This window comes from Paenibacillus sp. LHD-38 (assembly GCF_031157315.1).
Lineage (GTDB): Bacteria > Bacillota > Bacilli > Paenibacillales > Paenibacillaceae > Pristimantibacillus.
Genome location: NZ_JAVIFU010000022.1, coordinates 1 through 57671 on the forward strand (window position 1 = coordinate 1; position 57671 = coordinate 57671).

Annotated in this window: 46 protein-coding genes (1 of these 46 running past the window's edge); 11 read left to right on the plus strand and 35 right to left on the minus strand. The window is 47.6% G+C overall.

All coding sequences use genetic code 11. The features are described from left to right. Positions 1-162 precede the first annotated feature (162 nt). The 6 genes from RCO25_RS18975 to RCO25_RS19000 form a co-directional block, all read right to left on the minus strand. Positions 163-1815: an extracellular solute-binding protein gene (locus RCO25_RS18975; RefSeq protein ID WP_308997706.1), complete on the minus strand. Its 1653-nt coding sequence runs from the start codon at positions 1813-1815 to the stop codon at positions 163-165. 72 nt (positions 1816-1887) lie between these two features. Continuing rightward, positions 1888-2790 carry a carbohydrate ABC transporter permease gene (locus RCO25_RS18980; protein ID WP_308997707.1) on the minus strand — a complete coding sequence of 301 codons (903 nt, stop codon included), beginning with the start codon at positions 2788-2790 and terminating at the stop codon, positions 1888-1890. A 43-nt stretch (positions 2791-2833) separates the two neighbouring features. Continuing rightward, positions 2834-3697, minus strand: coding sequence for an ABC transporter permease (locus RCO25_RS18985; protein WP_308997801.1), 864 nt, complete (start codon positions 3695-3697; stop codon positions 2834-2836). Positions 3698-3823: 126 nt separating this feature from the next. Beyond that, positions 3824-4708 (minus strand): carbohydrate ABC transporter permease, encoded by an 885-nt coding sequence (locus tag RCO25_RS18990; RefSeq protein ID WP_308997708.1) that lies wholly within the window; start codon positions 4706-4708, stop codon positions 3824-3826. Between the two features lie 53 nt (positions 4709-4761). Beyond that, complete coding sequence (locus RCO25_RS18995; RefSeq protein WP_308997709.1) at positions 4762-5646, minus strand: carbohydrate ABC transporter permease; 885 nt, start codon at positions 5644-5646, stop codon at positions 4762-4764. Positions 5647-5726: 80 nt separating this feature from the next. Next, positions 5727-7091, minus strand: a complete 1365-nt coding sequence (locus RCO25_RS19000; RefSeq protein ID WP_308997710.1) for an ABC transporter substrate-binding protein — start codon at positions 7089-7091, stop codon at positions 5727-5729. A 195-nt stretch (positions 7092-7286) separates the two neighbouring features. Here RCO25_RS19000 and RCO25_RS19005 point away from each other — a divergent pair, with 195 nt between their 5' ends. From RCO25_RS19005 to RCO25_RS19015, 3 genes are all read left to right on the plus strand, one after another. Beyond that, a complete protein-coding gene (locus RCO25_RS19005; RefSeq protein WP_308997711.1) occupies positions 7287-9107 on the plus strand; it encodes a sensor histidine kinase in 1821 nt (606 codons plus the stop codon). Next, positions 9097-10725: a response regulator transcription factor gene (locus tag RCO25_RS19010; RefSeq protein ID WP_308997712.1), complete on the plus strand. Its 1629-nt coding sequence runs from the start codon at positions 9097-9099 to the stop codon at positions 10723-10725. Before RCO25_RS19005 ends, RCO25_RS19010 begins: the two co-directional genes overlap by 11 nt. 119 nt (positions 10726-10844) lie before the next feature. Continuing rightward, positions 10845-10991, plus strand: coding sequence for a diguanylate cyclase domain-containing protein (locus RCO25_RS19015; protein ID WP_308997802.1), 147 nt, complete (start codon positions 10845-10847; stop codon positions 10989-10991). 104 nt (positions 10992-11095) lie between these two features. Here RCO25_RS19015 and htpG read toward each other — a convergent pair whose 3' ends face one another. The 7 genes from htpG to RCO25_RS19050 form a co-directional block, all read right to left on the minus strand. After that, positions 11096-12976: a molecular chaperone HtpG gene (gene htpG / locus RCO25_RS19020; protein ID WP_308997713.1), complete on the minus strand. Its 1881-nt coding sequence runs from the start codon at positions 12974-12976 to the stop codon at positions 11096-11098. 233 nt (positions 12977-13209) lie between these two features. Continuing rightward, the gene (locus tag RCO25_RS19025) at positions 13210-14268 is read right to left on the minus strand and encodes a polysaccharide pyruvyl transferase family protein (RefSeq protein WP_308997714.1); all 1059 of its coding nucleotides are present in this window, start codon (positions 14266-14268) and stop codon (positions 13210-13212) included. 13 nt (positions 14269-14281) lie between these two features. Next, positions 14282-15400, minus strand: coding sequence for a glycosyltransferase family 4 protein (locus RCO25_RS19030; RefSeq protein ID WP_308997715.1), 1119 nt, complete (start codon positions 15398-15400; stop codon positions 14282-14284). 6 nt (positions 15401-15406) lie between these two features. Next, positions 15407-16099, minus strand: a complete 693-nt coding sequence (locus tag RCO25_RS19035; RefSeq protein WP_308997716.1) for a glycosyltransferase family 2 protein — start codon at positions 16097-16099, stop codon at positions 15407-15409. After that, positions 16096-16950 (minus strand): glycosyltransferase, encoded by an 855-nt coding sequence (locus RCO25_RS19040; protein WP_308997717.1) that lies wholly within the window; start codon positions 16948-16950, stop codon positions 16096-16098. Before RCO25_RS19040 ends, RCO25_RS19035 begins: the two co-directional genes overlap by 4 nt. After that, on the minus strand, positions 16934-17134 hold the full coding sequence (locus RCO25_RS19045) for a hypothetical protein (RefSeq protein WP_308997718.1): 201 nt from the start codon (positions 17132-17134) through the stop codon (positions 16934-16936). The genes RCO25_RS19040 and RCO25_RS19045 overlap by 17 nt, the downstream gene beginning before the upstream one ends. Before the next feature lie 1218 nt (positions 17135-18352). Continuing rightward, positions 18353-25858 carry a glycoside hydrolase family 3 N-terminal domain-containing protein gene (locus RCO25_RS19050; protein WP_308997719.1) on the minus strand — a complete coding sequence of 2502 codons (7506 nt, stop codon included), beginning with the start codon at positions 25856-25858 and terminating at the stop codon, positions 18353-18355. Positions 25859-26198: 340 nt separating this feature from the next. Between RCO25_RS19050 and RCO25_RS19055 the strand changes: the two genes are divergently transcribed. Then, positions 26199-26645, plus strand: coding sequence for a tellurite resistance TerB family protein (locus RCO25_RS19055; RefSeq protein ID WP_308997720.1), 447 nt, complete (start codon positions 26199-26201; stop codon positions 26643-26645). Between the two features lie 213 nt (positions 26646-26858). Here the strand turns inward: RCO25_RS19055 and RCO25_RS19060 are convergent, their stop codons facing one another. The 6 genes from RCO25_RS19060 to RCO25_RS19085 form a co-directional block, all read right to left on the minus strand. Then, entirely contained in the window at positions 26859-27449 is a 591-nt protein-coding gene (locus RCO25_RS19060) for a thymidine kinase (protein WP_308997721.1), read from the minus strand. 54 nt (positions 27450-27503) lie between these two features. Continuing rightward, on the minus strand, positions 27504-28073 hold the full coding sequence (locus tag RCO25_RS19065; protein ID WP_308997722.1) for a hypothetical protein: 570 nt from the start codon (positions 28071-28073) through the stop codon (positions 27504-27506). A 324-nt stretch (positions 28074-28397) separates the two neighbouring features. After that, entirely contained in the window at positions 28398-32996 is a 4599-nt protein-coding gene (locus tag RCO25_RS19070; protein WP_308997723.1) for a X2-like carbohydrate binding domain-containing protein, read from the minus strand. Between the two features lie 189 nt (positions 32997-33185). Continuing rightward, complete coding sequence (locus RCO25_RS19075) at positions 33186-34019, minus strand: carbohydrate ABC transporter permease (protein ID WP_308997724.1); 834 nt, start codon at positions 34017-34019, stop codon at positions 33186-33188. Next, on the minus strand, positions 34016-34888 hold the full coding sequence (locus RCO25_RS19080; RefSeq protein WP_308997725.1) for a carbohydrate ABC transporter permease: 873 nt from the start codon (positions 34886-34888) through the stop codon (positions 34016-34018). The genes RCO25_RS19075 and RCO25_RS19080 overlap by 4 nt, the downstream gene beginning before the upstream one ends. Before the next feature lie 78 nt (positions 34889-34966). Next, on the minus strand, positions 34967-36301 hold the full coding sequence (locus tag RCO25_RS19085; protein ID WP_308997726.1) for an ABC transporter substrate-binding protein: 1335 nt from the start codon (positions 36299-36301) through the stop codon (positions 34967-34969). Between the two features lie 421 nt (positions 36302-36722). Here RCO25_RS19085 and RCO25_RS19090 point away from each other — a divergent pair, with 421 nt between their 5' ends. Continuing rightward, entirely contained in the window at positions 36723-38465 is a 1743-nt protein-coding gene (locus RCO25_RS19090) for a sensor histidine kinase (protein WP_308997727.1), read from the plus strand. Between the two features lie 24 nt (positions 38466-38489). Next, positions 38490-39737 (plus strand): response regulator transcription factor, encoded by a 1248-nt coding sequence (locus RCO25_RS19095; protein ID WP_308997728.1) that lies wholly within the window; start codon positions 38490-38492, stop codon positions 39735-39737. A 165-nt stretch (positions 39738-39902) separates the two neighbouring features. Here the strand turns inward: RCO25_RS19095 and RCO25_RS19100 are convergent, their stop codons facing one another. The 3 genes from RCO25_RS19100 to RCO25_RS19110 all read right to left on the minus strand — a co-directional run bounded on the left by RCO25_RS19100 (position 39903) and on the right by RCO25_RS19110 (position 42420). Next, a complete protein-coding gene (locus RCO25_RS19100) occupies positions 39903-40997 on the minus strand; it encodes a toxic anion resistance protein (protein ID WP_308997729.1) in 1095 nt (364 codons plus the stop codon). 18 nt (positions 40998-41015) lie between these two features. Then, a complete protein-coding gene (locus tag RCO25_RS19105; protein WP_308997730.1) occupies positions 41016-41714 on the minus strand; it encodes a hypothetical protein in 699 nt (232 codons plus the stop codon). A 127-nt stretch (positions 41715-41841) separates the two neighbouring features. Then, positions 41842-42420, minus strand: coding sequence for a TetR family transcriptional regulator (locus tag RCO25_RS19110; protein WP_308997731.1), 579 nt, complete (start codon positions 42418-42420; stop codon positions 41842-41844). Positions 42421-42571: 151 nt separating this feature from the next. Between RCO25_RS19110 and RCO25_RS19115 the strand changes: the two genes are divergently transcribed. Continuing rightward, on the plus strand, positions 42572-43252 hold the full coding sequence (locus RCO25_RS19115) for an SDR family NAD(P)-dependent oxidoreductase (RefSeq protein ID WP_308997732.1): 681 nt from the start codon (positions 42572-42574) through the stop codon (positions 43250-43252). A 65-nt stretch (positions 43253-43317) separates the two neighbouring features. Here RCO25_RS19115 and RCO25_RS19120 read toward each other — a convergent pair whose 3' ends face one another. From RCO25_RS19120 to RCO25_RS19135, 4 genes are all read right to left on the minus strand, one after another. Next, complete coding sequence (locus RCO25_RS19120) at positions 43318-43782, minus strand: SRPBCC family protein (protein WP_308997733.1); 465 nt, start codon at positions 43780-43782, stop codon at positions 43318-43320. A gap of 61 nt (positions 43783-43843) precedes the next feature. Next, positions 43844-44242: an SRPBCC domain-containing protein gene (locus RCO25_RS19125; protein WP_308997734.1), complete on the minus strand. Its 399-nt coding sequence runs from the start codon at positions 44240-44242 to the stop codon at positions 43844-43846. A 46-nt stretch (positions 44243-44288) separates the two neighbouring features. Next, the gene (locus RCO25_RS19130) at positions 44289-44738 is read right to left on the minus strand and encodes an SRPBCC family protein (protein ID WP_308997735.1); all 450 of its coding nucleotides are present in this window, start codon (positions 44736-44738) and stop codon (positions 44289-44291) included. Further along, positions 44725-45051: an ArsR/SmtB family transcription factor gene (locus RCO25_RS19135; RefSeq protein ID WP_308997736.1), complete on the minus strand. Its 327-nt coding sequence runs from the start codon at positions 45049-45051 to the stop codon at positions 44725-44727. Before RCO25_RS19135 ends, RCO25_RS19130 begins: the two co-directional genes overlap by 14 nt. 158 nt (positions 45052-45209) lie before the next feature. On the opposite strand from RCO25_RS19135, the gene RCO25_RS19140 reads away from it, so the two are divergent. After that, positions 45210-45617: a DUF6855 family protein gene (locus RCO25_RS19140; protein WP_308997737.1), complete on the plus strand. Its 408-nt coding sequence runs from the start codon at positions 45210-45212 to the stop codon at positions 45615-45617. Positions 45618-45750: 133 nt separating this feature from the next. Here RCO25_RS19140 and RCO25_RS19145 read toward each other — a convergent pair whose 3' ends face one another. The 7 genes from RCO25_RS19145 to RCO25_RS19175 form a co-directional block, all read right to left on the minus strand. Then, positions 45751-46473, minus strand: coding sequence for a hypothetical protein (locus RCO25_RS19145; protein WP_308997738.1), 723 nt, complete (start codon positions 46471-46473; stop codon positions 45751-45753). 66 nt (positions 46474-46539) lie between these two features. Then, complete coding sequence (locus RCO25_RS19150) at positions 46540-47145, minus strand: pentapeptide repeat-containing protein (RefSeq protein WP_308997739.1); 606 nt, start codon at positions 47143-47145, stop codon at positions 46540-46542. Positions 47146-47349: 204 nt separating this feature from the next. Continuing rightward, the gene (locus tag RCO25_RS19155; protein ID WP_308997740.1) at positions 47350-48861 is read right to left on the minus strand and encodes a hypothetical protein; all 1512 of its coding nucleotides are present in this window, start codon (positions 48859-48861) and stop codon (positions 47350-47352) included. 141 nt (positions 48862-49002) lie between these two features. Then, positions 49003-50736: an ABC transporter substrate-binding protein gene (locus RCO25_RS19160; RefSeq protein WP_308997741.1), complete on the minus strand. Its 1734-nt coding sequence runs from the start codon at positions 50734-50736 to the stop codon at positions 49003-49005. A gap of 76 nt (positions 50737-50812) precedes the next feature. After that, positions 50813-51715 carry a carbohydrate ABC transporter permease gene (locus tag RCO25_RS19165; RefSeq protein WP_308997742.1) on the minus strand — a complete coding sequence of 301 codons (903 nt, stop codon included), beginning with the start codon at positions 51713-51715 and terminating at the stop codon, positions 50813-50815. Between the two features lie 12 nt (positions 51716-51727). Then, positions 51728-52690, minus strand: coding sequence for an ABC transporter permease (locus tag RCO25_RS19170; RefSeq protein WP_374992133.1), 963 nt, complete (start codon positions 52688-52690; stop codon positions 51728-51730). 70 nt (positions 52691-52760) lie between these two features. After that, on the minus strand, positions 52761-54311 hold the full coding sequence (locus RCO25_RS19175; RefSeq protein ID WP_308997743.1) for an alpha-L-rhamnosidase-related protein: 1551 nt from the start codon (positions 54309-54311) through the stop codon (positions 52761-52763). A gap of 302 nt (positions 54312-54613) precedes the next feature. Between RCO25_RS19175 and RCO25_RS19180 the strand changes: the two genes are divergently transcribed. Continuing rightward, a complete protein-coding gene (locus tag RCO25_RS19180) occupies positions 54614-55669 on the plus strand; it encodes an AraC family transcriptional regulator (protein WP_308997744.1) in 1056 nt (351 codons plus the stop codon). A 343-nt stretch (positions 55670-56012) separates the two neighbouring features. Here RCO25_RS19180 and RCO25_RS19185 read toward each other — a convergent pair whose 3' ends face one another. Next, the gene (locus RCO25_RS19185) at positions 56013-56240 is read right to left on the minus strand and encodes a hypothetical protein (protein ID WP_308997745.1); all 228 of its coding nucleotides are present in this window, start codon (positions 56238-56240) and stop codon (positions 56013-56015) included. 216 nt (positions 56241-56456) lie between these two features. On the opposite strand from RCO25_RS19185, the gene RCO25_RS19190 reads away from it, so the two are divergent. Beyond that, positions 56457-57095 (plus strand): cell wall hydrolase, encoded by a 639-nt coding sequence (locus RCO25_RS19190; RefSeq protein WP_308997746.1) that lies wholly within the window; start codon positions 56457-56459, stop codon positions 57093-57095. A 48-nt stretch (positions 57096-57143) separates the two neighbouring features. After that, positions 57144-57332 (plus strand): hypothetical protein, encoded by a 189-nt coding sequence (locus RCO25_RS19195; protein WP_308997747.1) that lies wholly within the window; start codon positions 57144-57146, stop codon positions 57330-57332. A 218-nt stretch (positions 57333-57550) separates the two neighbouring features. Here RCO25_RS19195 and RCO25_RS19200 read toward each other — a convergent pair whose 3' ends face one another. Then, positions 57551-57671, minus strand: the end of a protein-coding gene (locus tag RCO25_RS19200; RefSeq protein ID WP_308997748.1) for a hypothetical protein. 167 nt of this gene lie beyond the right edge of the window; the window shows 121 of its 288 coding nt (coding positions 168-288); its start codon lies beyond the right edge, outside the window; its stop codon occupies positions 57551-57553.

The following is a 57671-nucleotide window of genomic DNA, read 5'->3' on the forward strand; positions in this document are numbered from 1 at the left end:
TTTTTATTGAAGTGTTTTTTACTCATAAGCTCGCTCCCAACTGTTCATTCCAGTATACAAAAAAGGACCCATACGCTAAACACTTTTTTCTAAGTGTCCAGTGTATGGGTACCAGTTTATTAAATCCCCCCATGGAACAGCCCTTCTATTTTCAAAACCAGCTTAGTTACCGTTGATCAAGGCCAGATTTTCCTGCCATCTTGCCGTACGGAATTCGTTCACCTTGTCGAAGCCAAGATCCGTTGTTGTCTTCTTCGCTTCTTCAATCAGCTTAAGCGCCTCATCGTCGCTTTTCGCAAACAAGATTTTGCCGAAATATTCGTTTGCGATCTCGCCTACCTGCTGATTAATAATGCCTTCATCCGTCTCTGGAGCCGGATCGATGTTGTTATACTGCGTCATGTTTTGCGATGTTTTCCAAGCAATGTTCAGCTGTGCCAAAGACCCCCAGTTGCGCTGTTCTTCCGGCAAGGTTTGCTCGATCTTCTGCTTGCTCTTATCAACAAAAGTAGCGTTGCCTGCCCATACGTAGGCTTCCAGCTTATCCTTGTCCTTCTCCTCCTGCGGAGTGCTGAACCATTTATCATTCGGGATCGGCGCGCCGTCCGCGTCGAAATCATCCCAATACAAGCCTTGCGGACCAAAGAACATTACCCGCGTGCCTTCTTCGCCCGTCATCCAATCCAGATAAGCAAAGATCGCTTCAGGATTTTTGGCGCTGGTTGTAATGACGTTAACGTTCCAGCCAAGTGCGTTATAACCGTTCGGATAAACCTTATCCTTATCCAGACCTGACTTCACGACCGGCCAAATAAATTCGTAGCCTGCATTTGGATCCTGTGCCTTCAAAGCATTATGTCCTTCGCGGCCCATGTTCGTCGCGTTGCCGCCAACAAATACAGCAACTCTGCCGGTTGCCAGCTTCTCTTTTACTTGATCATCCTTTTGCGTCATGGCATCCTGCGTCATTAGGGCTTCTCTAAACAGCTTGCTTGCATACAGCATTGTTTCTTTCCAAGCTTCATTGTTATAGATCGTATCGAATTTGTTGCCGTTTGGATACGCCTTCATCGCATGGAATGCGCCTGCCGCACCCTCTTGGAAGCTCGGGAACATCACCTCTACGCCCGAAGCATTGCCGCCCACCTCTAAAGGCACAACATCAGGGTATTTCGCTTTAACCTGCTGCAGGTATGCGTACAAATCATCCGTTGTTTCAAGCTTCGGCGAACCGAGCTCTGCGTAGATTTTCTTATTTACGAACCAACCGCCGTTACCTGTCGGTGCTGCCGTATACCAGTTCGGGAACTGATAGATTTTGCCGTCGCTGGAGCGCAGCATGTTCAAGGTTTCTTCGCCCGCCCATTTCTTCAGGTTCGGATATTTATCGATATATTCATCAAGAGGTACCAGCGCTCCCGCTGCTCTCAAACGTTCTACTTCTGGCCCGCGATCCATCATAATGGCGTCAGGAAGCTCTTTGGAAGCGATCATCGTGCTCAGCTTTTGCGCCGCTGCGCCGCCGGATTGGATAGGCTCTACGGTTACCTTCAGGTTATCCTGCACCCATTTGCTGTTAGGATTAACTCCCCATGGTTCTGTGGTCCACCAGTCATAATGGACATAATAAGAAAATGATACCGGTGTTTCTCCCAAAACAAACCCATCGCTCTTCTCCGTTTTATTAGAGCCGGTATTGACTGCATTGCCTTCGTTAACAGAGTTTCCGCCGTTATTGCCCGAGCATCCGGCAAGCAGCACAGTCCCGGCAAGACCAACGGCCATAAGCGCGGTTAGCAGCTTTTTTCCTTTCATAATCGTACGCCTCCCAATTTTTAATATATATACTCAAACCCCTCGCCTAAGCAGTAAGGTCGAATACCGAGATTACTCCTTTAAGGAACCGATCAGGACGCCTTTCACGAAAAAGCGTTGAACGAACGGATAGACTAAAACGATCGGAATCGTCGCTACCATCATCGTTGCCATCGTTAACGACTTGCTCGTTACGCTCTGCATCCGGCTTAATGCATCTGAAGCAGCACCGCTGCCCTGAGAAGCGATAGACAGCTGCTCGCTCATCGTATTGGAATTCATAATTTGCTGAAGGAACGTCTGAATCGGATAAAGCTTAGCATCGTTAATAAAGATCGTGGCGGTAAACCAATCATTCCAGTGGTAGACCGCGGTGAACAAGGATAGCGTAGCGAGTACCGGGCCGGATAAAGGAAGCACGATTTTGAAAAAGATGCCAAACGTGCTCGCTCCGTCAATTTTCGCGGATTCCTCCAGTCCATCGGGCAAGCCCATGAAGAAGGTGCGGAATATAATCATGTTCCATACGCTTACCGCTGTCGGAATAACCATGACCCAGAACGTATCCATCAGGCCCAGCTCGCGGTTCAGCAGGTAGAATGGAATAAGCCCGCCGCTAAAATACATCGTAATAATCGCAAAGATCATATAAAATTTCTTCCCGATAACGCCCTTAACGGACAAGCCGTAGGCGAAAATAGCGGTGAAGAAAATCGATATCACGGTACCTGCAATCGTCCGAAAAACAGAGATAAGAAAAGCGTCAACGATCCGCTCGTTTTGGAACACAATGCTGTAATTGTCCAGCGTAAAGGCTCTTGGCCATAACGTAATCCCGCCCTTGGCCGTATCCAATCCTTCGTTAAAGGAGATGACTGCCGAGTTCCAGAACGGATATAACGTTGCCAGCCCCAGCAGCACCAGGAGGAAATAAATAACCGTGAGCAATGCTTTATCGCCGCTGCTCAGCTTCACTAGGCTTCGCCCCTTTTCTGCATATTGGTCATCTTGATTTGCTCTACCATAGGCTCGTACCTGCTCTTCTAGCCAAATAGTTGGCCATCGTCAGCAGCCCTACGCTAATGATCGCTTTAAACAAGCCGACCGCAGCCGCATAAGAAAAGCGGTTATTAATAATCCCGATCCGGTAAGCGTACGTATCGATAACCTCTGCTACATCGCGGAGCATCGCGCTCCTGCCGAGCAGCAGCAAATCATCAAAGCCGGCATTTAAGAGACTGCCAATATTCAGAATGAGGAAAATAACGATAACCGGCGTAATCGAAGGAAGCGTTATCAAAAAAATCTGTTTGAATTTGCTTGCCCCGTCAATGGACGCCGCTTCGTATAAGCTCGGGTTCACGCCGGCAATGGCCGCCAAATAGACGATTGTCGCAAATCCGATTTCCTTCCACAAATTCGTTGTCACGATAATTCCCCAGAAATATTCCGGAAGCGATAAGAAATTAATCGGTTTGTCTATGAGTCCGAGCGCCTGCAGCGAGATGTTCAGGCTGCCGTTATCGACAGACAATATGGAAATCGTAAATCCCGATACGATAACCCAAGATAAGAAATGGGGCAGATAGCTGATCGTTTGAATGATTTTTTTGAAAGCCATATTTCTTACTTCATTCAGCATGAGCGCAAGCAAAATCGGTGCCGGAAAGTTAATAACCAGCTTTAACAGACTGATGACGATCGTGTTCCGAATGACGCGGATAAAGTCAGGCGAGTTAAAAAACATCTCAAAATGCTTGAACCCCGCCCATGGGCTGCCAAAAAAACCTTTAAACAAACTGTAGTCCTGAAACGCCATCAGCACGCCGTACATCGGGAAGTAGTTAAAGATCAAAATAAAGACTAAAGCCGGAAAAATCATGAGCTGTACTTGCCATTGCGACAAAAACCGCCGCCATAGCGGTTTTTCTCTGCGCGCGATGGTTATCGCTGTTTTCGCTGTAACAGGTGTTTGCACGCTGCCTCCGCCTCCCTTTTCTGGCCTAGCCTAACCTTTCACTGCTCCAGCGGTAATCCCGCGTGACATTTGCTCGGTAAAGAGCAAATAAATGATGACTGTCGGCAGCGCAATCATCGTCATTACGGCAAATTGCGCGCCATAATTGGATGAATATTGCCCCGTAAACTTCATGATGGAGAATGGCAGCGTTTTGAACGTTTCAGAAGTTAGAAACGTATTCGCCATAATGAATTCATTCCACCAGCTTATAAAGTTCATAATGCATACCGTTGCAATAGCCGGCTTCGTAATCGGCATGATGATTCGAAAGATGACGCCAAAGACGGAGCAGCCGTCCATGACCGCGGATTCTTCAATGCTCCTCGGAATCGTCTCGAGAAAGCCCGATAGGATCAGCAGGCTGATCGGCAAGGAGAAAGCAATGTACGGCAGGATCAACGATAATGGATTATCGATAAGATTCAGCTTGTCGAACAGAATAAAGTTCGGCAGCAAGGTCGCGTGGATCGGAACGATCATCCCCAGCATAATAAAGGCCATCGCCGGACCGCGCAGCTTCCATTCCATCCGCGTAAAAGCGTAACTTAGCATCAGAGCCAGAAAGGCGGCTGCCAAAATCGTTACGGTCGTAATCAACACGCTGTTCAAAAGAAAGCGCGGAACGCTCCCGTATGTGAATGCATTCACATAGTTATTCCATTCAAATGATTTAGGCCATTTCAAAATCCCGCTCCCGAAGAAATCTCCGCTCTTCAGAAAGGAATAATTAATGAGCCAAATAAGCGGGAAAATTTGAAGCAGTGCCACTCCCCACAGGATGATGTGAAGAATGACCTTTAAAGCAGGCGACGCGGCATCCTTCTTCTTGCCGTTATTTGCCTCCCGGTTGGTCTTAGCTGCAAGGGCCTCCACTGGCATGCCTCCTAAAGAAATTCATGTCATGAAATGACTCATTCGTGATGCCGTTAAAACTCGCCGACATCTTTTTTGAACGCTTTGTTCATCGCCATCGTTATGACGAGGCAGATGATAACGAACACAACGGAAATCGCGTTCCCATAGCCGTAAAGCGATGAAGAGAACGCCGTTTTGTAAAGGTAATTCCCTATAAACTGCGTCGTATTGGCGGGTCCTCCGTTCGTCATGAGAAACACGGTTTCCATCTGCTTCAAGCAAGCGGTAACCGCTATGACGACCGCTACCCGGACCATTGGCGAGAGGAGCGGAATGATGACTTTCGTATAAAGCTTCACTCTGCCTGCTCCATCGAGCTCGGCCGCTTCAAATAAATCCTTCGGTATGCCCTGCAGCCCCGCATAATAGAGAAGCAGCGCATAACCAAAGCCCTGCCACATGACGACGACTATAATGCACCAAATCGCAATATGTGAATCGCCAAGCCAATCCTGCTTCCAAGCGCTTAAGCCGGCGCCCTCGAGCAATTTATTTAACATCCCGAAATTCGGATGAAATACGCTTACCCACATTTTCGATGTTACGACGATTGAAATCACAGCCGGTATAAAAAAGACGGCACGGAACCATTTCTCAAGCTTTCCTGCATGTGTAACGAATATCGCGAAAAGCAGCGCAATCGGATGTTGAATCAGAAGCGTAGCTGCCAGCAGCATCAGGGCATTTAACAGAGACCGCCAAAAAACGCTGTCATGGAACAAGATGTTCATGTAATTCTCGAGCCCAACGAACTCGTAAGCACCGATTCCCGTCCAATTCGTCGTACCGTAATATGCGCTCATCAAAATCGGAAAACAAACCATGAAGAGAAACAGCATAAACCCCGGTGCGACTAGCCAAAAAATGGTGATTCGATTGCTCATCAGTTTGTGCATGGTTCTCCCCGCTCTCTCTCTGTAGAAGGGGAGGCAGTCGAAATAGATTCGTCTGCCTCCGCAGCTATCAGGTTAATCTGTTACTTCAACACGGCGACTGCCGCATCCATCTCCGTCAAAAATTGCTCCGGCGTAATTTGCTTGCCGAACAGCTTCTGATGAGCTTCCATCACCTTTGTTTTGAACTCATCCGTTCCATTATCATGGACCGGTGTTCCGCTGGAAGATGTCATGGCGCTAAAAATATCCACTAACTGTTTTTGCAGCGCTGTCTCGTTGCCAGTCAAAAATTGATCAAACTTTTGAGCTGGCGTACCGGAGCCTGTTTCCCAAACCTGCTTCGCCCAGTTCTCAGGTGCGAAGAAATATTTCAGGAAGGCTACCGCTTCCTCTGGGTGCTTCGAATTTTTGGATACGGAATATCCGCCGCCATACCATGCCGCTACGTCTGTTGCTTTGCCATTATCGGAGGCTGGATACGAAATCGCGCCTACGTTATTGCGGAATTCCTCCGGGAAATTCTCGTCCGTTGCCAGGCCGGCTTCCCAGTTGCCCATCACATACATTGCCGCTTGGCCTTGACCGAACAGGTTGCGGGATGTGCCGTAGTCCGCTGTCATGAAGCCGTCTGCCAGCCCTTTGCTGTCTGACAAAGCCGCAATATCCTGCGCCGCTGAGAGGAAGCCTGCATCGCCAGAGAATTTGCCTTCACCCTTCAATACCGCATCCATTTTGTTGAAATCGCCTGTATGGCGCTGTGCCGCATATTCGAACCAAATCGGCAGCGACCAGCCTTCCATTGCGTTTGTTGCAATCGGGTTAATGCCCTTTGCTCTTAGCTGCTTCGACACCTCAAGCAGTTCTGCCGTTGTTGTCGGTACCGTCAAGCCATTGTCGTCAAACAGCTTCTTGTTATAGTAGATAACCAAGAAATCGGTACCGCGCGGCAAGCCGTACAACTTACCGTCTTGAGAGAATCCATCTTTTGCGCCCGGCACGAAGTTGCTGCTCTCGAACTCGGCTTCGTTCAGCTCCAGCAGCATGTTGTTATCGATAAGCGGCTTGATGAAGGAGGTTTGGCCCCAAGCTTGAATAATGTCAGGCACCGCATCGGTCGATGCGTAAACCTTGATTTTAGCTTTATAAGGCTCATCTTGAAGCGCTTCGACTTCAATCTTCACATTCGGGTTTTCTGCCATATAGCTATCGATGATGGCTTGCTCGATTTTACCCGCTCCGTTAGAGCGATCGGCCAGGGCCGTAAAAAACTTAAGCGTAACCGGCTCGGCGTCCTTGCCCTTATTCGCGGCATTCGTCTCCTTAGCTTCATTGCTCGGGCTCTTCGCCGTGCCCTTGTTCTCATTCGTACCGCTATTGCCGGAGCTGCATGCTGCCACAGTGAAGACCATGAGCATCGCTACGAGCGTGATCCATATCTTTTTCATCGCTACCCCACCTTTATTTAGTTGACCAGGCGTTCCCTGTTCTGCACCCATTATAACGTGTAACTTAGGTGCCAAAATATGAGCCATAATTTAGAATAGATGCCTCATTTTTTGGATCATGGGCAAAAACCCCCTGCCTGGATTTAATTCTTGGTATACTGAAAGCACAAATTTGAATGGCAAAAGGGGATTGGCATGAGGGCTCTTTTTCCTCCATTTCGACATATTACGCTGCAGCGAAAATTACTTACCTTAGTGATTCCCCTCCTCATTGTTACCGTAGGCATTACCGGTTTATATTCGTATTTCATCGCCTCCGGAGAGGTCGTGGATAAGCTTCGCCAATCCCAATTGAATATGGCGATCAAGACGAAGGACCAGCTGGACTATTTTGCCAAGAGCACATTGAGCTTCTCCAATTATTTGTTTTTGAATCCGACGGTTCAAGGCATGGTTATAAACGGGGATACGCCACAGCGCCGTGATCAGGTGTTCAAAAATCTGCTGCCGCTCATGGTTACCGGTGAATTTATTCAATCGCTCATCCTTTATCCGACCTCGAAGGAGGATGTATCGGGGCAGCCGTTTGCCATTACGCAAACCGGCATTGCAAGCGCTATCAGTTTTGAAGGCTTTACCAAAACCCGCTATTATGAACGATTAGCAAAAACGCCTTCGGGGCAAATCTGGGATATGTTTTACCCCTCGGATTATATTTTGCCCGGTGACTACCATCATAAAATCGTCTTAATCAAGCCCTACAAAAACTATTACAACTATGCGCGCAGCGGTCTCCTCGTCATCGGAATGGATGCGGATAAGCTGAGCAAAAGCTTATACCATGGCAATGAGGAGGCTGCGCAGTTCATTATGAATGATCAGGGCATCGTCCTCGCCGCAACGGATATGCAGTGGATCGGCAAGCCCATCACGCTGCTGCCCTTTTTCAATCAGGAGGATACGACGACGATTCATCCTGAACGCGGATTGGCCGTATTAAAGAAAAACAAAAAGTATATCGTCTCCGATTCGATTTCGGATATTACCGGCTGGCATACCGTCGTTATTCAGGATCGCAGCAAGCTGGTGCTTGAGCTGAAGCATATCGGCTCTGTCACGTTCTCCATTATGGCTGTCGTAACACTGATTACGATCATCGTCTCTTGGGTCATCGCCCGCATCATTACGAATCCGATGAAGAAGCTGATGTTTTCGATGAGGGCGCTTCAAACGGGAGATTTTACGCAGCGGGTCCACTTCAACGGCAACGATGAGATCGGCAGGCTTGGACATTTGTATAATACGATGGTTGGACGAATTAAGACATTAATCGATGATGTTTATGCCTCGAGGCTGAAGCAGAAGGAAGCGGAGCTTAAGGCGCTGCAATCGCAAATTAACCCTCATTTCCTCTATAACACCTTGAACATGATTAATTGGAGCGCCGTTCAGAAAGGAGATAAGGAAATATCTGAAATGGTCGTTTCGCTCTCGCAGGTATTCCGTTTAAGCCTCAACAGCGGCAATGACCTGGTAGCGCTCGAGCATGAAATGGAGCTGGTGCGGAATTATTTGTTTTTGCAAAAGAAACGCTTCACGTCCCGTTTCAATTTCGAGATTGACTTGGAGACGTCCATCCAGCAGTTCCGCATGCCGAAGCTGCTCCTTCAGCCCCTCGTCGAGAATGCCATTATCCATGCGATTGAGCCTTCAGGCGGCAATGGCCATATTCACGTAAAGGCTTATAAAGAAGATTCGCTTATTATTCTTGAGGTCTCGGATAACGGTCCCGGCATGCCTGAGTCTCAGGTTCAGCGCCTAAACCTAGCGCCAGTCGATGAGCCGATGCAGACTCTGCAAATGCACGAACAGCATTCAGGGATGGCGCTCTCCAATATTAAAGAGAGACTTGCTTTATTTTATGAGCATGCGGAATTTGAGATTGTAAGCCGGGAGGGTCTCGGCACTAGAGTCCAAATACGAATCAAACAAGGGGGCACATCAAATGGCGCTTAAAATGATTATTGCGGAGGATGAGCAATCGTTTCGGGAAGGTATTCTTACCCTTGTAGATTGGAAGCTTTATGGCATAGAGATTGCCGGTGAAGCCGAGAACGGCCGTCAGGCTTTGGAAATGATCCATAATAACCCGCCGGACTTGCTTCTGACCGATATCCGCATGCCCCACCTGAGCGGCCTTGATTTGATTAGAGAGGCCAAAGCCGCCGGCCATGATTTCCGCTCGGTGCTGCTTACCGGCTATGACGAGTTCGAATATGCAAAGGAAGCGATCAAGCTCGGCGTATCGGATTATCTCTTGAAGCCCTGCATGCCGCATGATATCGTACGCGTTATTTTGGAATTAAAGCAAAAAATCGAGGATTCCGAGAATGAGGATAAAGCGGTTAACGCTCTTAATCAAAGCTGGAACCGTAATATTCATCTGCTGAAAAATCAAATATTGTCCCAGTGGATCCAGCAGCCTTTAATGCCGTTAGAGAACCGCGCAAACGTCATGAGCGAGGTCGAGTTGACACTCCTGCCCGGGCAGATACAGGTTGGCATCATTCGGATTGATGCGAATAAAGGGCCTAACGCGGCAGCCTCCAAACGGGATTTGGAGCTCATTCGCTATGCGCTGCTTAATATTACGGGAGAGACGCTTCAGCCTCTATACGAAGGAAAGCTAGAAGTATTCCGCCACGGAGTCGAAATGCTGTGGATCGGCAATTATCCGGATCATGCCACGCTCGATGCGATCGGGAGCGCGATGAAGATGCTCCAGTGCAACCTGGAATCCTATTTAAAGCTTTCCATCAGCATATCGATCAGCTCGGCTCAAGCCTCCGTCGATTTTGCCCATATCGGCTATCAGGAAGCGCTTGAAGCGATGGAAGGACGATTCTATCAAGGACGGGGCGGCATTTTCTTTTATGCGGGGGCAGACAAACCGCACACCTCAAAAACCTCTATTCTGGATGATCCGTTTCTGCATCGCATGGAGAAGGAGCTGCTCGTTTCGCTGCAAAACGAGCAGTATGAGCAAGCTGTCGATGCCATAGAGGCGAGCATGTCTCATATCCGAAGCAACTCCGGTTATAGTAAGGCCGAGGTGCATCTGCGCTCAACGAGTCTGATTCTCGAGCTGCAGAAGTTCGCTAAGGAACGCAAGGTTGCTTCTATTGAATGGCAGGACAGCTTCGTTAACTGGATGGAGCAAATTCCAAATATGGATACGCTTGACGACTGCTCCGTCGTGCTGCAGAAAATCGTGCAAAGCATCGTCGAGGCGGTGTCGAAGCAAAAGTCGCTGCATCGCACGGTTCACGCCACCATCGAGCTTATTAAGCAAAGGTACAATACGAACCTCACGCTAGAGCTTGCGGCCAAAGAAACTTTCGTCAGCAATTCTTATCTCAGCTCGCTCTTCAAGCAGGAGCTTGGCGTTAACTTCTTAGATTACCTGCATCAATACCGCGTGGAGCAATCCAAAGAACTGCTAAGGCAAAGCTACAAAATTTACGCCGTATCCAAGCTGGTAGGCTATCAAGAGGAACGCCACTTCAGCTCGACCTTCAAGAAGTGGACCGGATTAACGCCGCGGCAATATCAGAAAAATTACAACGCGGAATGAATGGAATCAAAGGACTGTCCCAAGGTGCATTATTGAGATCGTTTACAATGAACAGGAATTGCAAAACAAATTGAATCAAAATACGCAGGTGTTTTTGCTTCAGCTGTTAGACGGCCTCCATTGGAATTGCGATTGCGCCTGAACATGCCGAGGACTCCGAACGGCTTTACATATGCGCAGACCAGGCTCTTTACCATGCCAAACGCAGCGGTAAAAATACTTACAGCCTTTATGACCATGATAACAAAAACCAGATCATACTTTAGCGTTACAAGCGTTAACGGCTGTTGTTTCGCGGAGATATAGAAACAAAACAACCTGCACAGGCATAGACCCGTGCAGGTTGTTTTCGTAGCTCTTATTTCTAGGATTAAACCATAACTTTACAAATGTCATTCGTGAACGATACCGGATCTTGAATCGGCAAGCCCTCGATGAGCAGCGCTTGGTTGTAGAGCAAGCTCGTGTAAAGGCTAAGCTTCGCTTGGTCTTTGCCATGGGCATCCTTCAATGCTGCGAAAATTTCATGGTTCACGTTGATTTCCAGCACTTTGTCCGCCTTCACGTCTTGGCTGTTCGGCATTGCCTTCAATATTTTTTCCATTTCGATCGTAACCTCACCCTCGGTCGACAAGCACACGGGATGCGATTTAAGACGTTTTGACGCTTTGACGGCCTTTACCTTATCCTGCAGGATTTCTTTCATTTGCTCAAAGAGCTCCTTATGCTGCTCCTGCTCCTCCGCCGTTTCCTTATCCTTCTCGTCAGCTTCGATGCCAAGATCCCCGCTGGATACCGACTTGAATTCCTTATCTTTGTACTTAGCGACAACCTTGATCGCGAATTCATCGATATCGTCCGTGAAATAAAGGATTTCGTAGCCTTTGTCGGAAACCATCTCTGTTTGCGGCAATCTCTCGATTCTCTCGATCGACTCGCCGGAAGCGTAATAGATATACTTCTGGTCCTCGCTCATTCTTGACACGTACTCATCAAGCGTAACAAGCTTCTTCTCTTTGGAGGAGTGGAACAGCAGCAGATCCTGCAGCACTTCTTTATTCATGCCATAGTCGTTGTATACGCCGAACTTCAGCTGTCTTCCGAAGCTTTTGTAGAAGGTCTCGTATTTCTCGCGGTCATCCTTAAGGATGCCAAGCAGCGCGCTTTTAATTTTGCTGTTGATGTTTTTGGCGATCAGCTTCAGCTGGCGGTCATGCTGCAGCATCTCACGCGAGATATTGAGCGACAGATCCTCGGAATCAACCATCCCTTTAACGAAGCTGAAATAATCCGGGAGCAGGTCCGAGCATTTATCCATAATAAGCACGCCATTCGAATAAAGCTCAAGCCCTTTCTCGTATTCCTTCGTGTAGTAGTCGAACGGCGTATTTTCCGGAATATACAAGATTGCATTGTAGACGACGGCCCCGTCAGCGCTAATATGCAGGTGCTTGATCGGTTTATCAAAGCCATAACGCTTCTCGAAATAAAATTGATCGTAATCTTCCTGCGTAAGCTCGTTTTTGTTTTTTCGCCAGATCGGCACCATGCTGTTGACGGTTTGCTCTTCCTGGTATTCCTCGAACTCGTTCTCACTGTCCTGCTTCGGACGTTGGCCTTTCACGTCCATCTTGATCGGATAACGGATAAAATCGGAATATTTTTTGATAATCGATTTTAGGCGATATTCCTCTAAGTATTCATCGTATTGGTCATCCTCGGTGTTTTCCTTGATATTCAACACGATTTCGGTACCTGCGGAAGCCTTCTCCGCTGGCTCGATCGTATAGCCGTCCGCTCCCGTTGACTCCCATTTGAAGGCTTCGTCGCTGCCGAAAGCCTTCGTTGTTACGGTAACGACATCCGCCACCATGAATGCGGAGTAGAAGCCTACGCCGAACTGACCGATAATATTATGGCCGTCCTTCAGCTCGTTTTCATTCTTGAAAGCAAAGGAACCGCTCTTCGCGATAACGCCAAGGTTATTCTCAAGCTCTTCCTTGGACATCCCAATACCTGTATCTGTAATCGTCAGCGTCCGGTTCGCCTTGTCAGCCACTACTTTGACGTAATAATCCTCTTTGTTGAACAGCAACTGCTCATCGGTTAAGGCTTTGTAATAGAGCTTGTCGATAGCGTCGCTCGCATTAGAGATCAGCTCTCTCAAGAAGATTTCGCGCTGCGTATAAATGGAATTAATCATCATTTCCAGCAATCTTTTCGATTCTGCTTTGAACTGTTGTTTGGACATGGATAGATCCCCTTTCCATTCGTCGATTATAAAATCATTATGGATATGTGACAGGATGGCTTGGCCTAGCTTTGTTAAACCATCACCCTATATATTAGCACTCAAACTCTCTGAGTGCTAATCCCTCTTTGTATATAACATAAACTATTTTTCAATGTCAACCCGCTTCCTTAAAAATCCATAAAAAAGAGCCGCCCACAGGCTCTTCACCTCTAGGCAGCTCCGTTCCATCCTTATAGCAGCTCCTCGTAAAACGGTTTTTTCAGCAGCTCGCGATAACGGATTTGGTGCGTGTAAAACTTTTCGCGGATCGTATTCGCTTCGTTTTCAATTTTGCCTACGCGGTCGAGTATGCTTTGCTCCAAGTGAGGATCCCCCGTAGAGAGCACATAATCGGACAGACCAACCGATAACCCGAAGTCAATGCATTTAAAACGATAGCCAAGGCTGATAAAAGGAACGCCTGCAGCAGCTGAAAGATAACTCGCGTGCAGCTTGAAGTTAATCGTCAGCGCGTAGGATTTTAGCTTTTCAAGCAGGTCCTCGTGATGGTAAAGCTCAAGATCCAATTCGACGTTACGGGGATCCCCCAGCTTCGCGTATAGACGCTTGCACGCTTCTCTGTCCGGCCCCCAAACCGAGAAGATATTCACGCGGTAGCCCTGCGCGATCAATAGCCGCAGCGCCTCTGCCAATTGCTGCTCCACCTTTTCCTCACTGCCGCCGAATATGCGGTTATACGCCGTTCCCCAGTTGACGCCGATTGTACGGCTGCCTTTGGATCGGTTACTCGGCGATGGTGCCGGAAGAAGAAAAGCCGGATCGCCGCTTATGATGGCATCCGCCATCGAAACGCCGGAATCTTTCAGAAATTGATAGGATAACGGGCCCCGGACACCGCAGTATTCGGATAGCTGCACCAGCTCCGCAAGCTTTTCATTGGTCGCTGAATTCTCGCCCGTGTAAGCCAAATTAGCCTCAGCCTTACCGCATGCGTCCATCAGGGGGAACTCTTGACGATCATGCCCGCTCCCCCAGATGATGACCTTTTTCTTCTTCAGCGCTGCTTGATATGCCACATCGATATAACCCGGAATTAAGAGCGAGCCCCCGCCGAGCACGACTGTATCGTAGGGACCGGGATTCCGGATATCTACGCCCGGGATGGAGGGAATCACGTCATATTTTTTATCCGGCAGATAGGATCTGCACAAGTCACGGAATAAGAGCCACATCAGCTCGTCACCGACATTGTTAAAACCGATCCAGCCTACATACAAAATCCGTTTCATGGCGTACCGCCCTTCATGATGTTTTGTCGATTTCGATTGCCGCACGATACACATTCAATACCTGCTGAATGATCGGGTCGATATGGAATTTCCGCTCAACCCAGCGTTTCCCTTCTGCGCCCAAGGTTTTCAGCCTCGGCAGATCACGGCAGCCCTGCCCGATCTCGCTCGCAAAAAGATAGCGTGAATATGCGGCATAGGACCCGTGGTCGCCAAAATAATGCGACCATGCTTCCTCGTAATTGCCCGGCTCGATCCAGCCAAAATAACCATGGTTTCCGACGGCCAGCACCGGCTTCCCGCAAGCCATCGCCTCCAGCGCTACTCTGCCGGTGCCGACGACGATATCCGCGATATTGTAGTACTCGTTCATTCGCGCCTTTTTGCCAAGAACATGGATGAACCTTTGGCCGCTCTCCTCCTCAATAAAGACGGAGAGCTCCTTTATCGCTTCATATTTGGGACCGTCTCCGATGACGACAAGCTCCAGGCGATTCCAACCATAACGGCGAAGATCCTTCATTGCCCGCAGCAGCGTATCGCAGGCGGTTCCTTTCCCCCATGCCAGCCTGCTTGCGTAGAGAAGAACGACTGCATCATCAGGCAAGCCAAGCTCGGAGCGGAGTCTCGAGCCGTTAGACGGATAAAACTCCTGCAAATCGATTCCATTCGGCACAACCGCCGAGGGAAAGCCTAGCTGCTGCGTATATTTTTGGACAGGCGCACTCACACTGATTACCTCTTTGGAGAGGCCCATCAGCGTCTTTATGCTGCTCTGCGGATAGTAGGTGCCATGAACGGTGAATACCGTAGGAATACCCAGCAGGCTGGCCGCGCTTGCCGTGAGCAGTCCGGACGGCGTCTGGTGGACATGCACGCACTCCACCTCTTGCAATCGCATAATCTCCTGCAAGCTTGCCACCTGCGCCGCACGGGATGCATGAAAATCAAAGAGAAAGACCATGCATCCCGCCTCCTCGAACTGGGGCCGCAAAAGCCCGTCCGCCGAGAGCAGCGTCACCCTTTGCCCGGTGCGTATCAAAGCTTTGGTCAAGCTTAAAACATGCGTTTCCGTGCCGCCGGCATCCATACTGTCCAGAGCCATTAATACGGATAGCCGCGAGCTCATCATTTCGCTTCACTCCTTTTTTTCATAAAAAGCCAAAGATCGTTGATCGGTATGCAATCGATAGTAATAGAGAATTTCGGGTATATTTTCAATGCGTTCCTTTTGGTGCAAAAATTTGACGATAAACTCATAATCCTCCGCGCCGACAATTCGGCGGCTTAATCCGCCGATACGATCGAAGGCGTCTCCTCTAAACATGATGGTGCCGTGGCAAACGCAGTGCCCGCCATTTCGGTAAACCTTGTTAATTTCCTCGCCGTACCGCAGCCAGTTGGCCTGCTCGTATACCCGTTGCTCCGTATTTCCAAAGGCGGCATAGCTCGTTCCAACTAATGCGATATCCGGATGGCTGCGCAGAAAGGCGATCTGTTTCTCGAGGCGCAGCGGATGGGAGAAATCATCGGCATCCTGCACCGCGATATATTCTCCCCGCGCAAGAAAAAGTCCCGTCGTCATCGCGCCGGAGAAGCCCACATTTCTAGGTAATCGAACGAGGACAAAAGCATCTGTCCCCGCCAAACCATTCTCCTCGCACCATGCTTGTACGACGTCTACGGATCTATCGGCCGAAGCATCATCCACGAAAATTATTTCCGTGCTCGCATGCGTCTGCTTCTTCAAGCTGTCCAAACACTCAATCAGATACGCTGCCCGATTATAGTTAGTAATGACGATGCTCACTTTACCTGGTTCTCGCTTCACGCTATCACTCCTTCCCTTTCCCTTCTTCCGTGAATGGCATATAGAGCCTCAAAATGATCGCCTATGATTTGCATCGCTGCCTCTGAGTGATTCATTCCCCTGTTGTTATGCTTATGGGGCCGATACCGGTTCAAGCGATCCACTTCTATGCGATGTACCGCTCTAATGGACAAGCCTCCGAGCATCCCTAGCGCATAGGCCTTTGGCGGACATAACAGCGTCGACCAATGCATCACTTCAAGCGCCCGCCTATTCATGGCGAACGGGACATGCACCAGCGACGCATTCGCAAGATCCTCTCGGCCTAGAGCCATATTAAGCGCAATTTTCAAGGCGGTCACCGTGCTCCAAGGCATGCGCATGCCAAGGTGGTGATCCAGCCGGTTTACGGCTATATCACAGTCCTCCCGTACTGCATCGGAGAAAGGTGCAAGCTCCCTCCACGGGATATCGAAATCGCTGTCCACGAACAATATTGTATCGCCAGAGGCTGCATAAGCCCCGATTGCTCGGCCGACATCCGTTCCGAGCGGCTCTTGAAATACGATGGTTGCGGCACCGAGCTGCCTGGCGATCACTTCCGTCTGGTCTGAGCTGCCGTTAACGACAACTATGATTTCCATAGGTGAAAGCTGTTTTATCTCTCGGATAACGCGTCCGATTGTCCTTTCCTCGTTTTGAGCCGGAATGACTACGGATAAACGCTGCTGAACACCGCATCGCTTTCCCTTTTCAGAAAAATCGCTTCCCTGATTGAGCGGGGGCAATGCCCTCTCATCCTTCATGAGCTGTTCCACCAAATCGCGTCTCCGCCCACCATCCGTGCAGCCCTGCCTAAAGAACTCGGACATAATTGATGACTCTCGAACGTATTAGGATATCCTCTGTTCCTCCGTATCCCGGTACGCTTAAGGTTTGAACAACGACGTAGGAGAAGCCCACTGAAATTAAAACACCTGATATTACTTCGCCATTGGAGAGCACAACCTCCACGTTTCTCCCTTGATACGAAAGCAGCTTAAAGTAAAAGGACACATGATCAACTCCTATCATTTTGATACAGTCATCGTATTCGAGAGATTGATAGAGTGAACGGCTGCTGACCAGTTTGAAAAACTTTTCATAGAATCGATGTAATGCGGCAGCCATTAAGCTAGCTGTTGCAAACGTCGCTTCAAGCGAGCAATGGCTTAGTTTGTGCAAAACAAACTGCGATCGGGTGCTCCGTTCCCAGCTACAGTACAGTTTGTGCAAGTTATCAGATGCTGGAAACGTCGCTTCAAGCGAGCAGTAGCTTATTTTGTGCAAAACAAACTGCGATCGGGTGCTCCGTTCCCGGCTTCACTGCAGTTTGTGCAAAGTAATCTGATGCTGGAAATGTCGCTCCAAGCGAGTAGTAGATCATTTTACGCAAAACAAACTGCGATCGGGTGCTCCGTCCCCGGCTTCACTGTAGTTTGTGCAATGTAATCAGCTATTGGAGCCCTAGCCCCATGCTACAGTGCAGTTTGTGCAATAGAATCTCGGATTTCAATTGAAATAGCTAGTTAGTGGCGGATTACGTTGTATTTTCTGCAGCGTAGCTCCTTCGAGCGGGGAGGATGTAAGGTTTCTGTTGTACTTTCTGCAACGGCGGCGGCTTGCGGTGCTGCCCAAATGCATAGGAGATGGAGCGATGGGCGATCGTTCGTTGACGAAGCAAGCTTAACAAGTGCGACCATGCCTTCTCCACCTGATGCAGTGCAGTTTGTGCAAGTAATCAGAGGTTTGAAACCTCGCTCCAAGCGAGCAGTAGCTCATTTTACGCAAAACAAACTGCGATCGGGTGCTCCGTTCCCAGCTACACTGCAGTTTGTGCAATGTAATCAGCTTTTGTAGCACTTGCCTCGTGCTACAGTGCAGTTTGTGCAATAGAATTTCGGATTTCAATTGAATGAGCTGGTTAGTGGCGGATTACGTTGTATTTTCTGCAGCGTAGCTCCTTCGAGCGGGGGGATGTAAGGTTTCTATTGTACTTTCTGCAATGGCGGCGGCTTGCGTTCCTGACAGTAGGCAGCGGGATCGGCTTGTGCTGCAGCCATTAGGAAATGGCACATTGGTGCGATGGTGCGATGGTGCGATGACCCGATAGGATGATGGAGCGAAGTAAGCTCAAGCTTAAGGGCTTAGTCTAGCTAAGCAGCGTAAAAGAAAATAAGCTGCCCCGGCAGGCACCATGCCTGCGGGACAGCTTATTTTCACTTGCCAATGGTGCTACTTGTTATAAATCGCATACATAATGACAGCTGCTTCCGCGCGGGTCGTATGACCGAGCGGGTTAAGCTGGGAGCCGTCGCCTTTTACGATACCGTTCGCAACAAGCAGAGCAGCGCTATCTGCAGCATACGGAGCAAGCTGCTTCAAATCCGTGAAGCCTTTCAGCTGGTCCACGCTGCCTGCTTGCAGCGTTTTGCCGGATGCGTTTAATGCTCTTGCTGTCATGGCGATCATTTCTTGCCTAGTAATGGCTGCATTCGGATCAAATGATCCGTCCGAGCGGCCTGTCACGATGCTCAGATTCTTCGCAATTGTAACCGCGTCGAAATAGTAAGCGTCCTCCGCCACATCGGTAAAGCTGCTGCCCTCAACGGCTGCGCTTAAACCGAGCGAATTAACAAGCAGCTTAATAAAGTCTGCGCGCTTCACCTTCTGCGCCGGTGCGTAAGCTTTTTCGGACACGCCGTTTATGACGCCCTTGGAAGCCATCACTTCAATCGCCTGCTTCGCCCAAGCATGCTTGCCTAGGTCATCAAACGATTTGTTCACGAGCACAACGCCATAGCTGCTAAAATGATTGACCGTAAAGGTGACAGCACCTTGCGCTTTCACATATTTTCCGCCTGGCACTGCGATAACCTCGCCCGCAGCGTCAACGTACCATACGGTAATATGCTCGCTGACCAACAGCTCCTCCGCGCTTGGGCTGTAGCTGAGCGATACGTTTACGGCAGCTTCCGGATTGCTCCATTCCGCTTTAACGCCGTTCACATAAAGGTTCAGCTCGACCGCCGGACGGCTGCCGATTGCGCTGCGCGCTCCTTCGCTAAGCTTTGTTTTGTCCGCATTCGCGATCACCAGGGATACGTTTGCCGCATCCGAGACAAGCGGCTTCAACATATGGCTAGGAACGATGATGGTGCCTGTTCCCGTTTTAATTTCATAACGAACTGTCAGCGCAGCCTCGCTGATCGCTGCCTTAGGCAATTGCACCTCGTACCCATTAGCTCCGCTTACACTCGGAACCTCGATTGTAATGGTGTTAACGGCAGCACTTGGCTCTTGCCCAGGCTTCCATACGCCGTCAATCATCGTCTGGCTGATTGCGGTTTTACCCAAGCCGCTTGCGGCATCCACTACCGGAGCCGGTGCTGCAATCGTTTTGCCGCCCGTTTCATTTCCTGAGCCGGTTGGAGTGGTTGGCGCCGGGGTTGCTTCAGGTCCCGGTGTCGGCGTAGGTGTTGGCGTCGGCGGCTCCTCTCCAGGCGTAATGGCAAACGTGAACGGTGCAATAAAGCTGTCTTTCATGCCTTCTTTAATCGCAATTGTGCGAAGCACTGTCAAATCGTTCAGCTTAAGCTGAGCGTTATAAAGCGTGCCATTCGTGCTGCTTGGCAGCGAGCCGTCTGTCGTGTAGTAAATCGCAGCCCCTTCCGTTGCCGATGCCAGCGTCACCGTTTTCGGCCCATTGTAGGCTCCTGCTTTAAGCGACGCGGTCGGAAGCGCAATAATGCCTGTGATTGGCGCAACCGCCTCCGTTTCCTCCAGCACGATCCAATCCAGATTCGCCCCGTCATTATTGCTTGTGAATTGCAGCGTCTGCGCGCCCTCTCCAAGCTGGACAATGCCGGAGGTTTCTACGTAAGCATCCCAACCTCCGCTTGCGCCAAGCGGCGTAGTCGACAGCTTGCTGCCGTTCACCGACAGCGAACCGCTTACGCCTCCTTGCGGCGTCGCGTAACGGTAAGTCACTTTATAGTAGCCTGTTTTTGCGATATTTACGTCAAAATATAACGAGCCTGCCGCGGCGATAAAGCCCACGTTTTTGAACAGCAGCGTTTCCCCGTTCATGTTGCTTTGAACGGCTGCCGCGTCTGCACGGCTGTAGCTTTCCGCTTCGATTTTCATGGCGGCGCTTTGATCCATCACTTGTGCCGTGTGAGGCTCAAACTTAATTCCTCTCAGCTCATAGCCGGATGCGCCGGATGCAATGCGCAGCTTCTGATCACCTTCGTTCAGCTCCAAGACCACGCGCATTTCTACTACTTGATTATACAAATTAGGGACGGTCAGCGTTTTCCGGATTGCGCCGTTCTGCGCTTCCAGCACAATTCCGTTTACAACCTGGCTATTTGACGTTACCTTGAAGGTAGCGACATATGAACCCGATGCCGGTACAATTATCAAATAATCTGCGTAATCACCAGCATCGATTTGTGATAATTTGGCTGAGCTGCCTGTTCCCGTGATTGCAAACCCTTTTAGCCTGTTGAAATCGGCAAGCGAATCAAAACTCAGCAGATTAATCGGCGTTTTTACGTTTTCAGTTCCCAGCAGAGTTGTTCTTACCGTTAGCGTCGTTCCGCCCGTTGAATCATCGTAGGCCTGAACAGGAACGTTAACCTGAAGCTCCAGCTCATTGTAATATACCGTTTCGTTCCAATTCAGCGTCAGCTTCACGGTTGTAGGACTTAGAAGCTCTGCTCCGCGAAGCGATACGCCTCCTTGCGCAACCGCTGGTCCCGATAAAGTAATTTTATCCAGCTGGTCTGCCGCAAAGCTTCCGCCAGCAAGCGTAAGAATAAGCTCCTTGCTATTCACGCCGTAAGCAACCGAACTCTCGGACAACGACACAGATTCTGTATCATTAATGGCCTTAAAAATAACCTTGGAGCTCATCGTTCCGCCCACGCCGCCTGCTGCCGCTTCATATACGCTCGCGGTTACGGTTGCCGTACGGTCAAAGTCATAATCGCTGACTGACGCTCCTCCTAAAATCAGCCTAGCCGATTCGTCAGATTGGCGATAGACGCTGTCTACTACCGTTCCCGCAATTCCTTCGATCGACCAATTTGATACCGTTAATTCCTCTTTGTAAATGTCATTAAGTAGATGAACGATCACTTCTTGCCCTGCCTCAGCGCCTTCTGTAATTACTGCCGCATCCGCAAGAATAGCCGGTCCAACAGCCAGCGCGTTCAAATTAAAGCCCTTATCGACGATCCGAACGCGCAGGTTGTGAATACCCGCGGTTAAGGTAACCGTATCCGCCACCGTCGCCCATGAATCCCAGCTTGCGGTTTTTGGAAGCGCAGTCGTAGAAAGCACCTCTGCTCCGATTGACAGCTCCGCTTTAGCGCCCTCATTCGTCGTGGCATAGTGATACGTTATGCCGTAGCTGCCATCCGCCGGAACTTGAACCTGATATTCCAGCCAATCGTTTGGATCTGCATAGCTCACCGCCGAACCATTTACGAGCACATTTAAGGATGCCTTGAATTTGCCGGCTTCGATAAGTGCCGGGAGCTGAATCGGCTCCGCAGCCGCCTTCGAGAACGTAATGCTCTTGATGTTGTAATCGTTTTTGCCAACCGTCATCGTTAATTTATGCGTACCCTCTGGCAGGGTTACCCGTATGCGTTGATTAGCGAAATAATCCCACTGGTACGTCGTCTGCTTTACCGGAAGCGTAACGAGAGGCTCGCCATCCAGCTTAAAGCTTACCGAGCCATCCGTTTGGTAGCCCGCCAGCGCCAAATCCAAATCATAGTCGCCCGCTTCCGCGACATGAACGACATAGTCAAACGAAGCTGTACCATCAGCCGCGAAGGAGCCGAGGTAGCCGCTTGGATTTACCTGGAATTGCCCCTCTGCCGATGCAAAATGCGTGGCGTCGATAGCTGCTGGCACGCTTGTAATCTGCGTACGGTCCCAGCGATAGGTTGCGGTCGATTTCGCCGGAATGACCGCATTGATTTGCAGTCCGTCAATCAACACCTTGAACGGCTGCGGATCATTCGTTTGGTTGGTGACAACCGTGACGATTTCTTTGCCGTCCGGGCTTGCAAAAGCAACGTTCGTCACGGTCGAAGCCGATCCGTAGTTGCTGTCTATGCGCACATAACCAGGCTTCACGAATTTCGTGTATTGCCCCATCAAGTAATACTCGGGCAGCAGCCAGTAGTTATCCGGATTCGAGGAATCCTGTACCACCGGTGTCGGATCAGGTATGCCCACCCATTGATGCGTCGAAATATCGCTGTCCAGCATCGTTACCCAGCTGTTATAGCTCTTTGCATAATTGCGGAAATATTGCGCGATCCGGTCAGCGCCTGCGGTGCCCCAAACGGCCCGCTCCGTCAAATATACGCTTTTTTCCGGGAACAGCTTATGAAGCTCCGTCATCATGGACAGCTCGCCGCCATAATCATGGAATGCCGTTCCTTCAATCGCATCGTAAGCGCCATCCACGGGATGACCGAGAATTTGCGCCGGATATGCCATCGTATCGCCCGGATTGTGGTCGAACATCCATAGCTTCACGTTTTTGATCTTGGCGTTGCTGTGCTGATCCAGCTTCGCGCGCAGCAGCTTCGCAAGCCTCGAGGCTTGCTGCCATGACATGGCCGTGCTCGGATAATCAATTTCGAGCAGCGGCTCGTTTTGCAGCGTCATGCCTTCGAAGTAGATCCCCTGCTCCGCGTAAGCCTCAAGATACTTCACATAATAGGAAGCGAGAACCGGGAGATACTCTTCCTTCACCTGTCCTCTAACCATACTGTCGGTTGTTTTCATCCAGCCCGGAGGGCTCCATGGCGATGCAAAGAACTTCAGATCCGGATTGATCGCTTGCATTTTTTTAACCGTTCCAATGATGCCGAAATCAATATCCTTCTGAATCGAGAATTTCTTTAGCTCGACATCGGTCTCGCCAGCCGGCAAATCATCATAAGAATAAAACTTCTGCGCCGTAAAATCGGAAGTTCCAATGGTCAGACGAATCATGCTCATGCCGATGCCGATGTCCTTGTCGATTAGCTTGCGAAGCAATTCTGCCTGCTTCTCGGGTGACATTTTGACCAGATTATGAATCGTTGCTTCTTCCATTGAAGATCCGATACCGAGCATCGTCTGGTATTTCTTGTCCGGATCAATCGTAACCGTTGTTGCTGCACTGTCATTCGGGAGCGTCAGGTCAAGATTTGTTTGCTGCTCCAACTTCTTGTCTCCATCCAAGTAACGGTCGGCATAATACCATTTGCGGTCACCCGCGTCCCGTTCGCTCGAAATCCAAGCTTCAACAGCCCCGTTGATCAGCGCCGGTTCACTTCCTCCGCCATTACCCGGATCAGTTGTGCCTCCGCCGCCGGCTGGCACATCACCTGTGCGGGTGAGCTCCACCCAGTTAAAGTTGATATCGCCCGCAATAAACTCTAATCTTAGCTTTTGCAAGCCCGCTTTGCTCAGTATGATGTTTTCCACTTCAGCCGTTTGCCAGTTTTGCCAGCCGCCGGTTGAGCCCACATTCAAGGTACCCGCCGTTGCTCCGTCTTCCGTCTTCACTTTGATGCCTGTCGCACCGCCGTTGCCTGCATAACGGAAAGCCGCTTTATAAGTGCCTGGCTCATTCACCTTAACGGAGTAGTCCAGCCATGCGCCACCAGAAGTCCAACCGACGTTTTTGCCGCCGCCCGTATCCTGCGTATCTTCCGTATTCAACCCGCTGCTCTTCGCTGTGAAAGCCTCAGCCTCGATTTTGCCCGGTATCGGCAGTGACGGCGACTCAGGCTGCACCGGCTTAGCCGGCAATGCAGGTGTAGCTTGGCCGCTTGTTAAGCCATAGCCGATAGGGAACAGCAGATTCGTGCTATCCTCAGTCGTAATGGGATAATTGGTCAAATAGAATGGCCATTTGATCGGATTTTTCCCTTTGAATTCTTGATCCCCAATCAACACATCCGCAACGCCTTGCCCTTCCGTGCCCGGCAGCCACGCTGCCACAAGCGCATCCCAGTCATCCATTTGATCCGCAATCGTGAGCGGACGTCCGGATACGAGTACCACGATGATCGGAATGTTCGGATCGGCTGCCCGAATGTTCGCAATTGTCGCCAAATCCTCTTCGTCCAGATTAAGGCTGGTCCGGTCTCCCGTTGTTTCCGCGTAAGGCGTCTCACCTACAACCGCGATTGCAGCATCATAACCTGCCGCTCCCCGGCCGTGCTTGTTGTAGGTTACCGTTTTGCCCGCGCCGGCGGCCTCTTTAAGCCCTTCATAAATCGTCGTTCCGGTCGTTATTGCCCCGGAAGCGCCCTGCCATGTGATCGACCAGCCGCCTGATTGGTTGCCGATATCGTTAGCATTTTTGCCCGCGACGAAAATTTTGTCCATGTCCTTGATCTGAGACATGATCGGCGAACCGTTCACGACGTCATTTTTCAAAAGCACGAGCGACTCCGCAGCCGCTTGGCGCGCTAGGGCACTGTGCTCTTCTGCGCCGAGGTAGCCTGCCAAATCAGCATCCGTCTTCGGATTTTCGAACAGGCCTGATGAAATTTTAACCTTCAAAATACGCAGCACAGCATCGTTCAGACGTTCCTCTGTAATGCTGCCTTCCTTAACCAGGTTAATCAAATGATTTAGACTGGCCTTCCAATCGCCAGTCAGCATGAACATATCCACGCCGGCGTTTACCGATGTGAGCAGCTGATTTTTCAAACCGCTCACCGCCTTGCCCTCTTGATCACGCGTGATCTGCTGAATGGCATTGTAATCCGAGATGACAAAACCCTCAAAGCCAAGTTCACCCTTGAGCACATCAGTAAGAAGCCGCTTGTTCGCATGCATCTTCAAGCCCTGAATGCTGTGGTACGAAGCCATGACCGTTTGTACGCCGGCATCAACCGCAGCCTTATACATCGCCAAGTCGCTAGCGAGCAGCTCATCCTCCGTGTACTTCGTCACATTCCCTTGATTCGTTCCGTTATCCGTATAGCCTTCTCCGATAAAATGTTTCGCAGCGCCAACGACATGATTCGTTTGGCTGCGCTCGGCAGCTGTCTCTCCTTGCAGCCCTCTGATATATGCCGCGCCTAGCTCCTTGGAAATCGCTTGGCTGCCGCTGTAACCTTCATAGGTGCGGCCCCAGCGAATATCCTGCGGAGCGGCAATGGTCGAGGCAAAATCCCAATTTGCACCCGTCGAACGTATTTCCTTCGCGGTTGCGGCACCGATTTGCTTGACGAGCTCCGCATTGTTCGCTGCTCCAAGACCTATATTATGCGGGAACAATGTCGCTCCCTTCACATTGTTATGGCCATGAACCCCATCCACGCCGTACAATAGCGGGATGCCGAGCCTCGTCGAGAGTGCTCCATCCTGATAGCTGTCTATGAGCGTCTGCCAATTCTCACGTGTGCTATCCTGCTGCTTGCCATTTGGGAAGGAGCCCCCGCCGCTCAGCACCGAGCCGATAAAATACTGCTTAACCTCCTCCGGCGTAATATTGCCCTTCTCCGGCTGTATCATTTGTCCTGCACGTTCCTCTAGTGTCATTCTAGCAAGCAAATCCGCTGCCCGGGCATCTACGCTTTTGGACGGATCCAAGTACGCCGGAAGCCCTTCTCCGGACTGCGTCAACGGCGTCGCACCGACCGAAAAAAGGCTCGTCATTAGCGATACGACCAAAAGCATTGCCGTCATCATCGACATCTTTCTTTTCAAAACAAACCCTCCTCAAAACTATAATAGCCGTCTCAAGGCTGCAGCCGTTCACTCCCGGAAGGCAGCTGCAGACGAGATTACCTACAAGTATAAAATTGATAGGGTTTTGAAAACATGGCGCATTCTTGTGATTATGTGCGTTGTTTTTTGGCATTTTGCAACCGGTTCCAACAATCTCTTCGCCATCCTCATTTTCTGTCCGAGGTTCATCCTTCAAAGTTAAACGGCCCGCGGCAAGCACCGCAGAAATAGACCTTTTTCCGCAAAATTTGCTAATTACCCCCATAAGTATTTACAATAGAGGTATACCAAAAAAATTCCAATACGGGAGGCTGAACAAATGAGTTCATTTACATCATGGCTGACAAGTACCAAACAAGGCCTAACTGATCAGGTCAAAAAATTAAAAAATAAAGATTTCTTGGATGCAGTCGTTGCCGGCTGTGCCATCGTAGCAGGAGCAGACGGTTCCATTAATGCGAACGAAAAGCAAAAAATGACGGGCTACATCAGCCGCAGCGAAGAACTGAAGGTTTTTGATATGAGCGATGTCATCAACCGTTTCAACCACTTTGTAGGCAATATCGAGTTTGACGGCATGATCGGCAAGCAAGAAGCGCTTAAAGCAATTGCAAAATACCGCAACAAACCGGAGGTTGGCCGGGTAATCGTGGGTGTGTGCAGCGCGATCGGCGCGGCAGACGGCGATTTCGACACTAGCGAGCAAGCTGCCGTACGCGATATCTGTACGACGCTTGGACTGAATCCGAGCGAATTCAACCTATAATCCAATAAATCAAGCGTAAACGGCTGTCGCCGTCCTCAGTGGCAAAAGCTATCGTTTCGCGGAGATATATAAGCACATTTATAAGTGAAAACTTATAAATTCTTATATATACACAAAGGAACCTCCTGCACCGCTGCGAAAGCGGGGCCTGAGGTTCCTTTGCGTGCACGTATTAGGTTAGATAAAGCCATGCAGCTGTATGCTTGCTTCAAGCTACGCCTTGCGAAACGCCTCATTGTAGCAGCGCCTGCAGACCGGCTTATAGTCCTCGTTGCCGCCGATCTGAATTTGCGCGCCGGCATTCATCGGCTGCCCGTCATTAAAGCGGATGACCATCGTTGCCTTCCGGTCGCAATACCAGCAAATGGTCTTAATTTCTTCGATTTTGTCCGCTTGCACGAGCAAATTATAACTGCCTTCAAACAGCTGATTCTGAAAATCATTTTTTAAACCGAAGGCCATGACCGGTATGTTGAGCTCGTCCACGACCTGGGTCAGCTCCAAAATATGATGCTTCTTCAAAAACTGTGCCTCGTCAATAAGCACGCAATAAATTTTGGACGGTACCGCCGCCGCGACAAGAGCCTTCACGCTCTCATAAAGATTCGTATTCTCCTGGACCGGAATTGCTTCCCGCTCAAATCCTACGCGCGAGCCTACGCGGTCGACGCTTCCTCTTGCGCTGACGGATGGCGAATAAATGAGCACCTGCTTGCCTTGTTCCTCGTAGTTATGGGCGACTTTAATAATTTCAAATGATTTGCCGCTGTTCATCGTTCCATATTTGTAATAAAGCTGTGCCAATCCAATCTCCTCCAAAAACAGTTCAATGCTCCTATTATACAGGAAGCAACGACGTTATTGTATCGCCATAAGCCTTGACTTCGCCTCGCCATAGGCTTTGACGATTTGTTGGATTTTTTGGAATTCGGGATCAGTTGGACCTAAATCAGCCATGAACATCCGGTGTAAAATTTGATTGTACATATTTTGCCGCGCTTCGATTAGCCCGAGCTCCAACTGAATCAAATCCTCTAGCTCATTTTCCTCAATTAATTGATCGATATCGACATCTTCATGGTTAGAGGGGGAGCGCTGTTCATCAAAAAACCGATCCGAGCCTCGTCCAATCCGAGGAAGCTCCTCATATTCCGCCTCAATCTCTTGCTGATTCCCCAGCGGAATCGATGTATTCAGCTCTGAAATAATAATGCCTTCTTTGGCCAGCATAACTTGGAAGGGCTTGTGCTGAATCAGATCGGCTATGACCAGCCTGCTCATATCTTTGTTGCGGATGAGGGATGAATCGAACGGGTGAAGCACCCACTGGCCATCTTGGTTAAAGAGGTTGAAGGTAAACCATTCCCCGCCATATATAAACCGTATATTAATATTGGACTCCGAAATAATTTCATAGGTAAACTCCAAATGGAATACCTCCGATCCGTCAGTATAATTTCTTACTATTATACCAAATCAGAGATAAACGAAACTAGCGATTACTTTATCTCTTGCAAAATAGCTTCCGTTCGTTCCGAGCTCGCAACGACAATCAACACGATAAGGAGCACTGCCAGGGCTATGCTGCCAATCATAACAGGATCACCTCTTTTTTTCTTTAAGGCTATGCCGGTAATCCATGGTTTATGAATGTTATTGCGGAATTTACTAAAATGCCAAACGACCGCCCCCCGGTGGAACACCGAGAATCGGTCGCAGTATGATCTTTAGAAAAAGCCCTAATATAATCGACTACTTGCTAGCCTGCAGCAAGTTCAAAATGATTGTAATCGCCTCGGCTCGTGTGGCTTGCGCTTTGGGCGCAAACATGTTCCCTGTTCTGCCCTTCAAGATTTCCGCTTCCTTCATGGCGTATACAGCGCTCTTCGCCCAGGCAGGTATTTCGCTGTCGTCTGCAAAGCCGGTCGTTTCCACGTCCGGCAGCTTCGCCCCACCAGCTCTGGCAATCATGACCGCCAGCTCAGCGCGATTAACACTCGCCGACGGACGGAAGCTTCCGTCATTATAGCCTGTTACGATTCCTGCTTGCAGTGCTTTTGCGATCGCTTCCTGAGACCAGGCGCCGATCTTCTCGCCATCGACAAAGCTCAGCTCGGCCTTGCTGTCAGCTAACTTCAGCCCGTTCATGAGCATGACTACAAACTCTGCCCGTGTCACAGTTGCGTTAGGCTTAAACGTACCATCCGTATATCCTTTGACGATGCCTTGCTTCACGGCTGCCTCAATGTTGGCTTGCGCCCAGTGACCGTTAACGTCTGTGAACTTCGGAGCTTCCGTGCCATGATCTTCCTCAGTTCCACCGTCCGAAGGATTACCGTTGTTTCCGTCTCCCGCTCCATTTCCGTTGTTATTGCCTCCGTTGCTGCCTCCGTTATTCCCGCCACCATTGCCGCCGCTGGTGTTAACTACTTGTACTTCGAGATTGGCGTCTTGTCCTGCACTGAACGTAAAGGTAAGGTTGGCGGTACCTACCTCAAGAGCAGCCAAATACGATTTCAATATCGTTACCTTATCGTTTATCAGAGTATAATCTACATTAGCTGTCAGCTGTACCTCTCCATTTTTCACTCCGATAAGCGTATTTCCGTTTAAGGCCACATCAATCACTGCATCCAGCTGCTGCGAAGGATTCTTGTCAAAAACGACCGATGCCGGGCTTATTGAGGAATTGGATGCGGCCGCTTCTTTAAAAGTAAATACATTGAAATCGTAAACGCTGGCCCCGTTGGAACCCGTTATATTCAACCGAATATATCTGGCTGAAATAGCAGCCTCCTTGCGATCCTCATTGATCTGCTGTGTGGTGGCTGTGCCGGTCTTGTCCGAATACGTTGTCCAGTTAGTGCCGTCTGTGGAGGATTCAATTTTGTATTTGTATCCTGAATTCAGCTCAAATCTGGTTTTCACGCCTGTTATGTCGTATTCATCGCCAAGATCGACCTTCAACCACTGAGGTACGGTTAACCCTTCCTGCTGAGCCCATCTGGTCGTTGGGTCCCCATCTACAGCGTATAACGGGTTTTTGCTTTGTGACGATGCAACAACCGCTTTACTTAAAGCGATATCGATTTCTTCACCGTTTATGTCTGTCACGCTTACCTCTAAATGCTTATTGTCGCCTGAACTGAATTCAAAAGTCAGGTTGCTCTTTCCTTCACCTAGCGTTGCAAGATAAGAGCGATGGATAATGACCTCGTTTCCTGAAACGCTATAGTCGATATCAGGGCTCAGGTAAAGCGATCTATTTTTGACTCCTGTTAGCGTATTGCCTTGAAGATCCATTCCAACGGTTATATCTGATTGGTTATTCGGGTCTTTATTAAAAACAGCTGTTGTCTTATCAATAGTTGAATCAGGAGTTATCTTTGTGCCAAATACGCTAAACTCATATATGCTCGGGCCTAGGCTATATAACGCCTTAATCCTCATGTATCTTGCGGATACAGCATTTTCATTGTTATCCTGATACGTTTGCTGCGTCGTTTCACTTCCTGTTCGATCTGCATAGGTATGCCAGTTTTGCCCATCCATGGAATATTCGATTTTGTATTTATATCCACTAGGCAACTCAAACATGGTCGTAACGGATTTTACGGCGTATACGCCCTGCAAATCAACCATAATCCAACCTTCGGTATTCCATATCCCTTCCTGCTGCGCCCATCGTGTACTTGTATTCCCATCCACTGCATTGGCAGGCTCCAAGCTTTGCGATGAAGCTGTTATCGGCTTGTTAAGCGCGACATTGACGGATCCGTCATCTTCAATGACATTCACCTTCAGGACAGGGTCTTCTCCTGTTGCAAAATCGAACGTCAGGCTATTTTCCCCATTTGGCAGTGCATGGAGATAGGATTTATAAATCAATACCTGATCCCAAAATAATTTGTAGTCTTGATCAGGGACCAACTGAGCCGCTCCGTTTTTGATTCCATTCAGCTTCCCGCCGTTTAATACCATTTTGATCTGAATGTCCACTTGCCTTAGTGGATTTTTATCGAAAGTGACTTCATTCCGTTGAATCAATGAATTGGATTCGGGAGGCGTGCCGCCTTCTCCAGGATACACGCTGAATTCATAGATGCTCCCTCCCCAACCGTGAGACAGCGTAATTCGCATATAACGCGCCATTACGTCATTTTCATCCTGATTGGTTTGTTGGGTTGTGGCTATCGCTGTCTTGTCGGCAAACAGCTCCCAATTCTCTCCATCCTCCGAATATTCAATTTTGTATTTGTAGCCTGTGTTTAACTCAAACATCGTACTTGTCGAAGCGATGGAATATACGTCTCCGAGGTCTACCGTCAACCACTGGGCATCAGTTCTTCCTTCTTCCTGCGCCCATCTCGTGGTCGTATCGCCATCCACTGCAAACGCCGGGTCATTGCTTTGCGAGAATGCCGTTACCGGTTTTTTCAATGCGAGATTTACAGGCTCTTGAGGTGCCGGAAGCGGTGCTTTCCACGGGCCTGCCGCTGCAATAATGTCCTGCGCTTCCTGCGGCCAGTTGGTACCTGAAACACTTATATTTCCAATTGCAGTGTTTGAAGTTATTCCACCGAAATCAACATTGTAATAGTTATACCTGAAGATATTGTCATGAGCATTGTTTGTAGCAAAAGCATGTTCCGTATTATCTATAACATTTCGCTCAACCATCCTGTAACTCGTCGCCCCATCCAAATAGACGCCCATGATATGGTTCCAGGCCGCATATTCACCTTGCCTCATGTTTTTTATATAGTTGTGGTAGATATTGGAGAATCCATCCATGCGACCCAGTGTGTAAATGCCGCCTCCGTCCTGGACAAGCCTTACTGAATCATGAATGTAATTGTTGTGTACCTGATTATTCGTCATGCCATGATCTGCATCAGACCAGTTCCACCCGATACTAATGCCGGAATACGGCAGGTTGCTGATCTCATTATTTGCGATGGTCATGTTTTGGGGAAGCATAGCTCCAATCCCAACCATATCGCCGTAATCGAGTCCAATATGATCGATTGTGTTGTTTGTAATGGTATCAAATTGGCTTTGGCCGTCAGGCAGCGTATAAGAAAGATCTTTTCCTTCGTTGTCATCCCACAGATCGCCAACAATGCCCATAGCTACGCCGCCCCCGGCATTGTCGCTAAATTTGTTCCCGTCTATCGAGGTGTGATCGGTGCCCTCATACCCCATAATGCCCCAGCTTCCCGCATATTGAAAAATATTATTAGAGATCGTAATATTGCTCGTGTATTTTAACTCAAGCATGGCTCTGGACGCGGTATAACGGGCTGTATTTCTAATTTCGGTGTTATTGCCGCCAGTGACGGACTGATATCTGAAACCTGCCTGCACATCTACATAGCCATAGCTCGACGGGGCCAGCCAATTGCTGTGCATAAATTGAATACCTGAAAATTCGATGTTTTGAACTTTGTTGCCTGGACTGCCTTCCAAATTCACAACGGTCTCCAGCTTAGGCGCAATGATTCGAGTGGCATTTATGGTTTCACTGCTTCTTGGCTTGTAATATACCGTTTCTTCAGCAGAATCCAGATACCACTCTCCTTCTGCATCAAGCAAAGATAAAGCGTTTTCAAAAAAGTATGGCGAATTCCCCTGACCATGATGATTATATGAAAACCCGCTTTCAGGGAATTTAAAATCTACTTGGCCTGTTGTTCCGTTAATGCTGTCAATTCGGCCGCGCACTTGGCTCCAGCTTTGCAAAATAACCATTTCGGCAGAGGTTCCGCTTAATTGGCTGGCCCATGAGCGTGCATCCTCATCAATAACATAAGGATATTCGCCGTTCTTTGCCCTGTAATAAGGACCTTTGACCACATCATCTGTCATATTGGGTTGACGGGCACGGATTCCCCGATCCTCGTCAACGTACAGCTGTCTGAAATTCCAATCTACGCCTGTCTTTTTATAAATGTTCTTATCACTGTCGTATAGTTCCCAGCCAGCACTAATGTCAACGCCGCCGCTAATGACAGGAGTCGCTCCCGCATCAGCCGTATAGATCACTTTGTAGCCGTTATTACCGGAATCCAAGCTGTCGAATGTCAAAGTCTCATCTAACAGATATTCGCCATCCTGCAAATAGACATAAATATCATTGGTCATGGTGCTGTTTATTTCGCGTACAGCCTCCCTAGCTTTATCAATGGTCCTAAATGGCGAATCAGAGGTCCCACTGTTGTTGTCATCTCCTAGCGGCGATACGTAAAAGCTCTGCTGCGAAGCGGCTTGAACCGGTTTAATCGCACCTGACAGGGACAAGCTTGTAAACACCATGTATATGGCGATTAGTAAAGCAAGCTTTCTTTTCATAGATAGACGCCTCCTACGTTTCTTTTCGTTTTTTAATCGTTTATGACCAGTGCGGCTTTACCGCGCCCGCACTGGTTCGTAAGTTCAACCAATGTCAGAGCTCCGCCCCCTTTCAAGAGAATATATCATCAGAGAATGATGCCCATCGCTATAGCGAAAAAGAAAATCAGCGACTCCAATTGGTAGGTGCTACCCCTTCAACGAGCCTTCCGTCAGTCCCGCAATAAACTGCCGCTGCATGAACAGATAGAGCAGAAAGATCGGGGCTGAGGCCAATACAACCAGTGCAAACACATCCTCCCAGTTCGTGCTGTACTGTCCTACGGCTTGAAAGATTCCCGTCGTTACGGTGTAGCTCTTGGTAGAGCCCAAAATAATGACTGGATTAATAAAATCATTCCAAATCCATAGACATAAGAAAATGACAGCTGAGGCAGTCGCAGGACGCAGCAGCGGAAATAATATTTTCCAAAAAATCGTAAATTGGCTCGCTCCATCGATCTTCGCCGACTCATCCAGCTCTCTCGACAGCGTGCGGATAAAGCCTACAAATATAAATACCGTAAACGGAACATAAAACCCGATATTGTAAAGAATCAACCCCTGTGGCGTGAACATCAGCCCGAGCTTCGCCAGTACCTTAACAAGCGGAATCAAAATCACCTGTGGCGGAATCATTAAACCTGACAGTAGCAGCAAATAGCACACAGACAGAAAACGGTTGCTTACACGGGCAAAGACAAAGGACATCATAGAACACAGCACAACAAGCAGAACGACCGATACCGATGTAATTAAAACAGACGTCCCATATGCTTTGAAAATATTAAAGGATGGCGTCACTGCCGATCTTATAAAATTGTCCAGCGTCAGGTTGACAACGGGCAGTGAAAAGGGGTTGTCCAAAATGTCCGTTCTAGTCTTGAATGCATTGACAACAGCAATATAGAACGGAACAAGCAATAAAAGAGACAAAGGCATGAGGAATAGATGCCTTGCATACTGAGAGCGATTTCTCCTCATAGCAGCCTCTCCTCTCTTCTTCGTAAATAGACCGTCAAGGTAACCGATAAAAGGCTTACTATAATAAGCATATAGACTGCAAGACTTGCAGAGTAGCTCAGCCGATTCGCGCTAAAGCCAACCTTGACCACCTGATAGGCGATGGTTTCTGTCGCTCCAGCCGGTCCGCCAGAAGTAAGAATGGCCACACGGTCGTATTCTCGCATCGAGCCCGTAAACATAAATATGATGCTCATCGTATAGGCAGGCGCCAGCATGGGAAACGTAATATGTCTGAATTGCTGCCATCTATTGGCCCCGTCCATTTTGACCGCTTCATACAAGCTGCCCGGAATCGATTGAAGTCCTGCCAAATAGATCACAATGATAAAGCCGGTAGACTGCCAAATGGCAAGGAAGGTAATTGTCCATACGGCCAAATCTGGATTCCCGAAAAACTCGATCCGCTCCGCCCCAAGCTTCTCCAGCAAGTTATTAAGCAATCCGTTATAGCTCAGAATGCTCTTCCAAATAAAACCGATCGAGACTGTACTCAGCAGCAACGGGAAGAAGAAGACGGATCTGTAAAAATTTGTCATCCGCCCTTTTTGGTTCAGGAGAACCGCAAAGGCAATTCCAAGTATATTCACAGCCAGGGTTGCCACCACCGTAATAAACAAGGTGACCTGCAACGCCCGTGCGAAGGCCTTGTCATGAAAAGCTTCCACGTAATTGCTTAGTCCTGCAAATTGATAGGAGGGGCTTAGGCCATCCCAATTGTAAAAAGAATAATAGACTAGCAGAAAGATGGGGATCAGCAGGAAACAGAAGTAAATGATAATGCCTGGTGAAAACATTAACGCAAAAGACCATCGATCATTTTTAAGCAAATCGTATCACCGCCAAGTATCTTAATAATGCCATTGGGAAAGGGGCGAGACCTATTGTTCGCCCCTTCTGCCGCAGCTTTATTTATTGTTTTTATCCCAATATTCGTCCAGTGATTTCATACCCTTCTCGACGTCTACATCACCGAGCATAATACTTTGTGCCACTTTGTTGTATTGATCCTGAATGCCTGCAACAGGCACTCTGCCGACTTTATTGTTCATATGACCAACCATCGGAGGGTTGTTAAGCAGCAGCTCGTAAATTTCCGTTTGCAATGCGGACATCTCCCATTTGAGCGGCTCCTTCAAATTCGAGAACAAAGCATCTGCCTGCAAGTAGCCTTTATGGGCTTCCGAGTCAAGCATCATAAATTTAGCAAATTTCAGAGCCTCTTCCGGGTATTTGCTGTTTTTGGCAACCGCATAACCGCCTGCATTCTCTCCGCCCAGCAGATACTGCGTGCCATCCTTTGTAGGTGTTCCAAATACGCCTACCTCAAAGTCCTTGTCCGCAACGGCTTCAGCCGCGCTGAACCATGAGCCCATCGGATACATCGCTCCCTTACCCTTCAAAAACTCCTGCTCAACCGCTGTGTAGTCGATGCTTAAAGCACCCTTGTTGAAGTATCCCTTCTCAACAAGATTGGTATAATAGCTTGCCGCTTCCTTCCAGTTCGCATCTGTAAACTTCACTTTATTGTCGAAGCGATCTGCGTACCAGTTTTTATTGTCCTTATAAACGCTAGGGGATGTCATTACCGAGAACGTAAATCCAGCCGTCCAGTCGCCTGCCGTCAGCAGCGGTGTAATATTTTTTGCCTTCAACTTCTCAGCAGCCGCTTCCAACTCCGCCCATGACTTCGGAGTGGAGGTAATACCAGCTTCGGCAAATAGCTTTTTATTATAGAAAATAAGAGATTGCGGCTGTCTGATTGCCGAAATATTATATAGCTTGCCTTCAATCATCTCAGCCTCATAGTTATTAATGTTCTTAATATCCTCGTCAATTGGAATTTCAAGCAATGCGTCAGCATCTACGAACATTTGGATCGTAGCGTTCTGGACAACGTCAGGAAAGTCGCCGGATGCAAGTAATGTTTTTAGGTAACTGTCAGGCGATCCCTCATTCGCTGGGGGTTGAATGCGCTTTACTTTGATACCAGGGTTAGCGCTTTCAAACTTCTGAATCAATTGATCGTAATATTCTACCGTCAGGTTCGGAGTAATCCATGATTGAAATATGATTTCAACATCCTTGACAGCTTCTTTATCCGTACCCTTCTCCTCGCTGTTGTCAGCTGACTTGGTTGGTGTGGACTCTTTCCCGCCAGAGCTATTATCGCTATTGCCGCCGCAAGCCGCCAATACCATAACCAGCATCATGATCATACATAGTGCAAACCACTTTCTCATTTCGACCACCTCTTCGTCTCGATTAGTAACCTCAAATCTATTATAGGAAGATGTTGTTACACGTTGCCACAGCATAAATACTACTTTCACTAGACCAATTAAACTTCTTTTTGAGGTTTCAAATACACTACATTTCGAGCTTGATCGCACGCTGCGTCCCTCTTCAGTTGAACGTTGACCTATCTGGCCTTTGGACAACTGCCGCTAGAGTAAAAAACATAGCTTTACTGGAAAAATTGTATCTTTATGACTCTTATGTTCGCAAGATGAAAGGGATTTTGCACCCGTCTCCCGCTTTGCCTTGGTTCAGCCACTTTCCGCTTAACAGTTGACAGCGCTTTAAATTTGTTCATAAAATGGCGTTAGATGAATGAACAACCGTGTTAAGCCTGAATCTGTCAACACCAAAGGAGTCGGCTCCATGTGGATTAAGACCTTGTATCGTGAATGGATCGGCAGATTTATATTTCGGAAGCTGAATATTGGTATTGGCGCAGCCTTGCTTATCGTATTTTTACTGCTTGGCCTCGTCGTCTACAATAACTTCTACTCGATTCTGGAGAAAAAAGAGCTTGAACTGCTGACCTTTCGCACAGAAAAGCTAAAAATTCAATTGCTCGATATCATGGAGCGGTTCAAATATGATTCTATGAGCCTCTATCAGAATAGCAACATGCAGACCAGTGTGTACGAGTTGTTCCTCCCTGAAAATATTCCTGCGAATAGGGAAGACAGGAAAGCGATAACCGAACTAAATTATATTAAAAACGTGATGACGCATATGCTTTCCCGTAACCCTTATACTTCTGCGGTTATGATGTACCGTCTGCAGGATGAGCGACTGTTTGTTGAATCGCAGCAGCAAAAGTATCGCGTCAATCCCTCGTATCCGTATAAGCAGTTTTTCGAATCGTTCCCAAAAACTTATCAGCATCCCTATTTCGGAAGTTCCGAACAGCTGCTGGCACCCGCTGACCGTATGCTATATATCGTCAATCCAATCTATAATCCAACGAGCATTCATCCCGAGCAGGTGTACGGTTATCATCTCGTTACCTTGAATACACTCACCATGACGAATGAGTTCGATTCCCAAAGCTCGGACTACAGACTTATCATTAAGCAGAAGGACGCAATGCTGCTGGATAGCAGGCCGGATGGACAATCCGACTGGAACGTATCCGATGATCTAATCTCGCGGCTCACCATTGATCAATACCAAATCGAGATTTTAGGCATCAGCTACAAATCCAATTTGCAAAGCAAGCTATCGGACATCGCGGTCCGCATACTCTTCATACTTGGCCTAAGCTGGCTCGTATGCATTATTATTATTCATCTTATTCAGCGGTTTATCGTTGGGCGGTTTAACCAGATGAGCAAACACTTCAAGAAGGTCCAGCGTAACCCTTTCACCCAGTTGATGCCCGTAAACGGTGAGGATGAAATCAGCGATCTGATGCTTCGCTTCAACCGGATGACGCAAGAGCTGCAAAATCATATCAGTCAGGTGTACATAGCCGAAATTCGGGAGCGCAATGCCGAGTTTATTGCTTTAAAAACCCAGATTCATCCTCATTTTCTATACAATACATTGGAGTCCCTGCGCATGCAGGCTGTTATTAGTGAGCAGCCCTTTCTGGCGGAGAAGCTCTACCATCTTGGCCGGCTGTATCGCTGGATGCTCCAGCCCACTGACGACCTCATCTCGGTGCAGGAGGAGCTGGCGCATACCACCTACTACTTAGAGCTGCTTATGCTTGGCAAGTCCAACCGAATCGAACTGCGGGTGATCTCTGAGCTCAATCTGGAAAACTGCTTCATGCTCAAGTTCACTCTGCAGCCTGTCATTGAGAACGCGATCCAGCATGGCCAGCTGGAGCAATATGATAATCCTGTTATTACAGTAACGATTAAGAGAGAGTCCCATCTGCTCTTTATCGAAATCCATAACAACGGCAAAAATATTTCTGCAGAGGAGCATAGCCGTTTGCAGCATTTGCTGCAAACCGCAAATACATTCCCCGAGCAGCATCTGGGACTTAAAAATATTCACGAGCGCATCAAGCATTATTACGGCAATGAGTACGGCTTGTCTCTGCCCGAGAACCCATCCGAGACTCAACCCTTTCAGTTGACCATGATATTCCCATATAAACGTTAGCCAGCTTTCTTGAGGAGGTTTTATATGACAAGTCTATTAATTGTCGATGACGATCAATATATTAGAGAAGGCTTGAAGCGGTTAATTAATTGGAAAGCGCTTAATATTACCCGATTATCCGAGGCAGAGGGCGCTTATGAAGCGCTGGAGCTTATGGAGGCGTATAAGGCACATATTGTGCTTACAGACATTCGTATGCCCAAGGGGGACGGGCTGCATCTGATAGAGCAGATCAGGCTAAGAAACTGGAATACCTCAATCGTTGTTCTAAGCGGGTACAATGAATATGCTTATGTGCGGCAGGCAATGAAACATCAAGTCGAAGATTATTTGCTCAAGCCTATTGATGCCTCAGAGCTTACTGAAATTATAGCGTCCTGCACCGAGCGCTTCCAGGGGCAATATATAGCCGAGCAAATGCAGCGGGAATCGTTTCAATTGTTGAAAAATAATATATTGCTTCGCTGGGTGCAAAACCGGATTCAGTATGATCAGCTGCGTGAGAAGCTGAAATTTCTGCAATTGCCTCTGCTAATGAATGAACGATACCAAATTTGTATCATTGATTGGCGTGATCGACGGGAAGGCGAGCTGACCCGGAATGAGGAACAATATCGCTCATTTGCTATCCTCAATAGTGTGGAAGAGGTGCTGCAGGAAAGCGGCCGTGGAATTGCCTTTCTAAATGAGCATAGGCAAATTATTGTGCTGTTCACAGACGAGGGCAATGATGCCGACTGCTTCAGCGCAAGTAATCATAACTGGATGACTGACCTTTCCAAGCGGTATGGCGAGATCCTGAAAACACCATGGGTCAATTACTTTGGGAAGGTCACCTGCATGCCTCGCCTGCTGCATGAATCGTATAGCGAAGCGCTGGGGCTGTGCAATAATAATGTGCTGCTTGATACAGACCAGGAAATTGACCTGATCTCACAGAACCCGATAACCAGACAGGTTGAGCGGTATGTACAGAAAAACTATAGCGAGGAGCTATCCTTGCAGCTGCTATCGCTGCATTTCAATGTAAACAACGTCTATCTGGGAAGATTGTTCAAGAAGGAAACAGGACAATCCTTCAACGATTATCTCAACCGTATCAGACTAAACCATGCCAAGAAGATGCTGGCCGTTACAGCATTAAAGGCATCGGAAATCGCTACGGCCGTCGGATTCCTTGACCCTAATTATTTCTTTCGCAAATTCAAGCTGGTGCACGACATCTCCCCCTCCGACTATCGACTATCTGTTAACAACCATACGGAGCAGTAGTTATATAGAAAGTCACGATGACATCTACATCATCGTGACTGAATTCAGCGGTTCCACACTTTTTTATTACTGAACATTAGCGGCGCTTCTAATAAAAAACAGCGGCCGCCAGGACTTTATTTCAAGTCCCATGCGGTCGCTGTACGCTTGTATCTATGTGTCTTCTTATTCCAAAAAGCCCTTGGCCACCGATGCCGGCAGCTCTGTCTGGCTAGCTCCAGATCCGGCTTGAATACCTAGGCGCTGGCCAACCTTTTGATTGATTTGGGTCATCTTCTCCGTTTGCTGGGAAACGGTTTGAATGATCTGGCGGTTGGAGTTCTCATACTTGTCCATCGCCGAGAATAGATCAGACATCGCGCGCTCTACAAGCTCCATGCTCATAGCCGGCTTAGTCAACGCTTGGTTCGCTTTCTCGCTTGTCTCGTTCAAGAGACGAGCATTCTCGGCAAATTGGTTGCCAAGCATCTCATTCGTGGAATTGACCGCTTCGATCGCTTTCATCTGATCGTCAATCGCGCTGGCAATCAATACCGATACCGACATCAAATGCTGTGTTTTATCAATCGAGCTGTCGAGCGCGTCCATCAGCTTATCATTCGTGTCATTAATAATATCGGTTGCCGCAATGGCCTGCTGATAAAGCATGATCATTTCCGTGTATGTCTGCAGCTTCGTAACAACCTTCCGCAGCCCGCGCTCCAAATAGGTTTTCCGGTGCTCGTTTTCCGGTTTTGCAATCTCATCCTCGAACATTTTTTTGAGACGGTTGCCGTATTCGACAAGCAGCTGGAGGTCATAGACGTTGTCTAGGCTGCTGCGCTTCAGGTTTCTCATATGCACGACGTTCTCTTCGAGATTGTCACGGCCGTCGCGCAATGATTTCACGATCACCTGCACGTTCGACTTGGCTGACTGGTACTTATAAATGTAAGCCTTCATCGGCGCCTTGCGCAGCAGCTTCTGCACGAGCGTAAGCTGTTTGCTTCGGCTCAAATCCTCAACCTCGCTGCGCAGCTTGAGCATATTGTTCGCAACCTCAGAGCGCTTCCCTGACATCAGATCCGACAACGGCCGCTCCAGCATCGTTAGTGTCTGCCCCGAGCGCTCTAGCGTCTTTTGGCCTTTTTTCGTAATTTCATCCATCAGCGTGTCCAGATGCATCGCATCCGTTGTCGCTACCTTCTGCATCGTGACTTGCACTTCTTGCTCCAGCTTCTGGAGATCTTCATTTTTCAATTGCACGAGTTGTTGTGACATGGCTAGTTTCCCCCTTCATTAGTCGGTAAGACGATAACGTTGTTGTATTAATTCAGCCTTCGTACGCAGCTCCATCAGGTCCTTCTGTTCAATCGTTTTCGTATAAAAGGTAAGCTTCGAATCGACGTCCTTAATGCCATCCAGCAAAAGCCGCCTGTTCTGGCGTTTCGCTTCGCCGCTTAGCCGCAGAAAGGGATTAATGGTCGAGTTCAGATCCTTCCTCACCAGCCGAACGATATTGTGATTAATGCTGGCATCGCCCAGCTCGACTAAATCCGGAATTAACCGATTTAGGCGCGAGAGCAAAGCAAGTGCTTTCTGCACGATCTCATCGTCTAAATTGTTTTGCTTGCCTTCGAGTAAAATCATATCTTCAATAATACCGATGTATTCTAGCGCAGAAGCCAGCTCCGGATCTAATATCGGCTGCGTGCTGGAAGCTGCTGGAACAGCTTGTACAGCCTGCGGCGCTTGTGCTGGTGCTGTGGAACCTGCGCCTTGCTGTTGGATTGGCGTGTTTTGCGGTCTGTGCTGAAGCTCAGGCTCGCGGGTTGGATCGTTGATTTCTTTCCTGCCGCGCTGCCTTAATGACAGTGCGACTAACAAACCGACAGCGGGTATGGCAATCGCTATATAGGGAGAAGTAACCCAATAAACAACAAGTCCGACTGCATAGCTGCCGACCGCGATGCCTAAGGTTTTTTTCATACCACTCATTGCTGCACCTCCATGTTAAGCTTTCATAGTACGATGTTTATACGCGTTGGCTTTATCTAATTATCTCGTTTTTGGTACATAGAAGTCAATTTTTAAAATAGACCATCCGTTATCGTTTCATGCTGGTTTATAACCATTCTCCCTCCGATATTTTAGAATGATCTCCTGCTATTAATAACGAGGCTTTCTTGGCTACTTCCTCTTTATCAAACGTTGTATACCCAGAAGCCCATAAATATCCAGCCTCGTGTATGATATTGGCATAAATAGATACGTAAAAACTTTTCTCTGAATCGGATAATATGTTATCTAAACTTCTCAGCAAATAATTTTTTAACTCCATTAACATTTTTTCTTTCAATTGCGGTGCAAGGCTTAAGTAGCTGCGGCGACATTGAATATTCGGTTGTTGATGAAAATCACATACAGCTAGAACGAGTTGAACGATATTGTTCTGATCGAACTTTACCACTCCTAATGTGCGTTTTTCAATCACAGCAGCTGCTGAATCATTAATAATGTAATCCAACAATTCGTACTTGTCATTGAAATGTGCATAAAAAGTAGCACGATTCACCTGTGCTCCATTTGTTATATCTGCTATTGATATTTTGTCGAAATCCTTTTCATTCACTAAGTTAACAAAGGCATTAATCAAAAACTGCTTAGTCGGTGTCATTCGTATATTCCTTACTTTTGTTCCCAATTTCTTCATCCCACCTGACAATTTTTCAATATTGTTGCTATAGCAACATTCGTTCACTATTGTTGGTTGTTCTGTTTCAGTATTGGTTTTATGCTTATTAAAACAACACGCGTTGCTTTAAAATATATCACAAATAAGGAGCAAAATTAAAATGAAAACTATTGCAATCATTGGTGCAGGACCTGGGTTAGGATTGTCTCTTGCGAAAAAATTCGGCGAGAACGGATTTAAGGTTGCTGCGATTTCTCGTAACCCCGAGAAACTAGAAATGATCGTGAACGAACTAATAAAGCTGAACATTGAAGTGCGGTCTTATGCCGCGGATGTTACTGATTTGACCGCATTAAAACATGCCTTACTGGCTGCTAAACAGGATTTTGGCCGAATTGATGTACTCGAATTTAGCCCTTATGCGGGATGGACTACTTTCACAAACGTCTTAGAAACAACGCCTGAGAGCATCATGGAACAAGTAAACAGCTATTTGCTACCTGCGGTTCTTTCTGTAAACGAAGTATTGCCGGACATGCTAAACAATCGCTCAGGCGCGATTTTATTTACAACAGGATTATCTTCCATGTTCCCGTTGCCTATGGTAGGGAATGGAGGAATCGTAATGTCGGGTATTCGTAACTATGCGACAAACCTGCACAATGAGCTAAAAGAAAAAGGCATATTTGTAGGGCATCTTTCAATCGGAACTTTCATACAAGCAGGTACAGCAGGCGATCCAGACGTCATTGCAGAAGTTTGGTATAACTTATACGAGGAAAAGAATTGCTTTGAAGAAACATTCCCAAAAGGGATTGATCCCACTAAACTGTCATCTTAATATTAAAGCGATAAGATGGCCATTAAAATGGCTGTCTTATCGCTTCTTTGGCATCAATAACGGTCCTATGTTAATGGATAGGTAGGTTTATCACGAACGTTCTCTAATATGGATTTGATCTTTTTCAAATCCTTATTGTTGGCCCTCTTCATCATCAAAGACATAAAAGGAGAAAATAAAAGTGAGAAACCGGCTGGGTTGCCTTTATTTCGTAAGGTCATCCGCGTGGTTTGTCCATCGTTTGATTCCCAGGTGTACGTCGTCTCCATGGGAAAAGGTCCGTCAGCCGTTCTCATGACAAGCTTTTTTCCCGGTATGTATTCAGCGATTTGATACACATAGGAAAGTTGTTTTCCAAGAAAGTCTGCTTTAAACGCAATTTTTGAACCCCTCTCGAGCGGCTTTGGTGTCTGCCATTCCGCGGAATTGATATTGACATACCATTCAGGCGCGTTGACCGGGTTAGCCGCGTATTCCGATACTTTACGAACAGGACAATTTATGATTATCTCAGTTAATACATCTACCATGTCTCCTGCCTCCTATGAAAAATAAAAAGCGCGCATAAGAATCGCGCGCCGCTTCAACAAATTAAGCTAATAATTTCTGAATAGGTTCCCAGTAGTTGGTGTGCCATCCGGATGTAAGATGCTCGCTTTGCCCCTCCGGGAAACCGGAATGTTCAAATGCCAGCACGGTTTCGGAGCCTTGCTCCTTGAGCTCGAATTTGGCTATGGAGTAAACGCCCTCCTCCCAATTCGCTACGCGCCATGCTTGTACAATACGTTTGTTAGGTACGAGCTCGATGCTGCGTCCCAAAATCATGCCTCCAAAACAAGAGAACATTCCGCCTTCTTCTGGGGTAATATCAGTCGGAGCTCCGCCGACTGCCTTACTAAATTGCTCGCTGCTGGTAAGGATTTCGTAAATACGCTCAGGACGAGCCTGAAACATAATTTCTTGACGAATCACTGCATTCATTAAAGTCATTTGCTTCATAATCTCCTTTGATCCTATTTATAATGTTGATTTTATATTAATGCATAGCTTGCTCAGACCACGGATCGGCTCCTGGATCTTTGCCCTCTGCTATCGATTGCAAGCGAGGCATGTAGTGAGTCCAGCCTTGTACATGTGAGGCAACTTCCGCTTCCGGCAGATTGTAGTGCGTCAATACCAGAAGAGTTCCGTTGTCTTTAGGGATTAATCTGAATTCAACGGTACTGGATCCTGGAGGCACCGCCTTCGATTTCTCCCAACCCCACGTCAAGACGATTTTCTCGTTAGGAATGATTTCCTTATATTCGCCCATCGCAATGTCACTTCCGTTAACATCAATGCGATATTTTCCGCCGATACTTGGATCGAGCAATACTTGACGCCCCATCCATCGAACTAATTTATCAGGATCGGTAAAAAACGAGAACAATGTCTCCGGGCGGCATTCGATAAATATCTCTTTCTTAATTGTGTCACTGCTGTTCATTGTCATGTTTTCTCCTTTCCTCTTCTTCCGCGGCTTCCTTCAAGCGCAGCAAGCTGTCATCCCAGAAGCTCTCGATGTACTGCATCAATTCGGCGAACCCTTCCCTCCTAATGCCATAAAATCGTTTGGTCCCGGCTCGCCTCACAACGACGAGTCCCGCTTCTTCTAAAACTTTAAGATGCTGCGATATAGCAGGTGCTGAAATGTCAAAATGCGACGCAATGGCGCTCGAGGTCAGTTCCCCGTCACGAACGAGATGTAAAATATCTCTGCGCCTAGGTTCCGTTATCGCTTGAATGGCTTTATCGATCATGATATTAATTTAGCACTTACTTAATTAAGTGTCAACTTAAATTAAAATTACCAAATGAGCTCATCGGATATATTCTCACCTGAGGCATCTAAACTAATCCGTGTCTTTTTGTGATATTCTGTAGGGGTAAAGATAAAGAAAAGCAAAGGAGCAAAAATATGTCGACAGCGCTCGGTACCAAAGAAAATCCTTGGAAATTAAAGACACCACCTCTAACTTCCGAATATGAAATGTACAAAGACGAAAAAGATGGCAAAGCCATTATCGTATGCACGGTAGGTAAAACCATTTTGCATTATGACTATCGCTGCATTGATGACTTAACCGCTATGCTCAAGCAGCACGGGGACTGGATTGAACTAGGCAGCGCTGATGAACAGAAGCCAGCGAAAGAAGGGACAGTCGAAGCTTGGGGGCGTGCTCCTGAAAATCCGGTAGGCGGTTGGTACGGCTTAAAAAAAGGTTTTCGCGGCAGATTTGGCATGTATGTTCCGCCGTTGATGGAAGCATTAGGGCTTGCTGAAGTCGAACACAATCCGAGGAACAATAGCATGAGGGCGCTGTAAAGAGACAGCTCTTAAAACATATTAAGCAAAAAAAAGCTGTCCCACAGTCAGTCATTCTGACATTTGGGACAGCCCACCGTTTTTATACGATTAAATTACTGGAGCATGATTGAATATCTGAATCTGCATTCAGTTATTCCCCTAAGCGCACCGCTAAATTATCGCCTATAGGAAACAATTCAACTCCGTTTTCATAGTAGATACAGTTCCATTCTTGGTATGGATTTGTATCCAACATCGCTACGATTTTCACAGCAGTTTCTGATAGTTCAATAATCGATAGGTTTGAACTTTCTGCTGTTAGCAGCCTCTCCTTAGCAGACAAGTAGATTTCCTTAGATTGTTCTGCAGTCCAATCTGTAGAATAGAATCCCATGATCTCCTCTTCCATACGCTCAAAACCAATAACTCTGGAAGAGGCAAGAGGAAATATCGTTTTAACCGCATTTATCCGCCACAAATCGATGACTTGATCGATCGGCAAACCTATACTCTTATGGTCATCGGTCCAACCTAGCCTAGTTAAAAACGAAGCATACATAGCCGAATTCCAATAAATTGTTCCCGCATTTAATCCACTCGCGGAGCTTATTTCATATCCCTTTTGATAAGGTTTTTTCCAAATCACAATACCGTCTATTTCAAAAACCTGAACGTATCCGTCATCGGTACAGCCCCTGGTGAAACATTCACCGCATATATCGATTTGAATTAGATTATCACTGCCGATAGCATCAGGTAAGTTTTCGGATATACAAACACCGTTAACAATTAATTTGTTACTGGGAATGTTATTTAACCCCGCGGATGTGTGACCCGAATTCCATGGAACCAGTCCACATGTTTCGACTCTCATCCTTCTCCCCCTTCATCATAATTCATGATCTTTTCCCCTCCACTTTACAATTGTAGACGTTTTTCATTAACCTACTTTGGCACCATGAGAAAGCGAAAACAATACAGATTGCTCTCTATCCATTTTCATACCTATAATGCTGAATGTTTTAAAGTCCACTCCTTCCATTTTAGCCCCTCTTACATCAGCACCTTGTAACTTCGCTTTTGCCAGTATCGCCATGGTCAGATCACAATCTCTTAAATCGGCTTTTTTTAAACTGGCTCCTGACAAGTCTGCTTCATAAAATTTAACCCCGCGCATGTCCTGACTAATTAATCTCGTATGTCTCATATTTGTATACGACCAATCGCCTTGAAAAATTGTGATCCCATCCAAATTGGAGCCGGAAAAATCAGATCCCGTCATTTTGCATTTATCAAATTTCGTCACAAATAGATTAGCTCCGTTAAAGTAACAATTTTCAAACGCGGATTCTTTATGGATGGAGCCATTTAACAATGCTCCGCGAAAATCACACTCAATAAAACGGCAGTTGCTGGATGCAATCTCCTCTAGTGATCCGTTAGAAAACGAGCAGCGATTAAATGTACAGCTTATTATCTCGCCATACCTTAAATCTTGTGTGCCAAAGTTTACTCCTTCATAATTTCGATTGCTGTATAAAAACATTAGCTGCCTCCTCTGTATGTTTAGTAAGCTAGTTATTTTTTTTCAATATAGCACACGGCTGTCAAGTACCTGTATGGTCTCGACTAAAAGTCAAGCTGTTTATTTTTTTTCATAATCCTTTTTGGACGATTAGCGTAAACTTCCCTATCAGCAAAAGAAAACGCGCCCTTCAGCCTAAAGGACGCGTTCTTACCGATTCGGTCTTTATTTGGTTTTAGGCTTAGATGCGGGTATTTTAACAATGGTGATGGAACATTTTGGCAGCGAGATGATGAACTTCGAGCCTGTTTTAATCGTAATGCCAGCCGTATTTATGACAGAGGTAGGTTCCGGATCAACAACACCGTTGAGTCTTACGGAAGTGCCCTGCTGTATAGGGGTGGATGAATCCTTGGTCACGGATTCCAACAGCCATTTTTCACCCTTTTGGGCGGTTTTAAATCCTGAAATATTAACTTCAGTGGCTAAATCATTTTCAAAGGAGTTATTCAACATGAGAATGGTCAAATTCCCCTCCTCATCCTTGCTGGCATAAGTTCTGACAGAAGAATTCGTAGCAGATGCCGATACCATCCGACTGCCAAACTTTGTAAGCAGCGGGAAGATATAATAGGTTGACCTCACCTTATTCTCAGGATTGGATATCATTCCGAAATCACCGCCAAGTTCCTGATCCATACCGTTTTTAATATTCCAAATATTCGCACCGGTCCAGCCATACCTGGCCATCTCCATCATATAAGTTGTATTAAATAAAGTATCGACAAAGGTGAACATATGCGGGGTCGAACCACCTAATCTATATTCCGTCATTTTAAACTTGATTTTTCCGACATACTGATCTCCCAAATACTTGCCGATCATCGTATTAAGCTGACTTGTAATTGGACCGATTTGATCGGCATAACCTAATATCTTGCGATCTGTCTCTGTGGATATCGTTCTATCACCGTTTGGATACGTATGGATAATAAGAAAATCCGGAATGACACCCGTTTCCTTCATTGCAGTAAGCATATCTCGCATCCACCACTGGTAACCCCCTCCCCACTCCGCGCCGTCATCATACTCAACGGCCACAGCACCTATGGAAATGGTTGGATCCACTGCCTTCATGGCTTTATAAAAATTGGCAAACTTTAACCCATAGTCTCTTCCGTTCGTATGTCCATCTTCCCATGGCCCAAATATTTCGTTGCCGATCTCCCAATTTTTGATATTCAACTTTCTTGTTACATTCATATCGATGACCCAATCGACTGCCTTCTGAACAGCCTCTTCATGCGTGTGCTGTGTATTATCCCATAAGCCTCCAAAATTCACGATCGGCTGAAGAGTCGCACCACTAGCTTTAGCAAATTTTATAGACCCCTCATGACTCACCGTCCACGATAAATTGGGTGAATTTGGCGTACCCATCGTATCCCAGGCCGCTATATCAGAATAGGAACCGCCGGGATAGCGAATCACCTTTTGCCCTGAAGCAGCCATCAGGCTGTTTACGGTTGCATCCTCTCCATTTAAGCTTCCTTCCCAAATTGCCATATTATTACCGTAGATGTCTGCGGGTATAGTATGCATAACCGACGACGCATCAACCCGGATCACATTGTCTGCTGCCTTGGCCGATGTAGAGGGAATGACAGAAATAAATAGTACAGCCATCGCCAAAAATGACTTTAAGATCAAATGGTTCTTCGTAAATTTAGCTTTCATAATTATTCACCCCATAAATTATTAATTGATGTTCAAGCAGTACTGAAAAATGAGTAGAATCAACCTTTCGCTTCTTCGTCGTTGAACCAGACTAATTGAGGAGAGCCCGCTGCACGGACTCCCCGTCGTTACGGCATTCGTTTAATCGTTCCAAAGCTCGACGCGTTCTTTTACGAGCACTTCGTACCCGTCTTCCATTTTCTCAACGCCAGCATCGGTCAGTTCCTGCTGATAAGCGTCCCATAACTTGTCGAATTCTCCCGGCTTCGCCAGAACGGCTTGCGGGATTCGTTTAAAAGTAATTCCTTTCATCTTCTCTTGCAAAATGTTCGTTTCACTGTCGGCCGGAACGGTGATATTCCACGCCGCGCCCCACGGACGAACCGGGAGCTCTTCCGCTTTCGGGAACTGATCCAACCATGTCGTCGCTTTGTAAGCCGCAAGCGTTTCTTTCTCGACGTCGTTGTAAGTCTCCACGATTTGTTCCGGGAAGCTCGTAGTGTAGTAGTTGCCTGTCGAATCTTTGACGCCGTCGCCATAGTGAGCGCCTATGGCTCCATAGAAACCTATTCCGCTTTCCTTCTGGAAACCCGTCGGATCGTTTTTCTTCTTCTCCAGCACGTCGGCAGGAATGACTCGCTTACCGTTCTCGACATTATAGTGCTGGCCTTCGACACCCCAATTGATGAGAACTTGTCCTTGTTCGGAAGCTAGGAAATCCAGAAACTTGATCGCGCGGACCGGATCCGGGTTATCCACCGTGATACCGACGCCCCAACCGGCCATGAAACCCGATGGCCATTGCGATCCTTCTTTGAACTCTTCCGACAATGAGACCGGGTAGTGGCCGTAGCCGTATTCAAACTTTCCTTCCGCTTTCAGCGCATTCTCGCCGTCTGCATAATCCCAGCTCTGGTCGCTCAGACCAAGGACACGGCCGGACGCGATTTTCGCCTTGTATTGGTCATACTTCTGCACAAAACTTTCCTTGTCGAGCAGGCCTTCCGTATACATGTGATTCAGCCACCTGAAGTATTCCTTCTCCTCCGGACGGCGGTAATGATAGGTGACTTCCTGCGTATCGATGTCAATATGGTATTCCCCGTCGTCCGGAGCACCTGTCGTCCAGAAGGCCGGATTAGTGACAGAGATGAGCATCCGCCAATCGTCCGCGTTCAGTGTCAAGCCAATGTTCGGGTTGCCGTTCTCATCCGTCGGATGTTTCTCCAGGTAAGCCTTGACGGCGTTCTCGAAGTCTTTCACCGTACGGATCTGCGGATAGCCGAGCTCCTTGACGACGCGGTGCTGCAGCTGGAAGCCGCCTGCTGCGTCAAAAGGACCGCCGCCTACGGCAGAGTACGTAGGAATGACGTAAATGGACGGATCTTCTTTGCTGTAGCGGAGACGCTTAATTTGGTCGCCAAACAGTTTCTTCAAATTCGGGGCATGCTCTTCGATCAAATCCGTCAGATCGATCATTGCTCCTGCTTCGACCAGTTTGCTCAGCTCTCCCTTCGGGCTGATCAGGTCCGGATAATCGCCGGATGCGGAAATGAGGGCTATTTTCTGGGATGAGTCGCCGACAGCAAATTCCGCGTCAAGCGTAACGCCCGTAGCCTTTGTCATTTCCTTGCTTACCGGATCCTGCATGTTCTGCCAGTTCGGGCTTTCATCCGCGCCATAGAACTTGAACGTAATCGGTTTGAGCGATTCGCCCTCTGCATTGCCGCCATTCGTTCCGACGGTTGCGCCGTTATCGGTCTTACCCGAATTCCCGGCGTTCTCGGTATTGTTGTTGCCGGAGCAGCCCGTAAGCAAGCCCGCAAGCATCGTGGCCGTAAGCAGGATGCCCGGCCACTTCTTCTTTCTGTTCATACTGAACCCTCCTATTTGTATTGTAGAAGCTTGTATTGGATAAACAGGTTGCCCTGCCAATACCGAGATCGATCGTTCAGCTCTTAACCGCGCCGAGCGTCATGCCTTTCACGAAGTACTTCTGAAGGAACGGATAGACGACGAGAATCGGCAGCGTGACGACCATCGTGATGGCCATCTTTACGGATTCCGGCGAGATACGCGACATGAGCATAGACATGTTCTGCGACCGGTAATCCGTGTTTGCCTGCGTGCTCTGCAGCACCTTCATCAGCTCATATTGGAGCGTCGTCAGATGCTCCGCAGACGAATTGAACAAGTACGTGTCAAACCATGAGTTCCACTGGCCGACCGCGAGAAACAACGCGATCGTCGCGAGCGCCGGCTTCGTCAGCGGCAGAATGATGCGCCAGTAGATCGTGAAGTCGTTCGCACCGTCCAGCTTGGCCGACTCCTGCAGCGCATACGGCAGCCCGTCGATGAACGACCTGATCACAAAGACGTTGAACGCGCTGACCAGGCCCGGAAGAATGTATACGGCGAACGTATTCATCATGCCGAGGTCGCGGATGAGAAGGAAGCCCGGGATCAAGCCGCCGGACACATACATCGTCAGCGCGAGGAAGACGGAGACGAACCGTCTGCCCTGAAAATCGCTGCGGCTCAGCGTAAAGGCCACCATCGACGCGCTGATCAGACCGACAATCGTGCCGAGCACTGTCCGCAGTGCGGAGTTCTTGAAGCCTGTCGCGAGACCCTCATAAGCGAAAATGACTTTATAGTTCTCCAGCGTAAACTGCCGCGGGTAGATCGTAATACCGCCGCGCACGCTGTCGGTCGAATCGTTAAACGAGACGGCCGCGACGTTAAGGAACGGATAAAGCGTAGCGATAGTTAGAATCGAAATGAACAGATAGATAATGATGTCGAACAGCCTGTCCGAGATAGGTACCGATTGGCGCATTCGTTTGGTTTGCATGATGCACCCTCCTTACATAATGCTTTCTTTGGTAACCCGCTTGAAAATGCCGTTCGCAGCAAACAGCAGCAGAACGCTGACAACCGAGTTGAAAATGTTAATCGCCGTACCAAATGAAAATCGTCCCATGCCGAGGCCGTAATTCAGCGCATACAAGTCAAGCACCTGCGAGTAATCGCGCACAAGGTTGTTGCCTAGCAGGAACTGCTTCTCGAAGCCGATGCTGATCAGGTGACCGATCGACATGATGAGAAGAATAATAATCGTCGAACGAATGCCCGGAAGCGTAATGTGCCAGATCTGCCGAATCCGGTTCGCTCCGTCGACCTTCGCCGCTTCGTACAGCTCCGGACCGATACCCGCAATGGCCGCAAGATAAATGATCGCGTTCCAACCGGTTTCCTTCCAAATGTCGGATACCGTGACGATGCCCCAGAAGAGCTCACCCTTCGCCATGAACTGGATCGGTTCGGGAATCAGACCGAGCCACATGAGCATATCGTTGACGGCGCCGTTCTCGGTCGAAAGCATTTTCGTCACGATTCCTGCGACGACGACCCAGGATACAAAGTGAGGCAAGTATGAAACCGTTTGCACGAATCGTTTGAAAAACATGTGCCTGACTTCGTTCAGAATGACCGCGAAGATGATCGGCACCGCGAATCCTGCGATCAGCCCCATAAAGCTCATGGCCAGCGTATTGCGCATGACCGTGTAGAACATGTCATCCTGGAATAAGGCTTTGAAGTGATCGAACCCGACCCACTCCTGCTCCCAGAATGACCGCCCCGGACGAAACTTTTGAAAAGCCATCGTCCAGCCCCAAAGCGGAAGATAGCTGAACACGAATACCCAGATGACGAACGGCAGTGACATGGCATACAAATATCGATTTTGCAGAGAGAGCCGCAAGAATCGTTTGCTTTTCTCCATTTTTGTCGGAGTCGTCGTCTTTGATGCTGTTACCATTTCCATGTAATCCTCCTTGCTTATACCTTCAATTCTGCGCGCCGAACGAAGGCCACCGTTGCCGGCGGTCTTTGTTCTAGATCATATATTTCCGAATAAAGTATGTCGGCGTACAGCTCCAAGCATGACAGTAGCTGTTGATCAGGTTACTTCCGTACGGTGAAAGCTTCTTGTCCTCGGTATTGTATAGCTCCCAGAAGGTGTCCGCGCCGTCCTGTACCATCTCCCCCCAATAAGCGCGCATCTGTTCGATCGCTTTGTCCCGGTGCCCGACAAGAAAAAGCGCCTCAATCAAGTGATGGAACATATAAGGCGTCGTCATTCCAATGGCGGGCGGCTGTGTAAATAGGCGATCCATCAGCGCGGCATTCTCTTCCTGCGGCAGCACTTCAGCAAGCGCCATCCACACTTGAGACGCCCATGACACCTGTTTATCGGCACCGCTGATGAAGACGCCCAAATCGTTTTCCCAGAGGTGGTCAAGGGCGGCCTTTGTCGTCCGGTTGATCTGGTCGGCGATATAGGCTCGTTCCTTCTCGAGACCCAACGTGGCGGCCAGAGCCATCCCCCGCTTCAAACAATAGATCAAAACACCCTGAGAAGGCGTCTCCTTGTTCAGCTCCGACTGCCAATCGATAAAGCTCCCATTGGATACGCCGAGCTTCACGATTCCGTGCTCATCAAGCTTGTCAATTCCGATTTCCAGTTGTTTCATTGCAACCGGCCAGAGTTTCTCGAGCGTCTCGCGGTCTTCGGCAGCTTCGTAATAGTCATATAGGCAGGCGACGAAGAACAAGGAGTAATCGAAGAATCGGACGTCGTCAACATGCGGGTGCGGCTTCTCAAATATGCATGCGCCCACAGCCCCGTCCTCCAAACGCATACCGCCAAAAAGATACAAACAACGCTTGATTAGTTCATCGTTCCGGAAGGAGTAGTAGTTGGCCTGCGCCTGGAGGCGCAAGTCGCCGATCCACAGTCTCCGGTCGCGCTTGGGTCCGTCCTCGAACACTGTCTGCATGCAGTCTTGAAGCGTCTTGACCGCAATGCGGTCCATCAGCTTCAAATCTTCCGGCAGGCTTTCCGGCAGGCTTTCCACCTTGGATACATCACCTGAGGTCACCGTCGTACAGACAAATTGGTCGAACGCCGCTTTGTATTTTCCAGAAGTATCAAGCACCTCTACCTTGAGATACCGGAAGCAATAACGTCTGGGAAGCTTAATTTCTGCAGGTAGAATGTCTACAAACATCGTTTCTTCCTGCAGCCATGAGCTGCTAAGCCAGCCATCGTAGCTCTCGAAAGGCTCGCCGATTTCACACGGCATTTCGCCGAAGACCAGCTTCAGCTTAAGCGGCGCATCCGGGGGGCTGCCTACCGGCCGCACCGAAAAGGACAAATATCCAACCAGATGATCGCCAAAATCGAGGACGAAGCTGTCTCCTTTACCGTAAGCCCCCTCCTTCCACTCCTGCGGATCCCGCTTGGGCTCAACACGCCAGCCTTGAATTGCGTTTTCGTCAGCGATTACTTCGATACTCCCCTTAGGCTCAGCTGCACCCTGTATAAGCTCGGGCGTCAGCTTCTCTGCAACGGCTACCATTTCCTTGTTAACTGTCATTTCCATGATTCCCTTCTGAATTCAGTCTGTGATGTTTCTATCCGACATCGAACAGACAGGATGATCATGTCGTTCGATATCTGCTGCAGCACATCGTCCTCCTCCCACCTGCCGACGACTCATCAAATTGACATTAATACGCTTTCAATAGATTGGAAATTAATCTGATTACCTTTATAATATAGGAATAAATTTTAAAATCACTAACATAATCGTCCTTCAAAAGTTGACATTTTATGCTCTACCGCTGCGTTAGAATTCAAATTGAAGAAGCCTTGAATTTGGAGGGATCTTCCTGGAGGGACAGAATGAAACTAGAAGAGCTGGATAAGAGGTTAAAGGAATATACGGAAGATGAGTTATTTTACCGGGAATACTACTTTTCCAAAAACGACAGTGAAACGTTTCAAGCTTTTATGCAAAATTTAGACATGGAACTCATAAAAGACAGATATCTTGTCATTCCTGAATTGCATTCAAGTTCAACGATTATAAAAGAAGAAGATTATTTTTCTTTGAGCTATAATGCTGACATCCTAATTCTGAAACATAATAGATATACACCGAGTTTTAAACATAGACATGAATTTTTTGAAATGATTTATGTTTACTCAGGTGATTGCAAGCAAGAAATTAATGGGGAAATGATTGATTTGCAGGAAGGCGATCTCTGCTTGATCCCACCGAAGGTGGAGCACACAATCGAGGTTTTTAATGATAGCATTATCTTAAATGTATTAATAAAAAGAAGCACTTTTAATGATACTTTTCTAGAAATACTTAAACATGAAACCGTACTCTCATCTTTTTTTATAAAAGTGCTGTATACCGAGGATTATAGCAATTACATTATTTTCAGAACGAATAGGGATCAAAAACTGAAAGACATCCTTTCCCAGCTGTTTATTGAACATCATGAGAGCCAAAAATATTCGGCCAATATTCTGTATAATCTATTAATGCTATTCTTCAGTTATTTACTGAGAGAATATGAAGGTCAAGCTGTGCTGCCCAAGAGCCTGCCAAAAAGTGAAAAGCTGCTTCCCATTCTAACTTATATGCAAAATAATTTTAAAACGGTAACCCTAAAGGTACTATCCAACGAATTCCATTTTACCGAATCCTACTTAAGCAAGCTTATTAAAGCGACCTCCGGCCTTACTTTTATAGAAATCATTCAAACGATTAAATTAAATAAAGCGATTGAACTTCTTACCTATTCTGATCTAATGATCCATAACATTAGTGAATCGATTGGCTTTGAAAATAACACTCATTTTATAAGAACCTTTAAAAAAGTTTACGGAATTTCACCAAACCAGTATAGAAAAAACATGAAAACCTTGGATTCGAATGAAGTATAGGTGCCATAACTAGCACGCGAGTTCGTGAATGTTAATAACATAAAAGATTTATCTACCCCAGCTCTAAACTAATACGATAAAAGAAACAGCGGCGGAGTAGGAAGCGAAAACAAAGTCCTAAACTGCCGCAGCTGTTGCTGCCAGTTATAGGTGCAGCCAATTCGATATCCCCCAGACATTGCGCTCCTCTGCTCTGCCCCTATAATGACCGCCGCCAATCCTTTTAATTTAAGAAACCAGTCCCCCATTGGGAACTGGTTCACTTGTGTTTATTCAACTTTCCTAATCTTTAGAGAATTAAGCCAAAACAAAAGAGCAGCTTTCTAGACAACCTGCTCCTTGACTAAGAAAATTTATCTGGCAGCGCCTTTATAATTTCTTCATATTGCAGAGCAACTGCCACCTCTAAAATATGTATAGGGTTTTGATGAGCGTATGCTACAAGCAACTCCTTAGTAAACTCATCATCATTTAATTTTAGACTTTTTTTTACTAATTCCATCATGGCTCTTTGATTACGAAAATTAAGCTGCTCAATTTTTTCCATTGCTAATTCAATATCACCCTGCATAATACACACCTACTATCCGTTATCCACGATTTTAAATTATTTTAGTACCGAATCGTTCGTTAAATATAATAATAATTCGATGCATTTCATTTTTTTCAGGGGGGGTGTAGATGAGAAAATCTTAACAAGATTATCCTATTCATGCTGTGCTAGAATAAACGCTCTAAGCTATTCAATACTTTACCTATTATTCGCAAACGGAGGGATTCAATCATCATGTACAGATTTCTGGCTCTATTCGCTCTACTCATACTAGTTACCGCAACCGCCACAAATCACAGGGTAGATGCTTCGACCGTCTTGAAAATCGGCAGCGAAGGACAGGCCATACCGGATCTGCAGTTCCGGCTTCAGACAATGGGTTATTACCATTTACCTATAGATACAAGCTTTGGTAAGGGCACCCGCAGTGCGGTCCAACGTTTTCAAATAAATAATGGACTTCAGGGAGACGGCATTGTAGGACCGAAAACATGGGCAAAGCTCAAAAAATTGTCAGTCAACAAAAAAGAGCTTTCCATGCTTGCGCGTGTCATTTATGCCGAGGCTAGAGGGGAAGATTATAAAGGCCAAGTGGCAGTCGGTGCGGTCGTAATGAATCGCCTCCAGTCTTCAAAGTTTCCGAAAACAGTAAAAGAAGTCATTATGGAGCCAAATGCTTTCTCAGCCGTAAAAGACGGTCAGTACTGGCTTATCCCGAATCAAACGGCATTCAAGGCCGCTAAAGCTGCGGTAAAAGGAATGGACCCGACCGGCAATGCGTTGTTCTACTTTAATCCGGATATCTCCAAATCGGTTTGGTTCAAGACGCGAACAGCCACCAAGAAAATCGGCAATCATCTATTTACGCTATAGGTATAGCCAGTGAGAACGACATTTATCTAGAACAGGAGAACGAAATGAATGAGTATTAACACTCAGGATCGGCATCAGGCTAGAGTTGATTTGGTCATTGATATTATCAAAGGAATTTTTGAAAAAGAGACCATTCCAGAGACTTTCAAACAGAAGTTAAATACAATGAGTTATGATGATTTAGGTATTTATGTTATGGATATCGTAAAAAAACGATCCGTTGATGAAATTCTATAATTGGTGAATGGTGTCCAGAGCACTTCATTGCACGCAAGCGTAAACGGCTGACGCCGTTCTTGGCGGCAAAAGCTCGTTTCGCGATGAAATATAAGCATAGTATAACGTTAAAATTTATACTTTCTTATATTTTTAAAAAAACCGGACCCTGTATGTTACATGGGAATCCGGTTTCTTGTATTTTACGACAAACTCGCTTACGTGTTTGCGTTACAATGCTACTGCCCTATTGAAATAGCGGTAATCACTTGAATCACTTGAATCACTTGACCCATAAATACCCAGGCGATTGCAAGTAAAGAGATAGTCGCTAAGATTCTCTTAGGATTCAGAAACCAC

Excerpts from the sequence above, each read along its gene's own strand:
- RCO25_RS19155 (WP_308997740.1), bottom strand. The coding sequence starts at position 48,861 with ATGAAAGCTAAATTTACGAAGAACCATTTGATCTTAAAGTCATTTTTG.
- RCO25_RS18985 (WP_308997801.1), bottom strand. The coding sequence starts at position 3,697 with ATGATTTTTCCGGCTTTAGTCTTTATTTTGATCTTTAACTACTTCCCG.
- htpG (WP_308997713.1), bottom strand. The coding sequence starts at position 12,976 with ATGTCCAAACAACAGTTCAAAGCAGAATCGAAAAGATTGCTGGAAATG.
- RCO25_RS19190 (WP_308997746.1), top strand. The coding sequence starts at position 56,457 with ATGTACAGATTTCTGGCTCTATTCGCTCTACTCATACTAGTTACCGCA.
- RCO25_RS19055 (WP_308997720.1), top strand. The coding sequence starts at position 26,199 with ATGAGTTCATTTACATCATGGCTGACAAGTACCAAACAAGGCCTAACT.
- RCO25_RS18995 (WP_308997709.1), bottom strand. The coding sequence starts at position 5,646 with ATGCACAAACTGATGAGCAATCGAATCACCATTTTTTGGCTAGTCGCA.
- RCO25_RS19085 (WP_308997726.1), bottom strand. The coding sequence starts at position 36,301 with ATGAGAAAGTGGTTTGCACTATGTATGATCATGATGCTGGTTATGGTA.
- RCO25_RS19105 (WP_308997730.1), bottom strand. The coding sequence starts at position 41,714 with ATGAGTGGTATGAAAAAAACCTTAGGCATCGCGGTCGGCAGCTATGCA.
- RCO25_RS19120 (WP_308997733.1), bottom strand. The coding sequence starts at position 43,782 with ATGGTAGATGTATTAACTGAGATAATCATAAATTGTCCTGTTCGTAAA.
- RCO25_RS19030 (WP_308997715.1), bottom strand. The coding sequence starts at position 15,400 with ATGATGAGCTCGCGGCTATCCGTATTAATGGCTCTGGACAGTATGGAT.
- RCO25_RS19095 (WP_308997728.1), top strand. The coding sequence starts at position 38,490 with ATGACAAGTCTATTAATTGTCGATGACGATCAATATATTAGAGAAGGC.
- RCO25_RS19100 (WP_308997729.1), bottom strand. The coding sequence starts at position 40,997 with ATGTCACAACAACTCGTGCAATTGAAAAATGAAGATCTCCAGAAGCTG.
- RCO25_RS19140 (WP_308997737.1), top strand. The coding sequence starts at position 45,210 with ATGTCGACAGCGCTCGGTACCAAAGAAAATCCTTGGAAATTAAAGACA.
- RCO25_RS19175 (WP_308997743.1), bottom strand. The coding sequence starts at position 54,311 with ATGGAAATGACAGTTAACAAGGAAATGGTAGCCGTTGCAGAGAAGCTG.
- RCO25_RS19185 (WP_308997745.1), bottom strand. The coding sequence starts at position 56,240 with ATGCAGGGTGATATTGAATTAGCAATGGAAAAAATTGAGCAGCTTAAT.
- RCO25_RS19040 (WP_308997717.1), bottom strand. The coding sequence starts at position 16,950 with ATGTCCGAGTTCTTTAGGCAGGGCTGCACGGATGGTGGGCGGAGACGC.
- RCO25_RS19025 (WP_308997714.1), bottom strand. The coding sequence starts at position 14,268 with ATGAAACGGATTTTGTATGTAGGCTGGATCGGTTTTAACAATGTCGGT.
- RCO25_RS19150 (WP_308997739.1), bottom strand. The coding sequence starts at position 47,145 with ATGTTTTTATACAGCAATCGAAATTATGAAGGAGTAAACTTTGGCACA.
- RCO25_RS19170 (WP_374992133.1), bottom strand. The coding sequence starts at position 52,690 with ATGGAAATGGTAACAGCATCAAAGACGACGACTCCGACAAAAATGGAG.
- RCO25_RS19160 (WP_308997741.1), bottom strand. The coding sequence starts at position 50,736 with ATGAACAGAAAGAAGAAGTGGCCGGGCATCCTGCTTACGGCCACGATG.
- RCO25_RS19165 (WP_308997742.1), bottom strand. The coding sequence starts at position 51,715 with ATGCAAACCAAACGAATGCGCCAATCGGTACCTATCTCGGACAGGCTG.
- RCO25_RS19125 (WP_308997734.1), bottom strand. The coding sequence starts at position 44,242 with ATGACTTTAATGAATGCAGTGATTCGTCAAGAAATTATGTTTCAGGCT.
- RCO25_RS19005 (WP_308997711.1), top strand. The coding sequence starts at position 7,287 with ATGAGGGCTCTTTTTCCTCCATTTCGACATATTACGCTGCAGCGAAAA.
- RCO25_RS19070 (WP_308997723.1), bottom strand. The coding sequence starts at position 32,996 with ATGAAAAGAAAGCTTGCTTTACTAATCGCCATATACATGGTGTTTACA.
- RCO25_RS19010 (WP_308997712.1), top strand. The coding sequence starts at position 9,097 with ATGGCGCTTAAAATGATTATTGCGGAGGATGAGCAATCGTTTCGGGAA.
- RCO25_RS18975 (WP_308997706.1), bottom strand. The coding sequence starts at position 1,815 with ATGAAAGGAAAAAAGCTGCTAACCGCGCTTATGGCCGTTGGTCTTGCC.
- RCO25_RS19090 (WP_308997727.1), top strand. The coding sequence starts at position 36,723 with ATGTGGATTAAGACCTTGTATCGTGAATGGATCGGCAGATTTATATTT.
- RCO25_RS19130 (WP_308997735.1), bottom strand. The coding sequence starts at position 44,738 with ATGAACAGCAGTGACACAATTAAGAAAGAGATATTTATCGAATGCCGC.
- RCO25_RS19145 (WP_308997738.1), bottom strand. The coding sequence starts at position 46,473 with ATGAGAGTCGAAACATGTGGACTGGTTCCATGGAATTCGGGTCACACA.
- RCO25_RS19000 (WP_308997710.1), bottom strand. The coding sequence starts at position 7,091 with ATGAAAAAGATATGGATCACGCTCGTAGCGATGCTCATGGTCTTCACT.
- RCO25_RS19135 (WP_308997736.1), bottom strand. The coding sequence starts at position 45,051 with ATGATCGATAAAGCCATTCAAGCGATAACGGAACCTAGGCGCAGAGAT.
- RCO25_RS19115 (WP_308997732.1), top strand. The coding sequence starts at position 42,572 with ATGAAAACTATTGCAATCATTGGTGCAGGACCTGGGTTAGGATTGTCT.
- RCO25_RS19075 (WP_308997724.1), bottom strand. The coding sequence starts at position 34,019 with ATGAGGAGAAATCGCTCTCAGTATGCAAGGCATCTATTCCTCATGCCT.
- RCO25_RS19195 (WP_308997747.1), top strand. The coding sequence starts at position 57,144 with ATGAGTATTAACACTCAGGATCGGCATCAGGCTAGAGTTGATTTGGTC.
- RCO25_RS19180 (WP_308997744.1), top strand. The coding sequence starts at position 54,614 with ATGAAACTAGAAGAGCTGGATAAGAGGTTAAAGGAATATACGGAAGAT.